Genomic DNA, 57,671 nt, shown 5'->3' on the forward strand with positions numbered 1-57,671 from the left:
AACGGAGGCATAAGGCTTTGCCGGCACCGAGGCGCCAACTCGGCCGGTGACCGGCAGCGCTCCAGGGCAAAATGTTGGCGCCTCGCAACGGAGGCATAAGGCTTTGCCGGCACCGAGGCGCCAACTCGGCCGGTGACCGGCAGCGCTCCAGGGCAAAATGTTGGCGCCTCGCAACGGAGGCACAAGGCTTTGCCGGCAATGGGGCGCCAACTTTGCCGACGGACAGAGGCGCCTCAGAGCGAAATGTTGGCGCCTCGTAACGGAGATACATGGCTTTGCCGGCAATGGGGCGCCAACTCGGGCGCTCGGGCCGGCGCGGACTTGGTGCACGAGCCCCCGCAAAACCTTGTTCTTTCGTTTCCTTTGCACCAAGTCTTCAAGCCTTTTCAGTGCTCGGCCGGCACGGACTTGGTGCACAAATCCCCGCAAAACTTTATTTTTTCGTTCCCTTTGCACCAAGTCTCCGGACCTTTTCGGCGCTCGGCCGGCGCGGACTTGGTGCACAAACCCCCGCAAAGCCTCATTCCTTCGTTCCATTTGCACCAAGTCTCCGGGCCTTTTCAGCGCTCGGCCGGCAATGGGGCGCCAACTCGGCCGGCTTCCGACTACCGGCCGGCACTCGGTGGAAAGTTTCCGGCCGGCGCCTTGAAAGCAGAAAAGGAGAATGGCCGCGGCCATTCTCCTTTTCCTCTTTCCCTTAATCGAAAGCTTCCGGCGGGACGCCGGAAGCTCACGAACTGTTATTCTTATGCAGTATATCGATCCAGTCGATATCTATATCGTAGTTCTGCTAGCTTTATGTACTGTGATGCCCCAGAAAATATATTCGACAAATTGAATCGATAAAATTCCCAATGGAATCATCATCACCTGCCAATAGTTACCTGCAGCGACCGCTACCCCAGAATCGCTTATAGTGTAGAGAGATTTGTCCATCCCTATGCCGTGAAAAACGATCCAAGCCAGAATCGCCACCGACCATACTACCTCTAATACCAAGTTTTCTCGATCCGTCCGCCGCCATTTCTTCACAGCCATTTGAAATACCTCAAACAGCACTCCGAACCACGCAAACAGAATCGGTGTTTCCAGTACATCTACGAATCGTCTCCCCGTATCTCCGAACTCAAATGGCGGCGTACCATTGAACATGCTCATTTCACCATATTTTGATTCTATGAAATACAGTACGGATAACAACACAGCGAAAAGCGCTATACACAATATTTTGTACGTTCTCAATCATCTCACCTCCTTGTAAGTGATGTCATTGGCATTTGCCGCATGCTTGATCGGCAAATAATTTCCGTTATTAACCATTGATTGTAAATAACGAGATGTTTCACATCCTGCAACCAAAGCTCTTTTTATTTCTGCAGAAGAATATTTTGGGTGAAATGCAGCTATCTTTGCAGCCTCGCCAGACACTGCTGCCGCAGAATAGGACGTGCCTGACACTTTTAAAGTTCTATTATTGAATGATACATAGAACTCACCATTTGCTGCTATGTCAACAGTCTTTTTCCCATAATTTGAATCAAAAGCAAGATGATGATATATAGTGTCATCAGCATTAGCAACAACAATCATATTTTTCAAATTCCAAGATGCCGGAAATACAGGAGAAACATCGATATCAACACCTTGGAATTTTCCGTTTCCTGCAGAAACCACAAAAAGCATATTTGATTTTTTCATAGTATGGTAAAGTTGTTTGTTGTAGACTTCGGTTGAAAAACTCATATTGCAAATCTTCACATGATGTGATTCTGCATACTTGATAGCACTAATAACATCAATACAATTTCCCGAGGTCGAGCCATTGTTTACTTTCATTACAGGTAATATCATACACTTAATATTGGGATTGTAAAATGAATCGCTCCAACTATTTACCATAATCTGTATGCAGGAAGTGGCATGGCCACTTCCTGCACTCTCCAAAAAAACACTACCATTGTCGCGTGCGAAATCATATCCGACGATATCGTCTATATATCCATTTCTATCGTTATCTTCACCATCAAAATCCTCCATATCATTCATCCAGAGATAACGGCAAATATTGTAATCGTTGAATTTTGCAGTCGTATCCATTATTGCAATATTACAAATTTCATTGTTATCTCTATGCGAAGCAGTTAACAAGATGGTAATCATTATCATTATCATTATAACGAGCATTATACCAAGTACCCTTCGGAATAGACTATTATTCCTGAAAACCTTTAGTTCTGACATGATACCATCTTATCTTTCTTTACTGGATATAGTTATATTCATAGAAATTCGATGTATAGTAATGTCCAACGCAGTTCTTCTTTGCATAATACCTTCCCTTATGTTTGTAGTATTTATCAATCGTGTTGTTCTTCTTATATGCATATTTCTTTATTGAATATGAAAAATAGCTACTCTTTGGGGCATATACCTCTGCGGTAGATTTTATATGAGTGGCTGCAGTAAAAACAACTCCAAGAGCAACCGTGCCAGGCAAAGAACTAGTTAAGGCAGCTGCCAACAGCGTTCCAATAGTGGTTGTTGTTAAGTCTTTTACCAAGCTCGATGTTCGAACATTCTTAGAATATGTTTTTACATGCTTGGTGTAGTCTGAGGAACGCCCCCTTTGCGGAGATTTGGAATATACGGAAGTTCGCCCATTTGGTGTGATATTACTATCTACGACGTTCTTTTCAACATCTTCAAAGACAACCATTTCACCATTTAATAATACAGAACCATCAGATTTTAATATTACTATATCATGAATGTCATTCTCATAAAAATCAAATCGTATACCGCCTGATGCTAATCGCTCCACTTGAGCCTGATCAACGATTCCATTATCATAAGATAAATCATATTTCATTAAGTCATTTCTGAAGTCATCTCTGTTGACATTAGAAACAGTGATTGCACTAGATGGAACGCCGACATTAGTAAGAATCTGAACATCATCAACTACTTGTTCCTTTTTTGACTCATGAAACCGAATATAGTTGTCAATATCATTTGCATTATTAGTATTTGCAAAAGTGAATTCAGCACCTGCAACTAATAACGCCAAACATAATAATGCGCTCATTGTTTTTTTCATGGTATTTCCCCTTCCTTACTCAATAAGCATTTACAACTTCTAACCTGAACTCTAATACTTTTGCAGAATTATACATTGAATTCACCTCCCACATCATTTCTTAATTCTAAATCACCTTATCTTTATTAAATAGTACCACATTATTATTTTTTTGCAACCGTTTTATTTTTTTATTATTATTTGCAAAAATTAAAACTAATGTAGTATAATAAGTTCAAAGGAAAAGAAAGGGACAAGATTAGGATGAAATTACAAAAACTATCAAACAGAGAACTAGAAGTTATGCATCTTCTATGGAAAAGCGCTAATCCGCTAATAGCTTCACAAATTGTAAACATTGACAAAGATTTAACTGTTAATACTGTACAGGCTGCACTTAGGAATCTCCTCAAAAAAGAGTATATTCGCGTATCAGATGTTATTATTAACGGCACATCTTTAGCGAGAAGCTATGAACCTATTGTTACACAAGGCGAATATCTAGACTATTTTTTCCCTGCAAAAGATAGAAGCAACTTATCTTTTGTTGCAAATTTTGTTAAGTCCTCTAGTGAATTGGACGATTTAGAAGAATTGAGTATTTTGCTTGAGAAGAAGAAAAAGGAATTAGAGCGAGGTTAACTTAAATTGATTTCATTTGGTTCGATTTTAATGTGTATTGCGTCTAGCATCGCTTTAGGGTTATACTGCTACTACTACATTAGACACCTGCAAGGCCCTGTTTATGCTGAAACTAAATTTATTGTTGTATTTCTTTTTATAGCAGGAGTTCGACTAATATTACCATTAAATTCTCCCATAATCGTTTATAACATTGAAATTAGTAGCGTATTGCCTTTTTTCGCGAAGTATTGCTATATGACATCTCCTTTTGGTGTTACTTATATATTTCTAGGTTGGGTTATCTCTTTGTTTATAGGAGTGCTGTTATTGTTGTTACTGCTTATCAGACAGATACGTTATTATCGATTCGTAAACACTTTTAGCTATTACGATATCAGTCTAAACAAGCTTTTACATTCATGCATAGATGACGAACAACGCTCTACACGAGTTAACATCAAATATGTCGACTTAAACACTTCTCCATTTGTCAAAGGATTACTGAATCCTACTATTTTCATACCAGCAAATTTCTATAGCGAAATGGAACTTATTTTCATTATTAGGCATGAATTAATACATTACCGCAAGAAGGACTTGTGGGTTATAACCGCAATGGAAATAATTAAATGCTTGTTTTGGTGGAATCCTGTTGTTTATTTTATTAGAAATCAACTAGATATTGCTCTTGAATTATCTAATGACCTCTCTTTGCTTGAGCACTTAGATGACATTCAGAAAATCAAGTATGGCGAGTGTATAGTTAAAACAGCAAAATATTTAACTGAAAACTCTCTAAAAACAATGCCTTCTCACTTCTCTCTTTCTTTCACCGGATACAGTGCATCCTTAACTAGAGAACGAATCAAACATTTGATTGATTTTGACAGAAGTAAAAAGAAGTATATTAGAATTGCTATTCATGCAGTTATGATATCACTTTTGATTCTTCTCTCATTTTCAATAATGCCCGAACCAAAATTTGCACCACCTAAAGAAATTGAAGAAAATACATTTGATGAAAATGATGCATATTTTGTAGAGCACGACGATGGTTATCATCTTTATATTAATGGAGAATATTGGGAGACAGTTGTAAACCCCGATTTCTTAAACGAATATAGAGGATACAAGGTATACAAAGAGGAACCAAGATAATAAAGGTAATTTACAATGAGAAAGATTTTCATAATTACAACTTTTGCATTCACACTTGTTTTTGCTCCAATTACGTTTTCCCCAGATGATGTGGTATACTCATACTCTGCATTAATCTACGAAAGGAGCAATTCTGCATTTGTAGAAAACAACCATGAAACGATTTCTATTTGCTCAGATATTATTAAATGGAGATATAAGGTTATTAATGGTAAGAAATACAAGCGTAAGTATAACTATTCTAAAAATCGTTGGGAAGGAAATTGGATTCCTTGTTAGATTAATTCATCTTTCTAGAGTGTTGTTTCTCAGGGAGCAACTTTTCAAAATATAGACTAAGTGTGCATCATTGTAACTCTAGAATCGTCCGCCCCCCCTTACTAATCGAAAGCTTCCGGCGGGTCGCCGGAAGCTCACGAATCCTTTTCTAATTTTCCTCAATAAACTGAAGCAGGCCTTCGGCTCCCTTTACGATGCCTCCCCGGTCTTCCGGTGCGCATCCCAGATGGGTGAACACTTCACCGATGAACACATCGTTTTTCTGCAGGCAATCAAATACCCGATCGATGATTCCCCGGCACATTTCCTGTTCCTGCATCGGGCCGAACGGATTGGCAAAATACGTGGTGGAAATGCCGGTCTCCTGTGTCGTCCCTTTGGCCATTCTTTTACCCTCGATGAAGATGCTCTTCGCCTCTTCCAGGTCCTCCACCTTCCGCAGACCGATTCCGTCCCCGTAGTTGTTGGCGTAGGCGAACAGATCCACCGGATGGCTTTCCGTAATTACCGCATACGGCGCTGCCGGCGTGATAACGCGGGCGTTGGCTTTATCCGGGTTGAAGAAAACGGAACGGTTCATATCCCGGTACGGCGTTGCCGGATCCAGGTCGTCCAGCCGCACGAAGGCCCCGATTTCCGAACCCTGCGCGTACACCTGTCCGTCATGAATGTGGAAAGTACCCATGTCATCGAAGACCACCTCGATGTTGGCGATTTTGTCGTCGCCCAGAGATTTCAGTGCTTCAATGGTTTCCGATTTGCCGGCGCCGGAATCCCCCATCAAGCAGATTCCCTTCTTTTTGCCGTTCTTTAGCGTGATATTGACGAAGGCGCCGTGAATCGGCAGCCAGCCCCGCTGCATCATCGCCACGTTGTGGAGGGTCAGCACGCTCTTCTTCATGTAGCCGAAGTAGGTGATTTTCTCGCTGTAAGAAACGCTTCCCACCCACAGGGCGTTGTCCTCGTCATAATAGAATCCGCACTGATCCTTTCCGTCCTGATTGCCGAAAATCAGAATGCAGTCCGGTTTCTTGGAAGCTTCCTTTTTGGTTGCCAGCTCAAACAGGTTGGCGCAAGCCACGCCGCTAGCCATGAAGTCCCGGTGGAAGTAAATGAAAATCGTCAAATCGCCCACTTTTGCCGGGAAGCAGAAGAATTCCTCCCGATTGCCCGCAAAATCCTCCATCGGATTGGTATCCAGCTTCTCGTACGGCCACTCCCGCTTGTTGGACTTGGTATACAGAATCATCGGCGTCCGGAGCATGACGGAATCGATGAACATCATTTTACGAAGGGCATCGTAGGTGGAGTCGAACATAAAAGCATCATTTCGATACAGTGCCAGGCTGGCGTTGGTGCCCGCCGGCTGCTGACGATACACTTTGTTCGCTCTTCCCATCAAAGTCTGTTCCAGGCGACGGAACGTGGACAGCAGCAGCTGGTTGTGCTGGGAATCGCTGGCAACGAACACCGTGGACTCCACATCTCTCCGGCGATCTGTGGTGATGGAGTACCGGGCATGGCTCTTCCAGAAATCGTAAATACCTTCCACGAAGGCCAGTGCCGTCTCCCGATCTTCAATATACGGCATATCCACCTCATCCGCATCGAAAACAATCAGTTCCCGGGCGAACTTGCACAGCGCCTGCACCGCATTCTTTTCCGACATGTCCCGAACCGCCCAGTCGTACAATCTGTGATCCCGCTCCCGCAGGTATTCCAGATAATGGGCCACGAAAGCCTTGAATTCCTTGGACTTCAGCAAATCCGAACGCGACTCCGGATAAGCCAAATCAAAATTCAGAATTACCATGTTATCGGTCAGATAAATTTTCTCTTTCATTTCCTCTCCTATCGCTAAAACCCGCTCAGCATTTCGCACAACGAAATGTAGCTATGATACAAAACTACATTTATTGTACCACACCGAGCGGGTTTATGATAGGCTTTTTTATGACCTTATCCAAATTTATTATTTATTTTTATCATCTATAACAATTTTCTATGCATCGGTCAACCTTTTTTAATACCCTAAAAACAGGTTCGCCGCGTAATCATTTTTTACTCCCTATTCTCCAAGCTCTTCTGCATTTGGAAATTGCTTTCCGCCGCCTGCTTGGTCTGTTCGCTGGATTCTTCCCGCAGGCACGGGTCATCCAGCTTCTCCTCCGCCTTTGGCTGGTACGGCTTAATCGGGGTTTTATCCCCAATGCCCAGCGCCTCTCCGGCCACGCCCAGAGATGCCACGGAATCCATGATATCCGTCGGCATGTAGATCTTAGTGGCCTGGCCGTCGGAAATCTCCTTCAATGCCTCAATTCCTTTTAGCTTCAATACGTTTCCGTTCGGGCTGGCCTCATTCAGCATCTTGAGACCTTCCGCCTCTGCCTGGTACACCAGCTCGATGGATTTTGCCCGGCCTTCCGCCAGAGCAATCTGCGCTTCCTTCTCCGCTTCCGCTGCCAGAATCTTCGCCTTCTTGTCACCTTCCGCACGGGATACCACGGATTCCTGGTGCGCCTGGGCTTCCAGCACCGTCTGTCTTCTTTCCCGCTCTGCTCTCATCTGAGTGGTCATGACGTCTTCGATTTCCTTCGGCGGAGTGATGTTCTTCAGCTCCACGCGGGTAACCTTCAAACCCCACGCATCCGTCGCTTCATCCAGAATGGTCTGAAGTCTTCCGTTGATTTCATCTCTGGAAGTCAGGGTCTGGTCCAGCTCCATGTCACCGATGATGTTTCTCAAGGAGGTTGCAGACAGGTTCTGCAGACCGAAAATCGGATCCTCTACGCCGTAGGTGTACAGCTTCGGATCGAATACCTTGGCGAAAACCACGGAATCGATGCGCATGGTAACGTTATCCTTTGTGATTACCGGCTGCGGCGGAAAATCCAGCACCTGCTCCTTTAAGCTGATTTTCTTTACAATCCGGTCCAGAATCGGAATCTTTACGTGAATTCCGGCCTCCCAGGATGCCTGGTATTTACCCAGACGCTCGATGACATACACGGCCTGCTGCGGCACGATTCGCACGTTCGGCAGTACCAGCACTAAAATAATCACAACTAAAGCAATAATCATCATTTTTTCCTCCCTATATCAACATGAGAAATGCTTCCAATGAATCTCCCTGAATAATCAAAAAAGGCCCATAACGACAGCGCATCTGTCGCCATGAGTCTTGCAATTTAAAACAAGCCGGGTCCTTTCTCTGGAAAGCCGAGGTGACGACTTGCTGCGCCGAAGCGCCTGCTACTCCCTCACGGAGTTGGTTCGATTCATTTGTGGCGCAATAGTACCACACTCCACATCCGGTGTCAACTATTGTTTTGTGAATTATTTTTTGCCGATTAGCAGGGTAAAATATCCGGCATTTTCCGGGATTTCTTCCATTTTTTCATACACCCTTTCCCCCGGCATCCCGCAGTTTTCCACGCCCTGTACGGACAGGCCCGCCGCGGCAGATTCTTTTTTTACCCGTGACAGATGTTTTCCGAATTTCATGAGCACGTAAGTGCCCGGTGCCTCCAGATTCACCGACTCCTCGTTCCAGGCGGGAATCACCCGAAGCGTCTCCCGATCCTCCGTCAGCGGCACGTTCAGTCGCGCGGCGGCGGCACAGAAGGAAGGAATCCCGTTCACAAGCTCCGTCCGGTGCCCCATGTCCTGCAGCAGCGTCTGAAGGTAGGTGAAAGTGCTGTAAATCGTGGAATCTCCCAAAGTCAGGAACACAACGTTCCGCCCCCGGTCCAGATGGGCCGCGATGGTCTCCGCCGCTTTTTGGCGGGCATCGGTCAAGACCTCCGGGTCGCGTGTCATGGGGAGATTCAGCCCCAAAAGTATTTTGTTCGGGAGCTCCGGAACCGCCTGCGCCGCAATTCGATACGCCGCCGACTCTTCCGGCACGGTTCCCGGAAATGCGATGATCTCATTTTCCCGAATGATTCGCACCGCTTTCAACGTCATCAATTCTGGGTCGCCCGGGCCCACGCCCACGCCGTACGCGATTCCTTTTTCCATAAAAACATCCTTTTCTATTGGTTGTAGTATCTCGTTTCTTCCGGATTCATAATCGCCGTGCCGCAGCCTCGGTCGGTGAAAATCTCCAGCAGCAGGCAGTGAGGAATCCGGCCGTCCAAAATGTGCACCCGGTTGACGCCGCCTTCGATGGCTTTGAGGCAGTTCTGCACCTTCGGAATCATGCCTCCGGTGATAATGCCCTCTTCAATCATCTCTTTGGCCTCATCGGTATACAGCTCCGACACAAAAGAATCCTCATCGTTGATGTCCTCGTACACGCCGGAGGTGTCCGTGAGGAACGCCAGCTTGTCCGCTTTGAGGGCTTCCGCAATGGCCTCTGCCGCATAGTCCCCGTTGATGTTGAAGCTCTGACCGTCTTCACCGATTCCAATCGGATAGATGATTGGAAGAAAATCATCATCCAATAGGTCGTAAATGATTTTCGTGTCCACGTGCTTCACGATGCCCACGTATCCGATGTCCTTGCCGTCGGGTTTGGCCTGTTCCGCCGCCATCAGCCGGCCGTCCTTGCCGCTGATGCCCACCGCCCGGACGCCCAAATTCTGTGCCAAAGTCACCAGGTCGCTGTTCACTTTTCCCAAAACCATTTCCGCAATCTCCAAGGTGTCCGCGTCGGTAATTCGCAAACCGTTGTAAAACTTCGGCTCCACGCCGGCCTTCTTCATCCAGCGGCTGATTTCTTTTCCGCCGCCGTGCACTATCACCGGTTTGAAGCCGCAAAGCTTCAGGAGAACCACATCCTCGATCACGTGATTCATCAGCGATTCGTCCAGCATGGCGCTGCCGCCGTATTTTACCACGATGATTTTGCGGTTGAAACGCTGTATATACGGAAGCGCCTCTACCAACACTTCCGCTTTCTCCAAATATTTGTTCAGATTCATTCCTGCGCCTTTCTATTATGAACGATAAGAACCGTTGATTTCAACATATTTGTAAGTTAAGTCGCAGCCCCAGGCATAGGCTTCTTCTTCGCCGTCGTGAAGGTCGATTTCCACGGTCACCTTCTTTTCCGACATAACTTTCGTGGCAAAATCATCATCGAACGGCACGGAAGCGGATTCCTTGCACACCTCCACCGTTCCTGCTGCGGAGCATACGCTGACATCGATATTGGATGCGTCAAAATCACAATCCGCATATCCGATGGCACAGAGAATTCTTCCCCAGTTGGCATCCGATGCGAATACCGCCGCTTTGAACAGGGAGGAGCAGATGACGCTCTTGGCAACCTTTCTCGCACCGTCCTTGTCCGGCGCTCCGGTCACGTGGGCTTCCAGCAACTTCTCGCAGCCTTCGCCGTCGCCGGCGATTTTCTGGGACAGGTCCACAGCTACGATGTGCAGTGCGTCGCAGAATTTCTTGTAATCGTCTCCCGGCTCGGTAATCTCCTCGTTGCCGGCCAGACCGTTGGCAATAACCACCACGGTGTCGTTGGTGGAAGTATCTCCATCCACGCTGACCTGGTTGTAGCTGTCCAAAATCTCATCGGACAGTGCCTTCTGCACCAGTTCTTTGGAAATCTTCACGTCCGTTCCGATAAAACTCAGCATGGTTCCCATGTTCACGTGAATCATTCCGCTTCCCTTGGCGATGCCGCCGATGGTGCAGGTTTTGCCGTCCAGCTCAAAGGTGACGGCGCATTCTTTAATGTAGGTGTCGGTGGTGCGGATGGCATCGGCGGCCTGGGCAGAGCCCTCCGGGCTAAGCTTCTCGGCCAGTTCCGGAATGGTGTTCTCGAACGGTGCGATTTCCAGCGGCACTCCGATTACCCCTGTGGCTGCCGGCAAAACATCCGCTGCTTTGATGCCCAAAGCTTCCGCCACCAGCTCGGTTTCCTTCTGCGCGATTTCCACGCCGTTCGGTGTGCAGGTGTTGGCATTTCCGCTGTTGCAGATAATCGCCTGTGCCACACCGTCCTGCAGATGGTCCTTCGTCACGGCGATGTGCGCCGCCTTTACTTTATTCTTGGTATACACAGCGGCGGCGTTTCCCGGCACTTCACTGTATACCAGTGCCAAATCGCCTTTCTCCGCATTCTTTCCGATTCCAGCATAGGCCCCTGCAGCCTTAAAACCCTTCGCCGCTGTAACGCCGCCCTCGATAACCTTGATTTCGTTCATTTCCAATCCTCCTTTAATCTCTAAATACCCCTTTAACTAAGCCGCTCCGCAATTAACTGCGTGCGGTTGTGTTTTGTGATGTAACCCTCCGGGATTCCTTGCCGTCCCTCCGGGATTCCTGCTGTCCCTCCGGGATTCCGTTATGGTCCCTCCGGGATTCCTTGCCGTCCCTCCGGGATTCCCGGCTCCTAAAAACAAATACCGACCGGTCACACCCGCATGGGCGCTTCCGCACGGTGATAATATGGATTCACAGCAATTTCACGGATAGAAATTGCTGTGAATCCACTTCTTCTAGGTGTTTTTTAATGGCGTTGGTATGATAATACATGATTGTGTATAAAAATGCAAGTTTTTTCTTGTACATATTCCTGAGCAAGGCCCGGAGTGTGGCCGGCCGGGCGGCCGGCAGCCTCGGGTTCGCGCACGAAAACCGAATTCTTTGGCTTTGCGGGCAGCCGAGCGCGAACCGTGCCGGCACCCGGGCCGCCTTTTCCATAATTTCCGTCCTCGGGTTCGCGCACGAAAACCGAAAAAACATTCTCCAATCCCAAAATGTGATATAATTGCATCGGCACAACCCAAAAGGTTCAGGAACCATAAGAGATTCAGGAGGATATATATACATGGCAGACGGCAGATGGAGCATGACGGAAAAGGAATTGAACAACACGGCCACCGGCTTCCGGGGACGAGATCACGAGAAGCTTCCGAATTACAAGAAGCACCGGAAGGTGGATAACCGCGATGGGAATGCGCCGAAAGTCTGCGCATTCTGCGGATCCGAGAATTTGGAAGAGGGATTTGGCGGCTACGCACCGGGGTTTCAGTACAATGGCGCGTTCTGCAACGATTGCGGCGGCTCCACGGATTTTGTTTTTCAGGATGATGAGCACCGCTTCTTCAAATAAGATATGATAATTTAAGTGTTGAAGGATAATCAAAAGCAAACGGAAAGCCGCAGAGGATGCCCGGAAATCCGGACGGCCTCTGCGGCTTTTTCGTTATTTGTTATCTTTCTTCCTATTCGTTGCGGCTTCCGTCGTAGAGGATGGTATCGCTGGTAACGCGCTTCGCGTCCTCTTCCTTCGGCGCAACACTTGGTGCTGCATGGGAAACCACTTCCGATTTCACGATTTCCGGCTTTGCCGCTTCCGGCTCATCCTCCTGGATGTTGGCGGTTTCGTCCGGAACGACGCGGTGCATCGGAGTTTCCTTGCGGATCTGAACTTCCGGCTTCTCCACCTTCTCCACCGGCTTTTTGTCCTTGCGGCGAATTGCCACGTCGATATCCGACGGCGCAAAAATATAAGTGGTGCGGTTAATTTTCAGAGAGCGACCGTCAATAGCGCGAGTCGCACCGGTGAGGAAGTCCACGATGCGGCGGGAGAATTCCTCCTCCAGCTTCTCGGTGTTGATGATTACCACCAGACCGTGACGGATGCATTCCACCAGCGCATTACATTCTTCCATGCGCATCGGCTCCACCACGATAACCCGTCCTCTGCCGGCTTCCGAAGAACCGCTGGTTCGAACCAGCTCATCCAGCGTATTCGGAATCGGACGATCCTCGTCCTCCATTGCAAAACCCTTCTTGATTGAATCCAAAAAACCCATTTTTTTATCTCCTAACTCGTCATAATAGTTTGCATTTTCTTTGCCCTAAGTATACCATAACCCGTTCGCCGGTACTACATAATCCGAACAGGATTACTAATTTTCCTTTACTCTTCACCTTTCGATGACACTCTCACCACGCGAATGCAAAGGCCCTTGTACAGGTTGATCAGCGACAGGCTCAGCAGCACCGCCGCCAAAATATCCGTGAACCAGTTCATCCCCGCAAGAACGCGCACCACCAGGCTCAGGCCAATCAACACCAACCCGGCCGTCTCCAGTTTTGCCAGGAGCTCCTTGTACTCCCGGAACAGCCGGTGCCATTCCATCATCGCCGTGCCGAACACCACGAGACAAAACACCGTCGTCATAGATGGAAAGGAATTGGACGGATGGGTCTCCCCGCGGAAGAACGCCGGCCCGCAGTTCACCGTGAACACATTAAAGAAAAAAGCAAACGGAATCATCAGCGCGTACACCGGAAACAAGCACGCGATCCCCCGCAGCGACCGCAAGGTTCTTTTTTTGATGAGCACGCCCACCGCCAATAAAATAAAGGACGCCGCCACCACCAGCGCCACCCAGCCCAGCAGCTGCGTAAACGCATAGATCCACGGATGGGACCGGGTGATAAAATGCACCGCCCCGTTCAGGTGGGACAGCCCCACGTTCGTCCCGTCGGCCCCGATGGCCCGCACATCCAACCTCAGAAGCAGCAGAAGCAAAAAGAATGCTCCCATATAAATTCCCGCATTTCGGTACGCCTGTTGTTTCCGATTCATCGTCTCTCCTTACTTCATGTACCACATTGTCAAAAGCGGCATGCTTACGATGCACACCACCGTCGTCATGGCGTTAATCGCCGCCGCATATCGCTCGTCCCGGTCGTTAATCTGCGCCAGCTGTGTAATCAGCGTTGCCGAAGGCGCCATGATGGCGAACAAGGTCACCAATAAAATCATCTCTCCGTCTTCCGCCAGCGTCCGAATCGGCGTGCATTTGAATATCACCGCCGCGCCCAACGGCAGAATCACCATTTTCAGAGCCACCACCAGGTGCACCCGGACGTTTTGGAAAATGTTTTTCCAGTCTACATTATATAAAAGCATTCCGATTACAATCATACTGATCGGTCCCAAAGCGGCCGAGAATCCTCCCAGGGTGTCCAGCGCCATCTTTGGCAGATGAATTTGCCCGAAAAACATGATGATACCCACCACCACGGTGATGAGGTTGATGTTCAGAAAAACTTTCTTCCAGTTCATGTCCCGGCTGCCCTTCATCATGGACGTACAGTGGGTCCAGATAAAAATACCCTGTACGCAGGAATAGGCGCTGGCGTAAATCATGTAGTGATCCCCCAGAACGCCGGCCACCAGCGGAAGAATCAGATTCGCGCTGTTCGGGTACATAATCGATGCTTTTTCCGTGGCATCCAAGTGGCAAATCCCGCTGATACCGTAAGTCACCGCCATGAGAATCAGCTGCGCGGCGACGGCCGCCCCCATGGCCAGCATGAATCCGTCCCGCAGTTCCGGCGTGTACTCCGCCTGATAGGATTTTAGAATGGCGCAGGGAAGCAGCACGTAAATGCACAGCAACGACAGCACCTTACTGTCCTCTCCTTTCAGGATTCCCAGTTTTACTATCATAAAGCCGGCCGCCATATAGATAAAGAAAATCGTCAATTGTTTCAGTAATAATGTTGTAACCATTTTGCCCTTTGTAATCTCCTTTTATTCCTTAATACCCAGTTTGACTTTTATTGTACCACTTATGGACCGGGAGATTAACCCTTAATTCGTATTGTCGGAAAATCTATGCAGAAAAATTGACTCAAAATACTTTTTTGCCCGAATTTCACAGTATAGGCACTTGAAACCATATTGATTTTAGGGTATTATTGATAAAGCTATTGAGATGGTTCACTTCGGAACCTCCAAAATATTAAGATTACTAAGGAGAATTGATATGAACAAGGCAGAACTGATTGCACAGATGGCAGCTAAGGCTGGACTTTCCAAGGCAGATGCTGAGAAGGCGCTGAACGCATTTACTGAAACCGTTGGTGAAACTCTTGCTTCCAAGGAAAAGGTTTCCCTGGTTGGATTCGGAACTTTCGAAGCAAAGAACAGAGCCGCTAGAGAAGGCAGAAACCCTCAGACCGGAGAGACTGTTCAGATTCCGGCTTCTGTAGCTCCTACTTTCAAGGCAGGAAAGGCTCTGAAGGACAAGGTAAACGCTTAGTTTTGGATAGGCAATAAACTTACAGTTTATAAAGAGGAGAACTTGAAAACGAGTTTTCCTCTTTTTGCTTTTTTGTAAGTTTAATTGTAAACTGATATCAAAATGGGAGAAGGGATATTCGGTCCCGGATGCGGACTTGTTATCAAAGCTTGCAGATGAATTAGATGTTTCCGTAAGCGAGCTTCTTGGCAAAGACGAGATTCCGGCAGAGGAAACAGATTCACTGTCCAATCAACTCGCACGGATTAATGAACAACTGAGCATAAGGAACAGACGAGCAAAGCGTGTCTGGAAAGTGCAATTGTGCTTACTATAGTATTTTTCCTGGTAATTCCGGCCGTAACTATATTAGGCAATATGATGTGGAGTTCAAACCTGGATGGCGCGGATACGGGTTATGCCGGACGGGTGGAATATACCTGCACCCTTGATGGCGAAGAGTATTCGTATAACATTGAATATGACGACCACTATCACGTAACCGCCGGTGGAGGAGATTCTTTTGTGGCAGATCATGCCGATGTAGAAAACTATGATGATGCACGTAAAGCGGCGGCTGCAATTGAGGATTATTTTAGAAATCACGGAGGGACTGCAGAACAAACCGAAGCAAAGGGGTTGGAATTAGATTAATCTGCAGATAAAAATAGAATCGATTAGTAAAACATCTCCGCGGAGGTGCTTTTTTAATGGCCGCCGCCTTTCGGTCTCTCGGGCGGCCGGCGGCTCCATTGATAACGCAAATGCTTTTATACCTTATGATGATGCCATCAATCATATAGGTTCGGACAGCCCATACGGCGGTTATGTTGTCAGCTGGAGCAGTCCCGGTGTTAACGGGGATCCATTGTTCATAAATATTGGAGCAGACTACCCGGACAAGTCCCGACTAACCGTTGTCATTTGGGGCGAAAACAGAGATGACACCACAGAGGACATCGTTGATTCATTGCTTGGTAAAGAAGTGGTCGTATTTGGTTCACCATATGAATACAATGGAGCCGCTCAAATTGAAATTATGGATCCATCTGAATTACTTACATATGAAGAATTCATAGACGCTTATGAAAATCAATAAAAGCCGATCAATAAAATCTCCGCTTTAATACAAGTCCCGGTTAAAGCGCGCAGTTCTAATTATATTATCTAAGCTTGTATATACAATCTCATATGCCTAGATTTTCAAAGGCAGTTCACGCTTTTTGACAGAAAACACCGATTCAGCGTGAACTCAATTCGCCGCTTTTGCAAAATTCTAATTTTGAAACGACGGATTACCACCGGCGGTTCACGCCAAAACGAGGATTTCCTCCAATGAGCGTGAACTGTTCTCAAAAGTGCGACTTGCACACAGGAAATTCCACGGCGAAACCGTGTATAACAAAAAAAGACTTCACGCTAATCAGCTAAAATTATAGAATTAGCGTGAAGTCGCTCTGAAACTCTAGGCATATTTAATTATATCTACTTGGAAAAATCTAATTGCCAAATGAACACCTGTGGTTTTGTTTCGGGGAGCAAAATCTTCACATTCCCGCCGCCGCTTTTCGTCTTCTCAAACGGCCCCGCTCCGCCCAGCGGTCCACAGAAACAGAAAACGAGTGGCTCGCGCCGCATCCGGTCTCCCGGATGCGGCGCAGCCACTCGTTTCTCAATTCTTCATTTCCAACGCCGCAAGTCGAACCGCAATAAATCGGCGATTGTGTCCCTTTAGGCCCGATTCATTGCCTCGATGTAATCCTTTGTATCCGTGAAGATTTCCTGCTTCCACGGATTCTTCTTCTGTTCCTTCGCTCTCTTTAGGATGTAAGCGAAGACGAACACGTTCACTGCAATTGCCAGAACGGCGATAAAGCCCTGTGCCATCGGATTTGCGGTGGTCGGCATAGTGCTGCCCATGGCCGCGGAAATACCGCCCTTACCGTATACCGAGGTGACGGTGGTGAAACGGCTGGCATCCTGGAACAGCGGGAATACCTGTGCGAACATGCACCAAAGCGCCAGGGTGTTGGCCCGGTTCTGAATCCAGCCGCCCTTGTTCCACAGCGCCGCCGCAAAAGTCGGTGCCAGCAGAAGGGCCAGGCCGCAGTACCAGGAGTGGGTCGGCAGGTTCAGGTAGGTGTACTCGAAGTTCCATACGTCGTAGGCCAGGACATAGACCCAGATCATATCCGGCCACAGCATGTCCTGCTTGTTCTTCGAGGAGTAAATTCCCCACCAGCCGGTCATGCAGAAAATATTGAACAGACCCGCAATTCCGTTCAGCACATTCCACCAGCCACCGTACAGCCACACGCCCTCGGAGGAAAGCCACCAGCCGCCGGCCAGGGAGCCGGCACGGATGGCAGACTCAAAGTCCGACGCCACCGCAATCAGAATGTTGATAGCCACGATGACGAAAGGAAACGCCTTAAACGCCTGGGATTTTCCCAGTTTGCCCCAATGGAATTTGAGGATCATGAAACCGATACAGCCCGCCGTTGCTGCGTACAGCTTCGCATAATGGAACCAGCTGTTCATGTGCACGTAGGTGTCGTTGTTCAGCGCCCACTCCGCACCGTTGGCCGCGCCAATGTAGATTGCAATAAAATAAATTGTCAGCGCCGCCGGGAGTGCGATGAAGCACGCGATTCCGCCCGCCTTAGAGCGCCGTGCCACCTCGTTCATCACAACCAGACCTGCAAACACCATCAACCAACCCAGCAGCTGCCAGCCGGCCGTCTCTCCATATAGCTGAAAAAACATATCCGTTCCTCCTATTCTACTTCGATTTCCTTAATGTTAAATTCATTGCCCTGAATCAGAAAGGTATTCCCTCCTCCGCAGTAGGGACAGGTTTTTCCGTGGGCCACCGTCCCGTAGGTCTTTCCGCAATCCTCACAGAATGTCACCGCCGGAATCGTCTCCACCTCCAGCTCGCAATCCGTGAAGAGTGGTCTTTTGGCCGCCGCCCACTTCCAGCAGCTGTGAAGGTAGGACTCGATCACCGTGGACACCTCCCCCAATTCCAGGGCCACTTTGTTCACCCGGGTCACATCGTTCTCCTCTGCCACCCGTTCTACGTGATCCATGATATGAAAGGTTACGCCCAATTCATGCATGTGATTTCTCCTTTATTCCTTTTTCGGCTTCTTCTTGAACTTCACCTTTACGGACTGTTTAACCATGTTCGGAAGGATGTACTTCAATTTCTCCTCGGAAGTGCGCATCACCGACGCGCCCGGGAGCGCCCGATTCAAGTGGATGGCATCGAACACACACCGGGTGGTGCACACGCCGCAGCCGATGCACTTGTTCGGATCTACCACCGATGCACCGCAGGACAGGCACCGAGAAGTCTCCGCATGAACCTGTTCCTCCGTGAAACTGTGGGAAAGATCCCGGAACGTTTCCGCCTGCATCGCCGCATCTCCTTTTGGCGGAATCTGACGCCGAGATTCATCGTAGGCCTCCACCTTGATGTTCTCCTTATCCAGCTCAACGAAATCCCGCCGGTTTCGTCCGATGGTGAGGGTGCAGTGCTCGTGCACGTACCGGTGAAGGGAAATGGCGCCCTCCCGTCCCGCGGCAATCGCATCAATGGCGAATCGCGGTCCGGTGTAGATGTCGCCGCCCACAAAAATATCCGGTTCGCCGGTCTGATAGGTCAGCTTGTTGGCCATGGCGCTTCCGTTCGGGCGGAGTTTTACGTTCGTATTGTCTAGGATATCGCCCCAGTCGGCCGTCTGTCCCACGGAGAAAATCACGTGGCGACAGTCCACGGTGACCGTGTCGTCCTCATCGTATTCCGGCGCGAATCGGCCCTCATCGTTGAACACGCGAACGCATTTTTTAAATACCACGCCGCATACACGGCCTTCTTCTTCCAGAATTTCCTTCATGCCCCAGCCCGGATTCAATTGAATACCTTCTCCCAGCGCTTCGGAAATCTCTTCCTCGCTGGCCGGCATCTCCTCTCGCTGCTCCAGACAGAACAGTGACACTTGATGATCCGTGCATCGACTGCTGATTCTGGCCACGTCGATGGCCACATTGCCGCCGCCCACGACGACCACGTCGCCCTCGAAATCAAAATCCTCTCGAGCGCCGGCTTCTCTCAGGAAATCCACCGCCGTGGAAGCCCCTGCGGCATCCTGTCCCGAAACTCCCGGCATCCGGCCTTTCTGGCAGCCGATGGCCACGTAGAACCCTTTGTAGCCCTCTGCCCGCAGCTGATCCAAGGTGATATCCTTGCCGATTTCCACACCGCATCGAATCTCCACGCCCAGCTCCCGGATTACGTCAATTTCCGCTGCCAGGAGATTCTTCTCCAGCTTATAGGATGGAATTCCGTACCGCAGCATTCCGCCCGGCTCCGCATTTTTCTCGAAAACGGTTGGTTTATAACCGGACAGCGCCAGGTAATAGGCACAGCTCAGTCCCGCCGGACCGGCACCGATGATGCCGATTTTTTCGTCGAAACCGCCGCGCAGGGACGGCACCACCGGTTTCGGGATGTAGCGAGTTTCGGCGTTCAGATCCCGCTCCGCCACGAATCTTTTGACCTCGTCGATGGCCACCGCTTCGTCAATAGTTCCTCGAGTGCAGGCATCCTCGCATCGCCGGTTGCACACGTGACCGCACACCGCCGGCAGCGGATTGTCCTTCTTGATTAACGCGAGGGCTTCGTCGTAGCGGCCCTCCTTTGCCAGCTGCAAGTAGCCCTGAACGGCAATGTGAGCCGGACAGGCGGTTTTGCAAGGAGCCGTACCGGTATCGTAGCAGTTGATTCGATTCACGTCCCGGTAGTTATGCGTCCACATGTGCTCGCCCCACGGCATATCGCTCGGAAGGGGTTTTCTCGGGTAGGTGATTTCACAGCCGTCCTTGTCGCACAGCTTCTGCCCCAGCTTCACCGCACCTGTCGGGCAGCTTTCCACGCACTTGCCGCAAGCCACGCATTTGTTTTTGTCCACCTTTGCGATGTAGGCGGAACGGGACATGTTCGGCGTATTGAAGAGCTGAGAGGTGCGCAGCGCATAGCACACGTTCACGTTGCAGTTGCAGATGGCAAAAATCTTATTTTTGCCGTCGATATTGGTGATCTGATGGACGAACCCGTTCTCTTCGGCCTGTCTCAAAATGTCCAGCGCCTGTTCCTTGGTGATGTATTCGCCGCCCTTCTGGGTCTCCACCACGTAGTCCGCCATGTCCCCCACGGCGATGCACCAACCTTCCGGGTCGTCGGCACAGCCCTCGTCGTACTTCATCCGGGAACGCCGGCAGGAACACGGACTGGCTGCGTACTTGCCCTCGTATTTATCCAGCCAGTAGGAGATGTGTTCCAGGTCTACCGACTCGTTCTCCATCTCGATGGCCTTCTCCACCGGGATGACGTGCATTCCGATTCCCGCACCGCCTTCCGGGACAAAAGGAGTGATTTTCTCCAGAGGCAGCCGGGACATCCGTTCGAAGAAGATGCCGACTTCCGGAGATTCCTCCAGCAGCTCCGCGTTCATATTGAAGAACTCCGCACAGCCGGGAACGTACATCGGCAGAACGTATTGTTTTACCCGGGCCGCGTTCTCATAGTTGTACTCCAGAAGTCCTTTGCGGGCCATCCCCTCCAGCATCGCTTCGCACTTCGACGGCTCCAGATTGCTGAGTTTGATGATTTCCGGCAGGGTTTTCGGCTGACGAACCCCCAGCTTGAGGGCCAGCTCCGCTTCCTCGTCGGAGAGCACGGCGGCTAGACCCCAGTACTCCGGATCCTCCCGGGTGATTTTCTTGAGACCCAGCTTCTGAGGCACCCGGTCTGTAATCAGCTTTCCCAGCTTGGCGATGGGTTCGCGGAAGGGTTCCTCCGGATTCGGGGTATATTCGGGATATTCGTAGTCCGGATACAGCTCTTTATCCAATTCTTTGCTCATGATTCGCACCTCCCTGTATTACATTTCGTTCCAGTCCCGAACTCTGGCTTCCAGCCAATCCGTCCAGGCCGCCATTCCCTCGCCGGTTTTGGCGCTCACAGGGAAAATCTTCGCGTCCGGATTTCTCATGTGGATGTATTCCTCCACCCGCTCCATATCGAAATCGAAATACGGCAGCACGTCGATTTTGTTGATGAGCACCGCATCGCACACCCGGAACATCAGGGGATATTTCAGAGGCTTGTCGTGTCCTTCCGGCACGGAGAGGATCATCACGTTGGCGGAGGCGCCGGTGTCGAACTCCGCCGGGCACACCAGGTTTCCAACGTTCTCCAGAATCGCCAGATCCAGGCCGCGAACGTCCAGCGCTTCCAGTCCCTGCCGGGTCATCTCCGCATCCAGGTGGCACATGCCGCCGGTGTGCAGCTGGATGGCCTTCACTCCGGTTTCCGCAATGGTCCGGGCATCCACATCGGAATCGATATCCGCCTCCATCACCCCGATTCGCAGCCGGTCCTTCAGACCGTCGATGGTGCGTCCCAGCACCGTGGTTTTACCCGAGCCCGGAGAGGACATCAGATTCATCAGGAAGACTTTGTCGGACTTCAGCTCCCGCCGCAGCGCATCCGCCTGCCGGTCGTTGTCGGCGAAAACGCTTTCCTTGATTTCAATAATTCGAACCTCACTCATTTGCTTCAATTCCTTTCATTAAGATTCTCACCATTTCCTGCTTCCCCTGTTCGTAGGTCATCCCATTGTCATACAGCACGCTGCTCTGCATGAAGCGCTCAACGGTACCCCTTACCATGGACATGAACACCGGAACTGACACCTCTTTGAACTCCCCGCACCGGATGCCGTCCCGAAGGTATTTCTCCGCAATCTGCCATCCCATGTTCACCGCGGCCATGAGATATTTGTACTGCTTCGGATACTTGTCGGACAGCTCGTAGATTCGGTTCAGACCGATGTTGTAATACTTCGCCGGAAGGGCCAGCAGAATTCGTTCGAATTTCTGCTTGTTGTTCAGGCTTCGGTCCGCCTCGATGTCCTCCTGCATGCGGCGAAAATCCGCTGAATACCGGTCGGCAATCCCCTCCAGCACATCTTTCTTGCTGTCAAAAATAGTGTAGATTGTCTTCTTGCTGATTCCGAGTTGTCTGGCGATGTCGTTCATCGTGAATTTCAAGCCCATCAACGTAAATTCTTCGATAGCCACATCCACAATCCGTTCCTTAAGTTCTGCCGTCATGTTTCCTCCTCTATATCTCTCCCACTCCGCAATACTGCAAAATCCGGAAACCTGCAATATTTGACGGAAACCCGGAAACCGTTTTTGGTTTCCCAGTTTCCTCGATTGTATCACCGCGTACCCGCCCGGTCAATAGATTTCGTTATTTTTTTGATTAAATTTTCCCGGAATTCTGCGGCTTTTCCGGCTCGTTTTGTACTATAACCCTTCAATCATGCATTCCATAACCTATGATGTATAGCAATTTCAAGGGTTTCCGCTTGTTTGCAGACATTTTTTAATGTATATTCATATTACAAAATGTAAATATTTTAACACAGTATTCGAGCTATGGAGGAATTAATATGAAAATCTTAGGCGTATCCTTGGGAACCAAAAACGGAAATAACGACACCATGTGCCGCGTGGCTCTGGAAGAAGCTCAGAAGATGGGTGCGGAAATTGAATTTATCCACCTGTTTGACTGGGACATCCAGACTTGCTCCGGCTGCGTTGCATGTTCCAGAGGTCTGGTAACCGGCAAGGGCATGATATGCACCCGCAAGGATGATTTTGCAGCACTGTATGAGAAGATGGTTGAGGCAGACGGTCTCCTGTTCGTAGACCCGATCTACGAATCCGGCGCATCCGGTCTCTTCCACATCATCACCGACCGTATGGGTCCGGGACACGATACCGGTCTGCTCTTCGGCGCAAATATGCAGATGAAAGCAGCCGGCAAAGAAGGTCTTCCGGACAGACTTTTCCAGCAGAAGGCATGCTCTTTCGTAGGCATCGGCGGATCCGACTGGGCCGTTCGTGTTGAGACCGACCACGCAATGCTGGCGATGAGCCCGGGCTGGAAGGTTATCGACAACGACTTCTTCTCCTGGTCCAAGGACGTAATCATGCAGGACGACAAGGTAGAGCGCATGAAGGAAATCGGCCGCAACCTGGTGGAGGCAGCACAGCAGATTATTGAAGACAATGCAAACTGCCACGAATTCCCAATCGCAGAGCTGACCGAAAAGTCCTACTGGAAAGGTAAGGAAGGTGCATGTCCGCACTGCCAGGGCAATGCGTTCTACATCTATCCGGGTACCACAACCGCAGAGTGCGAGCTGTGCGGCCTGCAAGGTACGCTGAAAATCAAGGATGGCGCGTTCAAGCTGGAGTTCGACCCGGCTACCGAATGGCACGCTCACGATACCATCTCCGGAAAAAAAGCCCACGGCGACGATATCTTTGAGAACGAGGGGCGTCTGATGAACCTGTACAAGGATCCGGAGTTCAAGGCTCGTAAAGCACACTACACCGCAGTATGCGAACCGACTCCATCCCCATCCAAGAACAACTAAGCAAATACCTACCTATAACACACATACCTTTCGAGAAAGGATGCTGCTTCGGCAGCATCCTTTCTCTTCGTTCTATTTCGTTCTATTCTAAAAACAATTTCGGGTTTTTCTTGTCTAACAGGGTGTCCGAGGTATAGAATACAAGAATTATAATTATATATACGCTCGAAAAAGGAAGTGTTTTAAATGAAAAAAGAAAGCCGAAATCAGGCTCAACTGAAAGAAAACGAAACCATCGCCATGCGGGTGTCCGCCCGCAGCATGGCACTGAATATCGTTCTGACCGCATTCAAACTGGTTGCGGGAATCGTCGCCCACTCCGGCGCCATGATTTCCGATGCCATCCATTCCGCGTCGGACGTCATCAGCACCATCATCGTCATGATTGGCGTCAAGATGGCGGGCAAAGCCCCGGACCGGAATCATCCATACGGGCATGACCGCTTCGAATGCGTGGCCTCCATCGTGCTGTCCGTCATGCTGGGACTCACCGGCGCCGCGATTGGCATTGAGGGTCTTCGGAACATCGTGGGCAGCAGCTACCTGCACCTCACCGTTCCCGGCAAACTGGCCCTGGCTGCGGCCGTCATCTCCATCGTCACCAAAGAAGGCATGTTCTGGTACACCCGAATCAACGCCAAGAAAATCCGCTCCTCGGCCCTCATGGCCGATGCCTGGCACCACCGCTCCGACGCCCTGTCCTCGTTGGGAAGTTTTGTGGGTATCCTGGGCGCCCGCTTGGGTTTCCCAATCATGGACCCTCTGGCCAGCGTCATCATCAGCTTCTTTATCCTAAAAGCAGCTTTCGATATCTTCCTGGATGCAATCTCCAAGATGACCGATCACGCCTGCAGCGATCCGGTGGTCAACGCCCTCCGGAAAACCATCCTCGCCGTTCCCGGTGTGGAAGGCATCGATTCCCTCAAAACCCGGGATTTCGGTTCCATGATCTACGTGGATGTGGAAATCCGGGCGGAAGGTTCCCTGACCCTGTATGAAGCCCACGATATCGCTCAGCAGGTACACGACGATATCGAACAGGATTTCCCAAATGTAAAACACTGCATGGTTCACGTGAACCCGGCTTAAAAATTAAATAAGAAGGATAGCAAAAGCGTGCCGCCAATGTGATATGTACCCTCTTTCCTGGACACCCAGGAGGGAGGGTGTTTTTATGCGCGACCGGCGGCCTCCTCTCTTTGCTCCCCGACCCCTCGCTAGGCCTTGTACCTCCGTTCCGGGGAGCAAAATCTTCACATTCCCGCCGCCGGATTTCGCCCCTCCGCACTCCCGGCGGCCTCCTCTCTTTGCTCCCCGCTCCCCGCTAGGCCTTGTGCCTCCGTTTCGGGGAGCAAAATCTTCACATTCCCGCCGCCGGATATCACCCTTCCGCGCACTCGGCGGCCTCCTCTCTTTGCTCCCCGCTCCCCGCTAGGCCTTGTACCTCCGTTTCGGGGAGCAAAATCTTCACATTCCCGCCGGTCGCGCCCGCCCAGGTATGCCGGCGGCGCCTCTCCCCACGCATGCGAAAAAAGCACCGGGCAGCGCAATCGCTGCTCGGTGCTTTTCTCTCTTTTCACTTTCAATTATCCCTATTCCGCTACTTCCACCAGCTCAATCTTGAAGTTCAGCTCCTGGCCGGCCAGCTCATGGTTGGCATCGAAGGTGATGGTCGTCTCGTCCTTCGCTGCGATCACTGCCGGGAACGGCTGTCCGAACGCATTCTGCAGGAACACCTTGTCGCCGGTGTTGAACTGCTCGCAGCCCGGCATCTGGCTCTGCTCCACGGTGAAAATCGCCTGTTCCGTTCTCTCGCCGTATGCTTCTTCCGGTGTCAGGTGAACATTCACCACGTCGCCCGGATTCATTTCCACAACCGCTTTATCGAAGCCCGGAATCATCATGCCCACGCCGCACACGAATTCCAGCGGTTCCCCTCTGTCGTAGGAAGAATCGAACTTCGTGCCGTCATTCAGGGTTCCGTCGTAATGTGTTTTTACCTTCTTGCCGGCATTCTTTCCCGGGAAAAGAATCTGCAGCTCCTGGCTTCCACAGCCGCCGCAAGAACTTCCGCAGCCACCGCCGCAGTGTCCGCAGCCGCCCTCTTCATCGTGGCCGTGCTCGTGATCGTGGTGATCGCAGTTCACGCCCGCAGACTCCAGCTTTCCTGCCAGATAATCTACCACTGCCTGATCCGCATCGCCGGTCACACCGGAGCACACTTCGATTCCGGCCTCTGCCAGCGCCGCCTGCGCACCGCTGCCCATGCCGCCGCAAAGCAGCACGTCAATGTCGTGATTCTTCAGCACGCCTGCCAGCGCCTCGTGTCCGGCACCGTCGGTACCCATCACTTCACCGGCACCCACTTCGCCGTCTTCCACCGGATATACCTTGAACGCTTCGGAATGCCCAAAATGCTGGAATACGGTTCCGTTATCCTTATCGTATGTTACTGCAATTTTCATGTACCATTACCTTCCTTTTCCTAAAAATAAAATTCATCATATCATCCGCTTTCGTACTGTTTCCGTACTCGTTTCATTATACAGGATTCCGGCCGGCGGCTCAATGGCTATCTTCCCATTCGCTTATTCGCAGCTTAGCGCGCCAATTCTTCCCGAATCTGTTCAATCAGGGTGATATCCGCCGGCAGCCAGTCCACGCTGTCCAGCGTCTCCTTGGTCAGCCATTTTGCATCCTCTGCTTCTTTCAGCACCAAGTCTCCAGACAGGATTTCGCACCAGAAACAGTCCATGCTCAGATGGAACGTCGGATAATCGTATTCGATCCGATCAATCAGTTTTCCCACAGAAATCTCGGTATCCAACTCTTCCCGAATTTCCCGTACCAAAGCCTCTTCCGCTGTTTCGCCCGGCTCGATTTTTCCGCCGGGGAATTCCCAGCCATCCTTAAATTCTCCATATCCCCGCTGAGTCGCGAACACCCGCTCGCCGTCCCGGATTACCGCTGCCACAACGGATATTGTTTTTTTATTCATGATTCCTCCTTTACACCGTTTCCTCTACGATGTACTCATAGATATCGTCCCGCACCGGCCGATCCAACCGATAGTTGATTTCAAACGCATCGCGTTTGGACTGCGCCATCTGAATCGGCTGCGGATCGCCCTCTGCATAGATCTCGCCCAAGAAGTAGAACTCCTTCGCCTCGTTATCATTTTTGTCTTTCCGAATAAAAAGAAAAATACGATTGTCTTGATCTTCCGCGGTTCGTTTATAAATATGATCGGCATCGCTGGAATTTACCTTTCGCGGACGCTTCGACAATGCGATCAAATGATCCGGCGTAACAAATCGGTCTTCGTATGCAATCGCATCTTCCGCTTTATCGTAATTGATGAATACCGGAAGGGTTTTCGTTCGCTTATCATAAAAATAGCCACCGATATTCTGCGCAGTCAGGTTTTGCTCCCAGTTCAGAAGACGGCATACATCTTCGTAGGTATATTTTGCGTATAGCTGAAACGCCGTATCCTTGTATCGATTTCCGTATTCGCGGTAACTGCGCTCGATACCAAAATCCACCAGTTCGGTAACTGCGGAGCGGAATTCCGGGTGAGAAAGCAATTGCTGGAATTCCGACGCAATTTCATAGTTTTCTTTGTCCTCCTTTAAAAAAACACAGGCTGTAAATTTCTTTTGATCTTCATTTCTTGCGAATTCGTTTGTTAAATTTCGCAGCACGGAATGAGTTACCACATCCTGCACATCTGTTTTGTACCGGATTTTCATAAATTTCTTGTAGTACTGCTGAATTCGCGGTTCATTTTCCAACAACCCCTTTAAGACAACCAATTCATCAATTCGCTTTCCCTTTGCCAGTTTCCGGGAAATGAACTGCAGAATCTCCTCTTCTTTCGCACTCATCTCCGTCGTGTAATCCGCCTCGTACTTCTTGAGAAATTCGTGATAGGATCCCAGCTTATCGAAGAATTTCGTTACATCAATGGTTCCGTAATTATAGAAATCCTTCAGCTTTGGAATCCGCCCCAGCTTCTGTTTTAAGTTGCTGTACGCTTCCTTCAATGTTTTCAGATCATTGGTTGACGCGGAATCGATTGCCTGATAGATTCTTTTTTTCGAAATCTCATCAAAGTGAATGGTGGAACTTCCCGGAATCACCCTGGCCCCTTCGCTGACATACCGACGCATCGTATCCTTGTTGTAGGACCGGTCGCCCGACAACGCAATCGGAATCATGAAATTGTTTTTATAATTTCCAATGAAGTCCAATATCACCACGAACTCCTTATCATCCGACTTTCGCAGGCCTCTGCCCAGCTGCTGCACGAATACGATTGGTGATTGGGTCGGGCGCAGCATCACCACCTGGTTCACCTCCGGGATATCCACACCTTCGTTGAAGATATCCACCGTGAACACGTAGTCCAGGTAATCCTCTCGAGTATCGCTTACCAGCCGATCGATCACTTCTTCTCGCACCGCCTGAGAATCATCTCCCGACAGCATCCGGGCGCGATAACCATGCTGACAGAATTTCCGAGCCAGTTCTTCGCCCTCATCCTTCCGACTGCAGAACACCAAGCCTTTCACCCGGTCCCCGCTGTAGCCAAAATATTCCACCTGTTTCAGAATATAATCTACGCGCTCATCGCTCACCAGCTTGACAAAATTCCGAAGGCCGGATTCATCATCAAATGTTTCTCCATCGATTTCCAAATCCGTAATGCCGAAATAGTGAAACGGGCACAGCAAATTCTCTTCCAGTGCCTGCTGCAGTCGAATTTCATACGCAATATTGTAGTCATACAAATCAAAGATATCGAAATTGTCCGTTCGCTCCGGACTCGCAGTCATACCCAGCAGGAACTGAGGTTTAAAGTACTCCAAAATCCGCTGGTAGCTTTCCGCACCGGCGCGATGGGTCTCGTCGATACAGATAAAATCAAATTCCTCCGGTCTGAACTTCTCCAACACGTCCTCTTTGGACATCATCTGCATGGTGGAAAAGAGATAGTCCGCATCGTAATCCTTTTCATTTCCGGACAATAAGCCATACCGAATTGGACTTCCGTCCGGCTTGTATTTTCCAAATACTCGCTGATAACTCTTCAGCGCCTGTTTCGCAATCTGTTCCCGGTGCACCACAAAGAGGGCTTTCCCCGGCGCCGCATCTCGCATCGCGAATGCGGAGGCGTAGGTTTTTCCGGTACCCGTGGCAGAGATCAGCAGTGCTCGATTCTCTCCTTCTTCCCGAAGCTTCTGCAGATTCTGGATGAAGTTCAGCTGCATCGAATTTGGTTTTAGCTGATATCCCAACAAATCGATGGCCTTCCCCTGAGTCGCCACCTTCTTCTGCTTCTGAATCTCCCTGTACAGCAGTTCATATTTATCAATAAAATCTTCGAAACTCCGCGTCCGCTCCGAGGTCCACAGCTGCTGGAATTCCTGACGGATTTCGGTAAGGAACTCGCCTTGCTCGGTGGATACCATTTTGGTATTCCACTCCCGGTTCCGTGTCAGCGCCCCTAAAGTCATATTGGAGCTGCCCACAATTACCCGGTACATTTCATCTTTCCGGAAAAGATAACCCTTGGTATGAAAACCTTCCGATTCATCGTCCGTGACATACATTCTAATTTCCAGATTCTGCAGCTTTGACAGACGGCGAAGGGCTTTCGGATCGCTGAAATTGAGATAATTTGTGGTCAGAATCTTTCCCGGAATATTTCGGTGTTCTAATTCCTTGAACGTTTGCATAAAAGGCTCAATTCCGCTGTTGGTAATGAACGCCACGCTGATGGCGAATTCATCGCACCGCAGAAGTTCGCTCTCAATCGCGGACAGCACTTTCTTCCCCTCTGCCGCATTGTTCGACAAGAATTCCGGCCGATATGCCAGATTCGAATTGTATTCTCCATCGATAAAAGCAGTGCGAAAGCCTTTGCGCAGCTCTTCTATACTTGAATTTCGATTCTCATTCTTTTGCATATATCACGCTGCTCCTCTGTTCAAATATTTTTTACGGTTATACAGGGTCATTATATCACAGCGCCGGCAATGCGCTCAAGAAAGGTCTGTTTCCTCATGTTGGCGTGACTCGACGAAGAATCAAGGCTTTGCGGGCAGCAAGGCGCCAACATGACCTCTCACCGTCTGCAAAGCCGTCTAACCAATACACCAAAAAGTCAGATTCCCACACCTTTCGTGTGGGAATCTGACTTTTTGCACCTATAACTTCTATTTCTTCGACTGATTCTGCAGTACCCCCAGCAGGCCCCGGGTCAGGACACTGGCCCCCACGGCCAGCAGCTCGGCTTCAATCCGATCCGCCCTGCGGCGGGCATCGGCTTCCGCTTTTTCCTGTTGGCGCTCCTTCTTGCGAAGGGCCTGATCCTCCAGCTTCTGTTGGCGGCGCCGCTCCTCATCTTCTAATTTCTGAAGGCGTTTTTTCGCCGCCTCTTCCTCCTTCAGGCGCTGCTTCTCTGCCGCCGCTTCCTCTTTTTCTCGGATTTTACGGTCGGCCTCCTCCTCCGCGGCGGCCTCTGCTTTTACCGCCTCTGCCGTCAACACCTCGTAGGCGGACTCGTTGTCCATGTAGTCATCGTACTTCTCCATGCCGTCGTGCAACATGGCTTTGGAACGGAACATGGGATCCGGCGGCGCCATGGAGCTCTGGGGACAGATGATTTTCGTACGCTCCACAATCGTCGGCACGCCCTCTTCATCCAGGAAGGAGGTCAGCGCTTCCCCCACGCCCAGCTCCAGGATGGCATCCTCCGTCCGGAATTCCGGATTGGCACGGAAAGTCTGAGCGGCGGTACGCACCGCCTTCAGTTCCGCCGGAGTGTAGGCGCGCAGGGCATGCTGCACCCGGTTGGAAAGCTGAGCCAGCACAGTATCCGGAATATCACTCGGGCTCTGGGTCACGAAATACACCCCCACACCCCGGGAGCGAATCAGCTTCACCGTCTGTTCGATTTTCTGCAGCAGCACCTTCGGCACATCTCGGAACAGCGTGTGCGCCTCATCGAAGAAAAATACCAGGCGCGGCTTGTCCAGGTCGCCGGATTCCGGCAGACTTTCGAACAGCTCCGACAGCAGCCACAGAAGGAAAGTGGCGTACAGCGTCGGATTCTGCACCAGTTTCACCGAGTCCAGCACGTTAATCATGCCCCGGCCCTCGGCATCAGTGCGGATCCAATCCTGAATATCCAGGGCCGGCTCTCCGAAGAACAGGTCGCCGCCCTGCTGCTCCAGAGGCAGCAATGCCCGCAAGATGGCCGCCACCGACTGGGGCGTAATGTTTCCGTAGGTCATCATGTATTCCGAGCGGTGCTCGCTCACGTAGTTCAGCATGACTCGCAGATCCTTCAGGTCGGTCAGCAGAAGGCCCTTGTCATCGGCGATGCGGAACACGATGTGAAGGATGCCTTCCTGCACATCTGTCAGACCCAGAATCCGGCTGAGTAGCTCCGGCCCCATCTCGCTGACGGTGACCCGGATGGGGTGACCGCCCTCCTGATAGATATCCCAGAAGGTGGTAGGATATTCCCGGTAAGTAAAAGTCCCCCGAAGGCCGAAACGGTCGATGCGCTTCTCCATATCCTCCGTACTCTGCCCCGGTGCACAGATGCCCGCCACATCTCCTTTTACATCGCACATGAACACCGGCACGCCCGCATCGGAAAAGGATTCCGCCATCACCTTCATGGTGACCGTCTTGCCGGTACCGCTGGCGCCGGAAATCAACCCGTGGCGGTTGCACATTTTCAGCACCATTTCCACCCGCTTGTCCCCCGCCAGGCCCATATATATTCTTCCATTCTCGTACATAACGTCATCCTCCGTCTTTCGTCGATGCTTCTTTTCATCATTATACGTGCTCCCTCGAATCGGCGCAACAGAAAACGAGCAGCGCCCCGTATGGAGTCGCCGCTCGTTGTTTTTGCCGTATTCTACGCTTTCTTGTAGGTGCTGTAGGCCAGCATGGTGAGGATCGGGTAGATCTCCAGACGGCCCAGCAGCATATCGATGCACATGACGATTTTCGAGAAATCGCCGTACGCCGAGAAGTTGGACATCGGTCCCACCGCATCGAAGCCCGGTCCGATGTTGTTGAAGGTGGCCATTACCGCCGAGAAATTGGTGGACATGGAGAATTCCTTCGGATCCAGGGACACCAGCAGGAAACTGATGATAACGATGAACACGTACAGTGCCAGGTAGGCCTGAACATGTTGAATGGTCTTCTCGCTGACCCGCTCTCCGTCGATTCGCACGGTCCGAATTTCCTCCGGATGGAATACGTTGTGGAGGTTTCGTCTGGCGGATTTGAATAAAATCAAAATTCGAGAAACCTTGATGCCGCCGCCGGTACTGCCGGCGCAGGCGCCCACGAACATCAGGCAGATCAGGATGGCCTGGGAGAAATCCGGCCACAGGTTGAAGTCCGCGGTGGAAAAACCCGTGGTGGTGATAATAGCTGCCACCTGGAAAGCTGCATCCCGCACGTTCTTGCCCAGCGGATGCGTGCTTCCGGAACGCATCAGGTTGGCCGCGATACCGGCGATGCTGGCGAACACGATGAACAGGTACACCCTCAGTTCTTCTCCTTTAATTGCCTCTTTGAACCGCTTGTGGGCCATCATGTAGTACACGCTGAAGTTGATGCCGAACAGCAGCATGAACACCGTGGTAATCCACTGGGCCATCGGCGTGTACTCCGCACATCCGGAGTTCAGCACCGCAAAACCTCCGGTTCCGGCGGTTCCGAATGCGATGCAGAAGGAATCGAAAGGCTTCATTCCCGAAAGAAGAAGCAGCACGATGTTGATCACGGTGAGAACCACGTAGATTCGATACAGGGCCGTGGCCGTATCCCGCATTCTCGGGACCATTTTGTTCACAGAAGGTCCCGGCGATTCCGCCCGCAGAAGGTGAAGGGAATATCCCTCGCCTTTGTGAGCCGAAGGAATAATGGCCAGGAAGAACACCAGCACGCCCATTCCGCCAATCCAGTGGCTGAAGGACCGCCAGAAAAGCAATCCCTTGCCCAGGCCCTCCACATCCGACACCACCGACGCTCCCGTGGTGGTGAAACCGGAAATAATCTCGAACAGGGCATCCACAAATCCCGGAATTCGTCCGGACAGATAGAAAGGCAGTGCCCCGACGATACTCAAAAGAATCCAGGCAAAAGCAGTTACCAGCATTCCCTCTTTGGCGTAAAAATTCATCCGGCGCCGCACGGAGCCGGCATACATCAATAAGGACATGGCGCCGGCCGTCGCCATGGCGCCGATGAATCCGATAACGGCCATCTGATCCCCCGTGTAGATGGCAACTCCCAGGGCCGGTGTCATGCACCCGATCTCGATGACGAGAATCCAGGAGCACACCTGCATCATTATCTTATAATTCATCCTTTTCTTCTTTATCCTCCTCAAAAATATCGTTCAGCTGTATAATCGGCATGGATCCGTTGGATACCACGATTACACGGTCTCCCGGCTGGAAGAAACTGTTTCCGCCCGGGAACTCGATCTTCCGGTCCCTCGTGATGGTGGCCAGAAGAATGTTCTTTTTAAATTCAATATCCTTCAGCGATTCATTGCAATGCAAGGTTTCCTCGTTCACCTTGAACTCGTACGCCTGCGCTCTTCCGCCGGCGATGGAGTGCAAGGTCTCCGCTGCATCGGATCCGTTCTGCATGGCCCGCACGTATCGAAGAATAGTATTGCCGCAAAGAATCTTCGGCGTGATGACGCTGCCCACCGGCATGTTGGCAATCAGGGAAATATTCTCTCCCCGGCCCAGCTTGGTGACCACCTTCGGCACGTTCAGCTCATTGGCGTACAGAGAGGTAATGACGTTCAGTTCGTCCATTCCGGTCATGGAGATAAAAGCATCTGCTTTTTCAATGTGTTCCCGGTCCAGCACCGACTCTTTAGAGGCATCCCCCTGAATGATGGTGGCGTCGTGGAGACGGTCTGCCAGATACTCACAGCGGTCTCTCCGCTGCTCGATAATCTTCACGCCGATGCGGTCGTCCTCCAGCCGTTTGGCCAGGTAGTAGGTAATCCGTCCGCCGCCGGTAATGGTGACGTTCCGAATGCGCTTGGTGACGATGTTCAAGTTGTGCAGCAGTGTGGTGAGGTTGCTGGCGGAAGCGGTGACGTACACGTGATCTCCCTCCTGTAAAACAAATTCACCGGAAGGAATGATGACCTCGTCCCGGCGAGCCACAACGCATACCAGAATCTGGCATTTCACGATATCCGCAATCTTGTACAGCGGCTTGTCGCAAATCGGGCTGCCGGCGGTAACGTGCAGTTCCACCAGGTCTACCAGTCCGTTGACGAATTCTTCCCGGCTCAGGAATCCCGGGTACCGAAGGAGACTGATGATTTCGTGAGCGGTCTGGAATTCCGGATTGACGGTAAGGGACAGCCCCAGCTGTTCCTCCAACATATCCGTACTTTCCATGTATTCCGGGGAGCGAACCCGGGCGATGGTTGTGATGTCCGGATTCAACCCTTTTGCCGTAAGACAAGTGAGCAGATTGGTTTCATCTTCACCGGTGGCCGCAATCAACAGATCCGTCTGCTCGATGTTGGCGGCGCGAAGAACGCTCATCGATGCACTGTTGCCCTCGATGGACATCACATCATACTGCTCCAAAGCCGCTTCCAAAGCGGCAAAATCCTTATCGATTACCACCAGATCGTGCCCGTCTCTCGTGAGCTGATCCGCCAGAAGGTTTCCCACCTTACCGGTACCGGCAACAATAATCTTCATATTTATATATCCTCCTGAAATAAGTATTCTTTAGGCATACTGTAGATGATAACACAAAACCGTGCCGGTAGCGACAAAATTCTCGTAAAATCCTTATTTTTACTGAGTTTTTTCAGTTGAAATTCTATGCGATTTAATACATAATATATTGTGTGTGAGCAATTTGACGCTCATTGTGATTTCATAACTAACAGGAGGACTTAATTATGGCTAAATATGATTGGGGAACGTTCGGATTCCATATTCCGGAAATCATGCTTCCAAAGGAAGGCACCGACTACAGCAAGTGGGCAGTAGTTGCTTGTGACCAGTACACTTCGGAACCGGAATATTGGAAACAGGTAGAAGAAATCGTTGGAGATGCACCATCCACTCTTCGCCTGATGCTTCCGGAAATTTTCCTGGGAAAAGAAGCGGAAGCGGAGAAGTCCGCAGACATCCGCAAGACCATGGATCAGTATCTGGCAGACGGTACTCTCCGCACTCTGGAGCCGGGCTGTATGCTCATCAAGAGAACCGCTGAGGGACGTACCCGTACCGGTCTGGTAATCGCTACGGATCTGGAAGCATATGACTTCAGCAAGGGATCCACTTCCCTGACCCGCGCAACCGAAGGCACCGTAATCGAAAGAATCCCACCTCGTCTGCGCATCCGTGAAGGTGCTCCAATCGAGATGCCGCACATCCTGATCCTGATTGACGACCCGGACAAGAGCGTTATCGAGCCGCTGGTGAACGCACCTCAGACTCCGGTATATGATACCGACCTGATGATGGAGGGCGGACACATCACCGGTTCCTTCATCGCAGAGAAGGATTTGGAAGGCGCAAAGGATGCCCTGTCCGTACTCTTCGACAAAGCCGTTGAGAAGTATGGCGAAGGCAACGTGATTTTCCAGGCAATGGGCGACGGAAACCACTCCCTGGCAACCGCAAAGACCATGTGGGAGAACCTGAAGAAGACCCTGACTCCGGAAGAAGCGGAGAATCATCCGGCTCGCTATGCGCTGTGCGAAATTGAAAATATCCACGATGAGGGCATCGTATTCGAGCCGATTCACCGTGTAATCTTCGCAAAGAAGGGCCAGTCCGGCATGGATCTGGTAAACGAGACCGTTGAACTGCTGCAGCAGGAGAACGGCGGTGCGCACCTGGCAGAAGACGGATATCAGGCAAAAGAAGGTGAGTTCGCAATTCCTTACGTTACCGGCGAGCAGCGCGGAACCATCGTTGTAACCGATCCAGCCAACAAGCTGGAAGTAGGTGCACTCCAGAACGCACTGGACGTTATCGTTAAGGAAAGAGAGGATGCAGACATCGACTACATCCACGGTTCCAAAGCCGTAGAGTCCCTGTCAAAGGAAGCGGGCAACGCAGGTTTCTACCTCCCGGCAATGGATAAATTCATGCTCTTCCCGGCAGTTGCCGCAGACGGCGCGCTGCCAAGAAAGACCTTCTCCATGGGCGAAGCCAACGAGAAGAGATACTACATCGAGAGCAGATACATCGGAAAGTAATTTAGTAATTTCTTTGATGCAAGTTAAGAGGGCGGATAATCGCAGCAGAGCTGCGATTATCCGTTTTTTTATAAAAAAACGCTATGAACCTCTCGTCCACAGCGTCTCTCCTATTTCTCTACTTCTCTACCTCAAAATCCGCATCCACGGCTTCCTCAATCTCGCCCTCGGCGTCCACAAAAGGATGTTCCGGCATCTCCGCAAACTCCGGCGCAGCCTCTGCCGCTTCCGCCTCCTGCGCCGCACGGAGCGCCGCTTCTTTTTCCAGCTGCTTCATCTTCTTCTCATACTCATCCGGATCGCCGTGCTCCGCAATCCATTCCGCATCCTTCTTAGACGTTCCGATGAACAGGAAGGCTGACGCCGCCATGCTGGCGCACATCACCAAGCTCAAGGTGCTCCATCCCCGGAAAATCCCAAATGTGCCCAGGGCCACCCAGAACACCATCACGATAGTGAAAAACTTCGGCTTATCTTCTCTATACAATCTTCTCATTCTCAACTCTCCTCGCTCTTCGTCACTTCTGCGGTAGTTCCGCACCGCACTCCATGCAATATTGGCTCCCCGGTGCGCACTGCACCCCGCACTCCGGACAGATAATCACATCCTCCGCCCGAACGGCATCCACAATTCGCACGTCCTGACCGTCCTTCAGCTTTTCCATCAGCCGTTCCGCATACCGGTTCAGCTTCTTGTTCTGAGGGCTCATCTCCAGTTTCGGATAATCCTTCTTGATGGCATCCCGCACCTTCTCGTATTTTTCTTTTGCGGCAAAAATAAGTGTCTCAATGCCGTAAGCGCCCGGCCGGTCCACCAGGAATGTCAGGTTGCGCACGTCATCGCAGTACAGGCAAGCCCGAACGCCCGAGTCCATGACCAAAACCCCGTGATCCAGGATGTGCCGGTCCTTTCCCAGAAAAATCAGACCCTTCTCCCCCGGAATCACTTCCTCCAGCACCTGCGGCTTCCGATTAATCAGCAAAAAATTACTTTTTGTCATAAATATAAGTACCTCTCGATTTCCGGCGGGATTCTTTTTCGTGAAGTCCCGCAACGGGCTGATTTTACCACTTGCAGGGGCATGCTGTCAAACTTTTGAGGAGAAAAGTCCCTGCAGAATGCCGGAATCGATTGGGGGTTGTTATTTCTTTTTACCCTCGATATAATTTAGAGGAAACGAGGCGCTGTGAATTGTTCGATGGCCTCGCTGCAAACGGTATCAATTCAATGGAGAGAGGAATATATCATGGATTTTCTGATTGTTGTAGATATGCAAAATGATTTTGTGGACGGCGTGCTGGGCACCAAGGAGGCGGAAGCCATCGTGCCGGCGGTGGCGGAAACCATTCGAAACTGGAACGGACCGGTCATCTGCACCCGGGACACGCACCAGAAGTTCTACCTTCATACCCAGGAAGGGGAGCATCTGCCGGTAATTCACTGCGTGGAGGGCACAGAGGGCTGGGAGCTGAACCCGGTCATTGCGGAAGCCGCCGACGTGCCGGACACCGTGATGGAGCTGAACAAACCATCTTTCGGTTCCCTGGAACTGCCAAAATGCATCCAACTCCTGGAGGACGATGAGGATCCGATTTCTTCCATCACCCTAGTAGGTCTGTGCACGGATATCTGTGTGATTTCCAACGCCATGATTCTCAAAGCAGCCTTCCCGGAAACCCCAATCCGGGTCCTGGAAAAATGCTGTGCCGGCGTCACCCCGGAGCAGCACCGGAATGCACTGAATGCCATGAAGGTCTGCCAGATTGAGGTGGAATAGTCCCGGGGATTAGTGCAGACCTTCCGGGGAATAGTGCCGACCCTCCGGGGGAATATGAAAAAGAGAAGGAAAATGCCACGGAACGGTTGGCATTTTCCTTTTTCATTTTTTGCGGCACAGAGTTCGCGCTCGAAAACCGAATTTATTGGCTTTGCGGGCAGGTGAGCGCGAACCGAACCTGGGCCCGGGCCGCTTTTTCACTTTCTTCCGGCACAGGGTTCGCGCTCGAAAACCGAGTTCATTGGCTTTGCGGGCAGGCGTGCGCGAACCATGCCGCCGCCCGGGCCACTTTTTCACTTTCTTCCGGCACAGGGTTCGCGCTCTAAAACCGAATTCATTGCCTTTGCGGGCAGGCGTACGCGAACCGAACCGGGGCCCGGGCCGCTTTTTCACTTTCTTCCGGCACAGGGTTCGCGCTCGGAAACCGAATTCATTGGCTTTGCGGGCAGGCGTGCGCGAACCGAACCGAGGCCCGGGCTCTATTTCCCTCTTTTCCCGACACAAAGTTCGCGCTCGAAAACCGAGTTCATTGCCTTTGCGGGCAGGTGAGCGCGAACCGAACCGGGGCCCGGGCCACTTTTTCACTTTCTTTCGGCACAGGGTTCGCGCTCTAAAACCGATTTCATTGGCTTTGCGGGCAGGCGTGCGCGAACCGAACCGAGGCCCGGGCCGCTTTTTCGCTTTCTTCCGGCACAGGGTTCGCGCTCGAAAACCGAGTTCATTGGCTTTGCGGGCAGGCGTGCGCGAACCTCCCCGAGGCCTGGGCCGCTTTTCCGCTTTCTTCCGGCTCAGGGTTCGCGCTCGGAAACCGAGTTCATTGGCTTTGCGGGCAGACGTGCGCGAACCAAACCGGGGTCCGGGACGCTTTTTCTGCTCTTTAGCGGATAGAAATCGTCGCAAAGGATTCTCTTATATTTTCAGGAAAATGTTCCGTCTGGGATTTCAGAAAATCTTCTGCAGTTATTCCAATTTTTCGGGCTTGTGCTGTCGGAACTCTTCCGAAGGTTTGTTCAATGATTTTAGCGAGACTTTCCAAGTCCGGGCCACTTTTTGAGTTTTCAAAAGACAACAACAATGTTACACCCGGCGAGAATCCCATTTCCTCATAAATAAGAGACTTTTGATAGAATGAAGAACTGTATTTTTCACCAATATCATCCTTAAACCAAAGTCCCAAATGTTCTATGATGTAAAGAATCGGTTCAAACGGATGCACAATTGTGAAATCCGGATAAATATATCGGCCATTTATATATATTGGTAGCTCATGGAAAAAATCCAACCCATATGAATGCAGTAAATTGTACGTCAATGATTCTGAGCGGCTTCGCACGAAAGATCCGTCTACCGTTGATACTTGCAACGATTCCGGATGTGGAACCGGACAAATATCTTTCAGGTGCTGCAAATCTTTAAGCAGAAGCGTTTTCGCATCACTGCACTCCATAGCTCCATTCAAAGTAGATGGAATATAATGTTTCGGAAGCACTTTTAATAGTTCCTCGTTCGAAATTGGTACAAAATGACTCAGAAAATACTCTGCCGCTTCAATATTCCCTTCAGCTAAAGTTAATAGAGTTTCATATAATCTGTATTCTCGAATTCCTAAAACATCCGGATGCGTTTCTTTTCCCAAATAATGCTTTGCTTCTCCCGGAAAATATGCCGAATAATACGGATGTCCTTTTGTATAACCGACTTTCAAAAGTTGTCCCTTGTATTCCCGGAGGGAATACAACTTATTCTCACATTTACTTTTCAAGAGTTCTTGTTCTGACAAAACCTTTTCAATAAAACTGATATCCTTACAAATCATATGTGCCTCCTTGTATTTTCTTCAGTATGGCACATACTGCTAAGAAGGTAAAATTTCATACGACATACTTTTAAACTTTTTCTCACACAATGCAGTACTTTCTGTGAGATTGTACTTAATAAATACAAACCACTGCTGTCACCTGCGGGCAGACGTGCGCGAACCTCCCCGGCGCCCGGTCCACTTTTTCGCTTTCTTCCGGCTCAGGGTTCGCGCTCGGAAACCGAATTCATTGGCTTTGCGGGCAACCGTGCGCGAACCATGCCGCCGCCCGGGCTCTATTTCCCTCTTTTCCCGGCACAAAGTTCGCGCTCGAAAACCGAATTCATTGGCTTTGCGGGCAGGCGAGCGCGAACCCTGTGCCCCATGCCGGAGCCCGGGCCTCCGGCAGATCCCTTGCACAAAAAAAAGAAAGCAGCGATTTCAAAATCGAAATCGCTGCTCCCTTTATTTAGGGGATTAATTGATAGGATACATTTCCTTTACGGTTTCATCCGTTACGAAACCCCTGCTGCTATACTCTCTTCTTGCGAAGGGTCACTGCCAGGCTTGCACATGCGGACAGGAACAGCACTACCATTCCCATGAAACCACTGGTGTAGTCTCCGGTCTGGATGCCGGTCGGCGTTACAACCGGTGTTTTACCGTCGTCATCGCCACCGCCGTTGTCACCGTTATCATAGCTGTTGATGAATACCGCCGCCGTATCGCCGGTCAGAACCGCCTTTAAGGAACCTTCACCATCATCCGTCACCGTAATAGTCACATGATGAACCTTGGTGTCATAGGTGATTTCCTTCTGCTTGTCATTCAGCTCTTCGATGGTGTACTCGTAGGTTCCGGCCTTGTCGAACGAAATTGCCTTGAACTGAACACTTCCGTCCGCCTTATTCGTAGCACGTTCCACTTCCTCGCCGTTCGCATCCTTCAGCACGAAGGTGAACTGCCCACTCTTCAGTTTTGCGTTGTCCAAACGTTTTGTCACGCCCAGGCTTACCTCTGTCGGCTTTGCCTGATACTTGTTGGCGAAGGTAATATCCTTCGCAGCCGGCTGGTCACCGGAGATTTCCTTATCGATGCGGTGGGTCGCTTCCAGCTTGCCGTTTCCGTTGTCCACAACCAGTGTGTACACGGTGTAGCTATTGCTGTCATAGATCACGCCGCCCTTGCCGTCATTCTCCTCACATACAGTGTAGGTGTGGCTTCCCGGCTTTGTGTAGGTAATCTTATCGAAGGTAACCTTGCCGTTTGCATCATTTGCTGCTTTCGAGATCTCCTTGCCGTCCTCCATCAGACGGAACTTGAATTCGTCGTCCTTCAGATTTCTTCCGTCCAATTTCTTGGTGATGTCAATCTGATCCGTCACGCTGGAGGAGAGTTTCTTTACCCCATAGGTGTTGGTAAAAGTAAACAGGTTATTGGTCTCCTTCGGGATTACCGTCAGGTTTCCTTCTCCGTCATCCTTGAGGGTGAGTTCGAATTCCTTGGTGCTCTTGGAATCGTTATCAACGCCCGGTACGTTTCCGGACTCCGTCACGCTGTACTTGAAGGTCTTTTCGCGGGAACCGTCATCTGCCTGGTCCACGTCTTCCAGATTGTCAATTTTGAATGCCAGGGTTCCAAAGGTTACGTTGCCGTTTCCGTCGTTGGTAACCGTTTTATCCTTCGGCATCGGAGCGCCTTTGGTCAGCGCCTCCAGCGTAAAGGTGAACTTGCCGCTGATATCCGGCGGATTCAATCCTTCCTCTGCTTCTTCCAAAGTCTTGCTTCCGGATACGTTCACCTGAACTTCCTCGCCGTTTCCGTAGGTGTTCACAAATTCGCACTTATCTCCGGAATCCTTCGGATAAATGGTCTTCGCTTTGAGGGTTCCATCGTTTTTGTCGGTAACCTCTACCGAGAGATCAAAGCTTCCAGCAGTCACGGTAACGCCCTTTGGCAGGTTGTTTGCCGATTCTTCAACACGGTAGTTCACGGTGTATACCACCTTGCCATCCTTGGTGGTCTTGGTTGCATATCCGTCTTCTACCGCCTTCTTCAGTACGGTGCCGCTGCCTGCCGCCTTCTCGTTGGTCCGGTAGCTCAGCGCATCGAAATGAATGCTGCCGTCTGCGCCGTTCTCCTTGGTCTGAAGTACGGTGCCTTTGCTGCCGTCACCCGGCTTCGTCATCAGCTTAAAGGTGAACTCGCCGGCTTTCAGCTTCCGGCCGGTCAGCTTCTTGGAAGCGTTGATGTCCGCCTTGGTTCCGCCGGAAACATCCGTGGATCCGTCGTACCGGTTCGCAAAAGCGAGGGTGATGCCCTTTTCGCCCATTGCCGGATTCTCTTTGCTTACGGTCTTCCGGAACAATTCCTTACCGGACTTGTCCTTCAGTACCACTTCCGCCTTCAGCGTTCCGTCGCCGCCGTCCTTCGCGGTGATTTCCAGCTTGTACTGACTCTCATCGTAGACGATACCCTTTGCGGAGCCCTTCACCTCTTCGAAGGTGTATGCGTACGTCTTTCCGATATCCGCCTGTTTCAGGGTCATGTTCAATCCGCTCAGTACGGTAACGGTCTCGCCGTCCGCACCGTCTTTGCTCGATACGGTTTCACCGTCTTCCGCAATGTTCAGCTTCTTCGCCGACGCTTCGTCTGTGCCTTTCAGGGTAAAACTAAAATCATCTTCCGTCATATCCCGACCGGTCAGAACTTTGGTCATGCTCAGTCCCAGAACCTGATCCATCGGCAGATCTTCTGTCTTGTATTCATTTGTAAAGGTCTCGTTTCCACTGACAGCGGTTACCGCTGCGGTGAGCTTGCCCGTTCCGTTATCGGTAACGGTGACGGTAATGTCGCGAACCGCCTTGTCGTAGGTCATGCCCGCTGCTTCCGGACTCGGTACCTGCTCGTTCAGCTGGTACTTATACTCGCCCGCCTTTTTAAAGGTCAGTGCGCCGAATTCAATCGGAGCTTTTCCGTCTTTCACATCTGCTTTGCTGACGGTAATTTCGTCCTTCTTCGGCATCGGTGCGGTTTCCACGCCATCCGGTTTCGATACGTTCTTCAGCTTAAAGGTAAAGGTTTCGCCGTCCTTCCACTCTCTTCCGGTGAGCTTCTTGTTGAAGCCGGTGATGACCTGTACCGGATCCGTCGCTGCCGCCGCATAGGTGTTGGTGAACCGAACGGTCGGAGTGCCGGAATTGTGGTTGGAGCTGTCGTATGTTTTTACCGATTCGCCGGAACCATCTGCGTTCTTCATGGTTACCTTTGTTACCACGTGCATGGTTCCGTCGCCGTTGTCCTGTGGTGTGATTTCCACGGTGCCGATTCGTTCGTCGTAGGTCACACCCTTGATGCTTCCCTTGGTTTCCCGAACGATGTAGGTCTGGGTCTTTCCGGACATGGTCTGGTCGAAGGTAAGATCTGCCAGAACATTCATGGTGTCCGCTTCGCCGGATTCGCGCTGGTTCGGGTTGGTGATTTTCACCGTCTGGCCGTCCTTCAGTCCATAGGTGAATTCAAATTCTCCCGCCTTCATGGTACGGCCGTTCAGCACCTTCTGAATGTTCAAGGCACCGGTGGTTCCGTATACCAGGCTGGATTCGTATTTGTTCTTGAATACGGCTTTGTCCGTCCGATCCGATGCGGTGCCGTTGTTGTATTCCACCTTGGCTTTGAGTTTGCCCGGGTGATCTGCGTCGTCGGTTACGGTCACGGTTACTTTGGCAGCGTGGCGGTCATAGGTCATTCCGCCGGCCGGTGTTCCCGGTACCATCTCGGTAATGTCAAAACGATATACGCCTTCTTTTCGGAAGGTAACATTGCCGAATCCAAAGTCCTTTGCCTCGCCGTTCTTCAGGTTCTTTACCGAAGCGGTATCTCCGTTCTCGGCGATGGAAACATCGTTCTTCTCAATCGCCTTCTGCGTCTCTGCATCCGGTGTCAATTTGAAGTTAAATGCTTCGTCGGTCTTTCCGTCTCTTCCGGTGAGGGTCTTCTCGCCCGCCAGTGCCGTGTTTCCGGTAAGGGTTACGGCATCTGCTTTGTAGGAGTTCCGGAAAATCGGCATGGTCTGCAGTTCTTTTCCGTCTGCATCCAGATACTTGTAATCCGCAACTACCGTGTCCTGACCATCCACGTCATCGATGTACACGTTGATGCGCACCTTGTATTCCGCGTTGTCATAGGTCAATCCGTCTACGGTGTAGTGGTTGGATGCGGTTGCACTTTCCGGTAGGATTTCCTTCATCTTGTACTCGTAAGTGAGCGGTTTATCCTGCGTTGCACCCTTTGCATGCTCTGCCGTAAAGGTGATATTTCCGAATTTCACGCCATTTCCGATATTCGACGCGTCCACATGTCCGGATGCGCCATCCGGCAGCGGTGCCCCTTCGGTAACCGGTGTGAGTCGGAACTTATAGTCGCCGTCCTTTAAGGTCTTGGTTCCGGTGGAATCCGTAAATTCCTTTCCGGCACCCAGATCAACGGTCTGTTCTTTCGCATCATATACGTTCGCAAATGCCGCGGTTTTGTTGTCCACGGAAGTTGGGTTTGCCACTTCCGAGCCGTCATCCTTGCGGATTTTCTTCATGGTGGCATTTGCCTTCAGTCTTCCGTTCTCATCGGTCACCTTTACGGTAACGCGGTACGATGCGCTGGAGTAGGTTACACCCTGCTTCGCCGTATCTCCCGGATCCTTTTCCGTAATCTGGTACTCGTATGTTCCCGGCTTGGTGTATTCGATATCGCCAAAGGCTTTTTCGATTTCAGCCTTGGAGTTTACGTTCAGGCGGGAAACCTTCATGCCGTCCACAACAGCGGCATCCTTTGGCATCGGACATTCGTTATCCAGCGGGCTCAGAATGAACTGGAATTTCGCGTCCTTCAAATAATCCATATCCCATGCGGATGCACCGGATGCGGTTTCGAAATTCTTCTTAATCTTCAGGGACTCGGAACCCTTCAGTGTGGTGGAGTCGGCCTGATAGATATTGGTGTAATCTACCACTGCGGCATCTTTGCCGGCAACGGTTCCCTTCGCATATACTCCGCCGTCGTTGTTCGTTCCGGTCTCGCTGCCTTCACCGGCATTCCGCTGTGCTGCGCTTCCGGTGAAATGCTCCGGCTTTGCCTCGGTTACGGTGTACCGGGTTCCGCCATCCACACCGTAGATCTTCAAGGTCTGATCGTCCTTTAATTTAAAGGTATCTCCGGACTTGACAGTGAACTCGTCTCCCTCTTTGTCCGCACCGGTGTATTTCTGAGCGGTGTATTTTTCTTTTGTACCGCCGGTAAATGTCAGGCTGTACTCGAATTCCTGATCCTTCAGGATGTCCGGAACCTGATGGTCCTCTGCCGCCTGTACGGATTTCCGAATATCCAGCTCGCCCGGAAGTTCCTTGACCAGCTTTCCGTTGTTGCCCAGATAGGTAAACACGCTCTTTCCGGCGTAGTTGTTCTCCCATACCGGCTTGATTACCCGATTGGATGTCTGGGACTTATTGGCGCCGTCCGCCTTATTTTCGGTAAAATAAGTCAGACTGGTGCTTCTCGGTGTTCCGGCCGGGATGTAGTATTCACCCGTCTTGGTGTTTTTCTTCGCATAGCCTTCCAGGAGAAGATTGCTGTTGCCCGGAACCTTTACGGTGTTTGTCTTCTTCACCGCATTTCCGGAAGCGTCTCTATTGTAATACTGACGCTGGTAGTAGTACGTGGTATCGCCACTGGTATCGATGGAATCCTTTTCCGGATGGGTACATGCTTCATCCGTGTACAGAATCTCGTCCTCCTGGAAGTAGTAGAAGTCGTTGGTGGATGCCGGCGTGAAGTTGGCATATGCGCCGATGCCTTCCGAACCCCGATTGGAAGACTTCTTGTCGTACTTGTTGGCATAGAACGCCACCTGACCGTCTTCGTTGGAATTTTCGGCAATATAAGCCTCCATCGCTTCATCCGGTCTCTCCAGCTTCTTCTCTGCCGCTGCCTTCAGGCTCACGTCATAGAAGAGTCGACATGGATAGGTGTCGTCGACGGTAAGCTTGTTGTCCTTGGTAACTTCATAGTATCTCAGCGGAATCAGGTTGGCCGGAATCTTTACGGTCACCTTGTCTCCCGTCGCCAGTGCGGTCGCCGCATCGGCTTTCTCTACGGTAATCTTGATATCTCTCAGATTTCCCGTCGGATATACGTGATTCGTGTTCGGGATCTCCTTTTCAAAGGTGTAGGTTACCTTGGTGGTGTTTCCTTCCTCGGTCACATCCTTTTTTGTGTAGTGGTACTGGTTCTCTGCGTACAGCAGGGAATTCAAATCATCTACCTGCATGTAGTCCCCCAGCTGATCCACCAGAGTCACGTAGCCGCTCTGCGTCGGATCCGCACCGGCTTCCACTTCCGTCGGAGACTGGGCCGTCGCGATGATTTCTTCCTGAATTTCATTGAAGATGTTATTCAGCTCCGAAGCCTGGGTTGCGGCCTTGTAGAAGGCGGTCTCGCTTCCGTCCGAATTCGTGGCACGGGTGCCCAGATTGTTGTACGCAGTCGCGTTCGGATAGTTGCTGGACATGCCGTGCATGTACTTGTTGAACTTGTCTTTGGTGCTGCCGGCATCCGCATCCTTGAACACGCCGATGGAATACATGGTGGCGTCGGTCTTGATGGTCTTCGCCTTCTGAATTGCCGCATTGGCGACGTCTTCGTCAAAATTGCTTTGGTAAGTCGGCTCGCCATCAGTGAAGAAGATGACGATGCGCTTCACGTTCTTTCGGTTCGGATTGGCGGCCTCGTCTCTCTTGCTTTGGTCCACCTGCTTCTTGGCCTGATCCATGGCGTAATCCGCCGCGGTGGCACCTGCCGGTTTCAGCGCATTGACCTTGTTCTGCAGCTCCGACTTGTTGTCGTTGGTGTACGCTTTGTAGTTGCTTACAACCTGAGTGTAGTTGTAAGTATAGCCACCCGATCGGTAGGTATCATTTCCCACGTTGTCGGTTTGTTTGCCCGAGAATTTCACCAGCGAAATGCGGCTGTGCAGGTTCTCGTTGGACCGCTCGCTGTTGGTCCTTGCCGTCTCGTCAATAAAAGAGTTCACCGCCGTCTTCAGGGTGCTCATTTTATCTTTGCCAGTTTTGTTGTCTTTGTTAGCCATACTTCCGGATACGTCCAGCACCATTACGATGTCCAGCGGAACGGTGGACTGTCCCATGATCTTCGCAGCGGAAGACAGTGCGGACAGACCTACCAGGAAGTCGGAATCTCCGTTCTTCTCCACGGTCTTCGTGCCGGAATTATCCAGCTTCCCCATCACAATGTTGCCGGCAGATACGGACTTGTCCGTCCAAATCCTCCCGATATTCTTTGTGGTGTCATCAATTGCAATAGAATCGTGCCAATGACCGATGGTCACATCATCTGCCACGGCACCGGTTGCCGCGGACACTGTTGTTCCGGACATTCCAAACAGGATGGTCACGGACAGCAAAAGCGTCACGATCCAGGCAACTCTTTTTCGCTTACGAAAATAGCCTATCATTTTTCCCCCTTCCTCATTCTCCCCTGCAACCCCCAGGGAAGGATGATGTCCGGCCGGTGTTCCGTGATATTGCGTACTTGCCGACCATTCATGCATTATATCTCCATGATTATTTATTTTATCATAACGGTACGGATTGAAGGGGTACTCGAAAGAGTACTTTTTTGCTTATTAAACCACAGATATATTATATATAACCACTTATTTATGCTCATTTCGGATACCTTCGGATTGGATGCGGTCCCCGCCGGCAGCCACCGCAAACGGTTGATATGTTCCCCGTTGAAAGATATAATATTTTATCGGGATGCCCGCCGGAACTCAGCTCCGCTTAAGGTATTCCGAGTATGATACGGAAAGGGATATAATATGGAAGACAAACGACGATGCCCCGGAGCCGCTTTGGTGCTGAGCCTCCTGTTCAGCCTGACGATGATGCTGTGCCTGCTGCTCACCGCTGCGGAAATTCTGCTCTATCGCACTCCGGGTTGGTTCGAAAAAGAATACGACAAATACATGGTGCTGGAGGATGTGCGAGGCGAGCTGTCCATGGAATCCGCACTGCAGGTGACAGAAGAGATGATGGACTACCTCAAAGGGGACCGAAAAAATCTCACCGTGATGACCACCATCGACGGCAAGCAACAGGAATTCTTCTCCAATCGAGAAAAGGCTCACCTGAAGGATTGCCGGGCACTTTTTCTGGGCGGATTCCGTCTTCGAAAGATCACGGCCCTCATCAGCATGGGAATTCTCGGGGTGCTTTGCTTCGGTCGAAATCAGCATCCGAACCGGCTCCCGGATTTCATCGTACTGGTCCCAAAAATAACCGGCGTCCTGCTGGCGATTATCGGCCTCACCGCACTGATTGTTTCCGGAAGTTTCGACCGGTACTTCGTGATATTTCATCATTTGTTCTTTGATAACGACCTGTGGATCCTGAATCCGACGGAAGATAATCTCATCAACTTGCTGCCGGAAGGTTTCTTCTCCGACACGGCATTTCGAATCGGAGAGATATTTCTTCTGATGGAACTGGCGATGTGTGCCGCCTTTATGGGGATTCGCCGGAAACGGGTGACATATAAATAGAAGATATTTTTAGCGAAAATGTTTTTAGCGGAAAGGAAAAAAACTTATGCGACTACTTCTTGCGGAAGACGAAAAATCTCTCTCCCGGGCGCTGACCCGGATTCTGGAGAGCAGCCATTACTCGGTGGATGCGGCATACAACGGGGAAGAAGCGTTGGATTTTCTGGACGTGAGCAGTTACGACGCCGTCATTCTGGATCTGATGATGCCGAAGGTGGACGGCCTGACGGTGCTGCGCACGCTGCGGGAGCGGAACGACCTGACGCCGGTGCTGATTCTCACCGCCCGCTCCGAGGTGGACGACAAGGTGCTGGGGCTGGACAGCGGCGCCAACGATTATCTGACGAAACCCTTCGATCCGAAAGAGCTGCTTGCGCGAATCCGGGCCATTACCCGAGTTCAGACCAAGAATCCAAGCTCCGTGCTGCAGCTGGGGAACGTGACTCTGGACCGGACCAATTACGAGCTGGCCTGCGGGGAGAATTCCATCCGGCTGGCCAACAAGGAGTTTCAGCTGATGGAACTCCTCATGAGCAATCCGGGGCAGGTGCTGTCCACGGAGCAGATTTTCGAGCGGATTTGGGGGCTGGACAGCGATGCGGAGACCAGCATCATCTGGGTGTACATTTCCTATCTTCGCCGGAAATTCAAGGCTTTGGGGGCGAACGTGCTGATTAAGGCTACCCGAAACGTGGGGTATTCCCTGGTGGTGGAGGAAGAGGACTAATATGGTAAAAAAATTACGGCACCGATTCATCGCGGTGACCATCCTATCGGTATTCTTCACCATCGCGCTACTGACGATTATCATCAACGGCATCAGCTACCGAAACGTGGTAGACCGAGCGGACTGGACCCTTTCGATTCTGTCGGCCAATCACGGGACGTTTCCGGAAAGCCTGCTAATAAAAGGAAAACGCGATTCCGTGGAGGTTTCCGGCAGCGGCGATTTGGAAGAAAAATCCACCAGCATCGTTCAGAAGAAGCGCCGCTTTTCTAAATTAAATCCGAAGGATGATACCAACGACCGCAGCTATATTTTCCGGATTCAGCTGGACAACAAGGCCCGCACTTCCGCGCAGCCATTTGAAACCCGATATTTTTCGGTGCTGACCAATTCTAACGGAACCCTGCGGGAAGTGGATTCCTCCCAGCTGCTGGCGGTAAATAAGAATGCACTGGAATCCATTCAGCGAAAGGCGGAACGGAAGCTTTCGAAAGACGGAAAATGTACTTTTATTGAAGACTTCCGCTGCACCCGAGTGACGGAAAAGGGCGGAAGTCGCTACGTCTACCTGGATTGCTCCCGTTCTCTGGACAATTTCCGGGCCTTCCGAAACGTCAGCATTCTGGTGTGCCTCATCGGCGTCACAATCATTTCCGCACTAATCACCTTTTTCTCCGGAAAAATTCTCCGGCCGGTGGCGGAAAGCTACGAAAAACAGCAGCGGTTCATCACCGATGCGGGACATGAAATTCGCACGCCACTGACCATCATCAACGCAGACGTGTCCGTTCTGGAGATGGAACAGCCGGACGATGCGCCCAACGAATGGTTGGAGGATATCCGGCAGCAGACCCGGCGCCTGTCCACCCTCACCGAAGAGCTGGTGTACCTGACCCGCATGGAGGAGGTGCAGAAAACCTCCGTCAACATGAAGCGATTGAATTTCTCGAAAATCGTTGGCGACGTGGCCCATTCTTTCGAATCCCGGGCCCTTGTTTCCGAGAAAAAATACAACTACGATGTGGCGGACGATCTGTTCCTGCGAGGCGACGAGAGTGCCCTCCGCAAGCTGGTGAGCATCCTCTTGGACAACGCGTTCAAATATTCTTCGGATTCCGGTGATATCCGCCTCTTCTTCTATCGTCAGGGTAAAAACATTTTCCTCACGGTGAGCAATTCCGTGGATGAGATTCAGAAGAAATCCATCCCTCACTTTTTCGACCGATTCTACCGGGCAGACAGCTCCCGGAACAGCGAAACCGGCGGGCACGGCATCGGCCTCTCCATTGCCCGGGCGGTGGTCCGAGCCCACGGCGGCAAAATTGCCGCCTACACACCGGACGGGAAGTCCCTCCGAATTAGTGCCACATTTCCGGTGTAGGAAGCAGTATAGGAAAGCCCCGGCGCTGATCGCATTGCCAGCGGCGCCGGGGCTTTTGTTAGGGCCGGCGACTGGGCCGCCTTTTCTGAATTTCAGGCCCTGGGGGTTTGCTCCCCACTCCCTTCTAGCCCTTATTCCTCCGTCCAGGGGAGCAAACTTTTTCCTGCCCGGTGCCGGCCGCTGGGCCCGAGGTTTGCTCCCCACTCCCCGCTAGCCCTTATTCCTTCGTCTTGGGGAGCAAACTTTTTCCTGCCCGGCTCGCTGCGGCGCCTCTTTTGGGCCGGATTTCTTCTCTTCTCGGTCCCGCGGTTCGCGCTTGAAAACCGATTTCATTGGCTTTGCGGGTACCCGGGCGCGAACCGAGCCGCCGGACGGGCCGACTTTAAATGAAAGGACCGGAACCCGGGGCGCACATTCGCACCTCCCGGGTTTCGGTCCTTTCCTTACCTTTCTTTACCTTACTTTACCTTACTTTACCTTACCACAACTCTTCCCATTTGTTTTTTCCGATGCAGATAATACGGAATAATCATCGACAATGCCAGAATCCAGGCCATCGGGTAACTGAGAATTACCGTCAGCACCTCGTGGTATGCCGGAACAATCCAGGTCACCCACGGAATTCGCAATCCCAGTACGCAGCCTGTGGTGATGATGGTTGGAATTTTTACATCGCCCAGGCCTCGCAATGCACCGTTGAAAATCTCCAGGATGACGGACAGAACGTACCACGGCATGAATTGATGCATCATGGTCACGCCGATTTGAATAACATCTTCATCGGTCAGGAAGAGGCACAAAATCGGATGGGCACAGCTCATCAGCAGCACAACAAGCGACACTACCAGCAGCGACGACTGCATCAATCCCATCCGCACGCTTTGGAATATTCGCTCCTTCTTTCCGGCACCGTAGTTCTGGCCCACGAACGTCGTGACGGTCACGCCGAAGGCATTCAGGATTGCCCAGATAATAACATCGGTTTTAAAGTATGCCGCCCAAGCCGCTACGATATCCTCTCCGAATCCGTTGATGCAGGCCTGAATCAGTATGTTCGAGATGCCGTAGGCCACTGCCTGAATCGACCCCGGTGTGCCAAGCCGCATCTGATGCTTTAGAATCATTCCATTGAAACCTTCCTTCAGGTCTCGAACCCGAAGGGACAGACGGAACGGAATCCCTTCCATTTCCTTGTTCCGCACCAGCGCTCGCATTACCAGGAATGCACTGACGCCCTGAGAAATGACGGTTGCCAATCCCGCACCGATGACCTCTTTTTTCCACACTACCACGAACAGAATATCCAGGACGATATTCAGCACGCAGCACACAATCAGATAATGGAACGGCCGCTTGGAATCGCCGATTGCCCGCAGGATGGAAGAACCCATATTGTACAGAATTACCGTGGACACGCCGCCGAAATAGATTACCATATACTGAACGGAATAGGTCATCAGGCTTTCCGGCGTCCGCATCATCACCATCGCCCACCGGCTGAGGGTCACGCCCAGCACCGTCGTCACGGCGGATGCGAGGATGCCGAATATCACCATGGTATGTAGCGCTTCATGCAGCTTCTTCTCTTCCCGAGCCCCAAAATACTGGGACAATGTCACGGATGCGCCGGCGAACATCGAGGCGAACACCATCGTGACGATATACAGAACAGTAGAGGCAGATCCGCCGATTGCCGCCAATCCCGCTTTTCCCACGAACCGGCCCACAATCACCGCATCTGCCAAACTGTAAATCTGCTGAAAAATAGTTCCGGCGACCAGCGGCAGAAAATACCGAAACATCGCCCGTCCAATGCGCCCCTCCGTAATTGGATTCATCACTCCCAATTGCTCATTCATCACGATCTCCTACATAATAATTTCTCCCATGGATTATACTCCAATCGGTCCGCTACTCCGTATCTCCCAGCATAATCTTCAGGGAATCGTCCCCGAAGAAGGTGTTGGCGTTGTACAGGAACAGCACGTCCGTAACCTTTTCCGACTGAATCAGATCCTCCAGATTCTCAAAGTAGTATCGCGGATCCACCACCACGATTTCCCGGTAGTGCTGCGTCAAGAACGGAATAAAACTATTTGCGTAGGAATCCTTAATCAGCAGCAGGCGTTTCCCACCGGTCACCGGCGTTTCGATGGTATACATCGGATGGTTGCTTCCACCGAACACCGTATAGGCATCCTTCTTCTTCAAATTTTTCAGCTGATAGAATTCCGCCGTCTTCTTCTGCGTGTCCGTGTAGTAGATTACGGACTTGCGGTAATCCCGATTCGCCGGAAGATAGATCTTGATGGCGTCGTCCATCCCGTTCACGAAACCGCTCTTGGAATACAGCGTGCCCCGGAAATCATTTTTCACCACCTTCGGCGCAAAATCCTCCGGCTTGTCCCCGGTCAGGGCGCCGATGGAATTCCGGTACGCCAGATACGCGCCGTCCGTCGTCCAGTGGTGGTCCGTCCGGTAGTACAGCTGCACGTCGTCTTTTGCTTTTATAAAAGCAGACCGAATATCAATCGGAGTGATTCCGGACTTCTCCACAGAAGCGTAGAAGTCGTCCATCTGCTTATTCTGATCGGCCATCTGTACCGTGATCGGCAGGTCCTCCGACAGGATGTTCCCGGCGTTGGGCGCCAGCAGAAAATGCATCTTCATTTTGGAATGGCGCTTCGCAAAGTCCGCCAGTGCCGCTTCCGTCTCCTTGAGGTTCTTCGGATCCGGGGTAGTGAGGTTTTCCATCAGATAATCGTTTTTTGCCCGGTAGACTCCGTTGTTCTCCAGAACCCCCACGGTTTTGTCCGCCGCCGCTTTCACCTGAATGAAGCGGTTGCGGCCCGGAATCTGGTCGTTGGCATAATCGTCCATCTTGCTTTCAAACCGGCCATCCAAATACTCCGACACCCGAAAAGCGGGGAAGGTCTGAAGCGCCCGGTTCTCCGCAGCGGAGGTCTTCCGATCCGGAATAAAAATTCCCAGAAGCTGCAGTCCGAAGATTACCGCCAGGAAGCAGATTCCCAGTATTTTTGACATTTTAATTTTTCTGTCAACCATAATTTACCTTTCATACATTCTATATCCGATATGCCGAAGCACTTCGTTTTTCCCTAGAATCGGAAATACAGGAACGGATTGTAGGATCCGAACACCAGGTACGCGATGCTGAGAATGAGAATCAGCATCAGCAGAACGATGCCCTGCCACTCGTGTCCTTCCTTTTCCAGCCGCTCCCGGAACCACTTCATCGGTGCCGGCGTGCTGAGGCACATGCCCAGCGCCAGGAGAATTCCGTGGGTGCGCAGGAGATACAGGGTTTTCATGTTGGCGAATGCGTGACCGGATACGCCCAGCATCACCGCAAAATATTTTTTCATGGCACCGAAATCCGTGATGCTGAAGAAGGTCCAGCCGATGATCACGATGACCAACGTGTACAGATGCCGTACCCATCCCGGCCATTTCTCCATGTATGGATGCAGCACGTATTTCTCGATAATCAGGAGCACGCCGTAATAGGTACCCCACAGCACGAAGTTCCAGCTGGCACCGTGCCACAGTCCGGTGAGGGACCACACAATCAGCAGGTTCAGAATATGTCTCGGCACCGTGACCCGATTGCCGCCCAGCGGAATGTACACGTACTCCCGGAACCAGGTACTCAGGGAAATGTGCCATCTTCTCCAGAACTCCGTGATGCTGTCGGAGATGTACGGATAATTGAAGTTTTCGCTGAACTCAAAACCGAACATCCGTCCCAGGCCGATGGCCATGTCCGAATATCCGCTGAAGTCGAAATAAATCTGCAATGTATAGGCGCCGATTCCGATCCAGTAAGTCACCACGGAAACATCGCTGTCCGGCAGCGCACCGATGGCGGCGTACAGGGCGCCGAAATTGTTGGCCAGCAGGACTTTTTTGCCCAGGCCGAAAACAAATCGCTTTGTGCCTTCCCCGAAATCAATCCAATCCGTGGAGCGGACGCTGAGCTGCTCCTCCACATCTCGGTACTTGACAATCGGACCCGCAATGAGCTGCGGGAACAGGGACAGGTACAGGGTAAAGCGCAGAAAACTCTTCTGAGGTCCCACGTTCTTCCGGTACACGTCGAAAATATAGGACAGCGCCTGGAAGGTATAAAAAGAGATTCCGATTGGCAGGGACAGCGCCGTGTAATGGATGTGCAGTCCCGTCAGGGAGTTGAAGGTATCCATCAGGAATCCGAAGTATTTAAAGAATCCCAGCACCAGCAGGTTCATGAACAGGGCAAAGAGCATGGACCCTTTGCCGGAACGTCCCTTTTCCTGGGCTCTGCCAATCTGCAGGGCGCTGTAGTAGTTCAGGAACGCGCTGTAGATCATCAATACGATGTACACCGGTTCGCCCCAGCTGTAGAACAGCAGGCTGGCCGCCAGCAGCACCAGGTTCCGGGCTTCGATATTTTTTCGCGGCACCAGGTAGTAAATCGCCAGAGTCGCCGGAAGGAAATACAATAAGAAGAGGATACTACTGAACAGCATGTCGGAACACCTCCTCGTATTTTCCCGGGTTCTCGGCAACACAGTAGAAAAGGTAGTTTCCTTTTGTCGCAATCACCGCATTGGCTAATAACTTCATCTGGTTGGTTCCGTAGCCGTCGAAAGCCTTCTCCTGAGACTGCACCCGGTTCTCCGCGGCATCCTTCAAGCCGTCCAGATCCGCGGCGCTGCGTACTTTTACCACCAGCACTTCATCCACACCCAGGGATTCCTTGCTCTTGTAGTACAGATAGGAATCGTAGTTCTCGTAGTTGATGCCCATGAACTGCATCAGCTTCCGATTGTTGCACTCTTTCATTTTGCCCATATCCGTATTCTGCAGCATGGCGCTTCGGATATCCGCCATATCCACATCCCGGGCGCTGCCGGAAGCGTATATTCCCCGCAGAAACAGGAACAGCACCAATATCAGTGCCAGTCGTACCAGCACCGGCGGGATTCGATTCAATTGTTTATCCATCGTTCCTCTCATCTATAGATTTGCCTTTTCTATCATTTTATCCATCCACATCGGATAGTACGCGCTGGCCGCATGAATTCCGTCTCCCGCATAGAGATCCTTATGCGTCGGCAAAATCCGGCTGGCATCCACGTAAGTATAGCCCTTATCGTCGCACATCTTCTGCAGAGCCTTGTTGAATTTCTTATAATGTCCCAAAGATTTCTTCTGCTTGATGGCCTTACTTGTCGGCGTAGAAATGCTGCAGATATAGATCTTCGTCTTCGGACTCTTCTTGTGCACTCCATCCAGCAGTTTCTCATACCGCTTAATGAAAGCTTTGGAATCGCCTCGATAGTTGATGGTGTCGTTCATTCCGAATGCAAAGAACGCCGCCTTCGGATAGGTGGCCGCCGCCTTCCGGAACAATTTTTCATCGTTGTTCAGGGATCCCCCCACGGAACTGAATACCTGCTTCTTCGAAAGCCACTGATAGACACTCAAACCCTCGGTGAGAGAATCTCCCACCACCACGCAGTTCCGGAATCGCTCCATGTACCAAGCTCTCTTCCCACTGAGGGAGTCGCCGTTCTTCAGACTCGCATCCACCAGGGAAATGTCCTTCTCAATCTTGGCCACATCCCCCTTCTGTTCCCGGGCCACAATTTCCCGGTTGACCTCCACCTCATAGCGGGTGTACCCGTCATAGGGCCGGTTCCAATCAAAAAAATTAAACACGAAAATAAGCAGGAGTGCATACACTATGACTCCTGTCCATTGAGGTTTCCGCTTCTTTGGATCTTTTGCTATGATAATCTTCACTGTTGTCTTCTTTGTCGTCTCCATAACTGCTAATAATATACCGCAAAACAGCTCCACATTCAACCTTACTCCGATTTCAAAATTCAAAACATCCCCATTAAAAAAAATGGGATAGTTACCGGTAACTATCCCACAAATATTCGTAACGAACCGTTTTTTAATACTTATTTGTTCGGATTGAAAAGGTCCATCGCGCCGATTCGATCGAAGGCCTTGCCCAGCTCCTCGCAGCCGCAGGTACATGCGATTCGCAGGAAACCTTCGCCGCAGTCGCCGAATGCGTTGCCCGGAAGGGTCAGAACGTGCGCTTCGTCCAGAATCTTTTCAGCCACTTCCATGGAAGTCAGGCCGGTATCCTTGATATTGATGAAGAGGTAGAACGCACCCTTTGGCGGATACAGCACGTGCATGTTGTTCAATGCATTAATTCTCTCCGCTGCGTAGAACACTCTCTTCTTGTATTCTTTTACCATTGCCGGCTGGAAATCCTTGTAGGTTCGATATGCGGCCAGTGCGGCTCTCTGAGTCGGTGCCGCTACCGTAAATGCAACGCTCATGTTCACGTCAGTCATCACCTTGATGAAGTCCGCCGGAGCAATGATGTTGCCCACACGCCATCCGGTCATGGTGAAGTTCTTGGATACGGTGTTGATGATAATCGTGCGCTCTCTCATGCCCGGCAGGGATGCGAACGGCACGAACGGGTTCTGATAGCTGAATGCGGTGTAGATATCATCGCATACCACCAGCAGGTCGTATTTCTCCGCAATTGCTGCAATCTTCTCCATGGTTTCCACGGTGAGGCAGCTGCCGGTCGGATTGCTCGGTGTGTTCAGAACGACAGCCTTGGTTCTCTCGGTAATCAGGGACTCCAGTCTCTCCACGTTAACCTGGAAATCCTCTTCCTCGTAGGTCGGAAGCTCTACCGGGATACCTCTCGACATCTCCACCTGCTTCGGATACGGTGTGAAGTACGGTGCCTGAAGAATCACTTCGTCTCCGTCGTCCAGAATCGTTTCCATTACCAGATGCATTGCCAGCGTGCCGGCTGCTGTAATGATGATTTCATCATCCGTTACATCCATATCGTATTCGTCTTTATAGAACTTGCAAATCTCAGCTCTCAGCTCCGGATCGCCTCGGAACTCCGTGTACTTGGTGTGACCTGCCAGAGTATCCTTGTAAGCCTGTTCGATTACGCCCTTATCGGTCAACAGGTCCGGATCGCCCAGGCTCAGGTTAATCACGTCGTCATACTGTTTTGCCTTTGCATTTACTGCACCCATCGGGGACGAGCTGTCCTTCCAATAGCGTTTTGCAATGTACTTGTTTTTCATCTCCATTCCTTCCTTACAGTTCAGATGTTAAAAAAATTTAGCTTATACAATAAACCAACCATGGTATTTATTGTATAAGCTAACAATATTTCTGTCAAGTCTTCCGGCCGGTCCTTTTTTTAACAAATCGAAAGGCATTCTTTATTTTTTCTCTCCCAAAAAGAGATTAATACCGTTCGCCGTGTTCCGATATCCGCTGGCCCTTCAAACGTTTGAAGATGATCACGATATACTTGTTGAAGATGTCCACCACGATGAAGCCCA

General features: G+C 51.0%; 47 protein-coding genes (1 of these 47 running past the window's edge). 14 read left to right on the forward strand and 33 right to left on the reverse strand.

Annotated features, from left to right (window positions below):
* Nucleotides 1–774 precede the first annotated feature (774 nt).
* From PUE40_RS02140 to PUE40_RS02150, 3 genes are all read right to left on the reverse strand, one after another.
* The gene (locus PUE40_RS02140; protein ID WP_277671750.1) at nucleotides 775–1,242 is read right to left on the reverse strand and encodes a hypothetical protein; all 468 of its coding nucleotides are present in this window, start codon (nucleotides 1,240–1,242) and stop codon (nucleotides 775–777) included.
* Complete coding sequence (locus PUE40_RS02145; RefSeq protein WP_277671751.1) at nucleotides 1,243–2,160, reverse strand: S8 family serine peptidase; 918 nt, start codon at nucleotides 2,158–2,160, stop codon at nucleotides 1,243–1,245.
* 100 nt (nucleotides 2,161–2,260) lie between these two features.
* The gene (locus PUE40_RS02150; RefSeq protein ID WP_277671752.1) at nucleotides 2,261–3,097 is read right to left on the reverse strand and encodes a hypothetical protein; all 837 of its coding nucleotides are present in this window, start codon (nucleotides 3,095–3,097) and stop codon (nucleotides 2,261–2,263) included.
* Nucleotides 3,098–3,340: 243 nt separating this feature from the next.
* Here PUE40_RS02150 and PUE40_RS02155 point away from each other — a divergent pair, with 243 nt between their 5' ends.
* Both PUE40_RS02155 and PUE40_RS02160 read left to right on the forward strand, forming a co-directional pair.
* Nucleotides 3,341–3,718: a BlaI/MecI/CopY family transcriptional regulator gene (locus tag PUE40_RS02155; RefSeq protein ID WP_277671753.1), complete on the forward strand. Its 378-nt coding sequence runs from the start codon at nucleotides 3,341–3,343 to the stop codon at nucleotides 3,716–3,718.
* 237 nt (nucleotides 3,719–3,955) lie between these two features.
* Nucleotides 3,956–4,858: a M56 family metallopeptidase gene (locus tag PUE40_RS02160; RefSeq protein WP_277671800.1), complete on the forward strand. Its 903-nt coding sequence runs from the start codon at nucleotides 3,956–3,958 to the stop codon at nucleotides 4,856–4,858.
* Nucleotides 4,859–5,285: 427 nt separating this feature from the next.
* Here PUE40_RS02160 and PUE40_RS02165 read toward each other — a convergent pair whose 3' ends face one another.
* From PUE40_RS02165 to argJ, 5 genes are all read right to left on the reverse strand, one after another.
* Complete coding sequence (locus PUE40_RS02165; protein WP_277671754.1) at nucleotides 5,286–6,980, reverse strand: hypothetical protein; 1,695 nt, start codon at nucleotides 6,978–6,980, stop codon at nucleotides 5,286–5,288.
* 218 nt (nucleotides 6,981–7,198) lie between these two features.
* On the reverse strand, nucleotides 7,199–8,221 hold the full coding sequence (locus PUE40_RS02170; RefSeq protein ID WP_277671755.1) for an SPFH domain-containing protein: 1,023 nt from the start codon (nucleotides 8,219–8,221) through the stop codon (nucleotides 7,199–7,201).
* Between the two features lie 252 nt (nucleotides 8,222–8,473).
* Nucleotides 8,474–9,157 (reverse strand): precorrin-2 C(20)-methyltransferase, encoded by a 684-nt coding sequence (gene cobI / locus PUE40_RS02175; RefSeq protein WP_277671756.1) that lies wholly within the window; start codon nucleotides 9,155–9,157, stop codon nucleotides 8,474–8,476.
* Between the two features lie 14 nt (nucleotides 9,158–9,171).
* Entirely contained in the window at nucleotides 9,172–10,062 is an 891-nt protein-coding gene (gene argB / locus PUE40_RS02180; protein ID WP_277671757.1) for an acetylglutamate kinase, read from the reverse strand.
* A gap of 15 nt (nucleotides 10,063–10,077) precedes the next feature.
* Nucleotides 10,078–11,301, reverse strand: coding sequence for a bifunctional glutamate N-acetyltransferase/amino-acid acetyltransferase ArgJ (argJ, locus tag PUE40_RS02185; RefSeq protein ID WP_277671758.1), 1,224 nt, complete (start codon nucleotides 11,299–11,301; stop codon nucleotides 10,078–10,080).
* 626 nt (nucleotides 11,302–11,927) lie between these two features.
* On the opposite strand from argJ, the gene PUE40_RS02190 reads away from it, so the two are divergent.
* Nucleotides 11,928–12,212: a hypothetical protein gene (locus PUE40_RS02190; RefSeq protein WP_154553691.1), complete on the forward strand. Its 285-nt coding sequence runs from the start codon at nucleotides 11,928–11,930 to the stop codon at nucleotides 12,210–12,212.
* A 112-nt stretch (nucleotides 12,213–12,324) separates the two neighbouring features.
* Here PUE40_RS02190 and sepF read toward each other — a convergent pair whose 3' ends face one another.
* From sepF to PUE40_RS02205, 3 genes are all read right to left on the reverse strand, one after another.
* Entirely contained in the window at nucleotides 12,325–12,918 is a 594-nt protein-coding gene (sepF, locus tag PUE40_RS02195) for a cell division protein SepF (protein ID WP_277671759.1), read from the reverse strand.
* A gap of 107 nt (nucleotides 12,919–13,025) precedes the next feature.
* A complete protein-coding gene (locus tag PUE40_RS02200; protein ID WP_154553693.1) occupies nucleotides 13,026–13,700 on the reverse strand; it encodes a phosphatase PAP2 family protein in 675 nt (224 codons plus the stop codon).
* Between the two features lie 9 nt (nucleotides 13,701–13,709).
* On the reverse strand, nucleotides 13,710–14,633 hold the full coding sequence (locus tag PUE40_RS02205) for an AEC family transporter (RefSeq protein ID WP_277671760.1): 924 nt from the start codon (nucleotides 14,631–14,633) through the stop codon (nucleotides 13,710–13,712).
* A 256-nt stretch (nucleotides 14,634–14,889) separates the two neighbouring features.
* Between PUE40_RS02205 and PUE40_RS02210 the strand changes: the two genes are divergently transcribed.
* The 4 genes from PUE40_RS02210 to PUE40_RS02220 all read left to right on the forward strand — a co-directional run bounded on the left by PUE40_RS02210 (nucleotide 14,890) and on the right by PUE40_RS02220 (nucleotide 16,243).
* Entirely contained in the window at nucleotides 14,890–15,165 is a 276-nt protein-coding gene (locus tag PUE40_RS02210) for an HU family DNA-binding protein (RefSeq protein WP_277671761.1), read from the forward strand.
* Between the two features lie 64 nt (nucleotides 15,166–15,229).
* Nucleotides 15,230–15,481 (forward strand): helix-turn-helix domain-containing protein, encoded by a 252-nt coding sequence (locus tag PUE40_RS08285; protein WP_418888095.1) that lies wholly within the window; start codon nucleotides 15,230–15,232, stop codon nucleotides 15,479–15,481.
* Nucleotides 15,469–15,798 (forward strand): hypothetical protein, encoded by a 330-nt coding sequence (locus PUE40_RS02215; RefSeq protein WP_277671762.1) that lies wholly within the window; start codon nucleotides 15,469–15,471, stop codon nucleotides 15,796–15,798. The genes PUE40_RS08285 and PUE40_RS02215 overlap by 13 nt, the downstream gene beginning before the upstream one ends.
* A 214-nt stretch (nucleotides 15,799–16,012) precedes the next feature.
* On the forward strand, nucleotides 16,013–16,243 hold the full coding sequence (locus PUE40_RS02220) for a hypothetical protein (RefSeq protein WP_277671763.1): 231 nt from the start codon (nucleotides 16,013–16,015) through the stop codon (nucleotides 16,241–16,243).
* A 632-nt stretch (nucleotides 16,244–16,875) separates the two neighbouring features.
* Here PUE40_RS02220 and PUE40_RS02225 read toward each other — a convergent pair.
* The 5 genes from PUE40_RS02225 to PUE40_RS02245 are packed head-to-tail and all read right to left on the reverse strand — an operon-like array spanning nucleotide 16,876 to nucleotide 22,326.
* A complete protein-coding gene (locus tag PUE40_RS02225) occupies nucleotides 16,876–17,910 on the reverse strand; it encodes a DUF5692 family protein (protein WP_154553698.1) in 1,035 nt (344 codons plus the stop codon).
* 11 nt (nucleotides 17,911–17,921) lie between these two features.
* Complete coding sequence (locus PUE40_RS02230) at nucleotides 17,922–18,266, reverse strand: hydrogenase maturation nickel metallochaperone HypA/HybF (protein WP_277671764.1); 345 nt, start codon at nucleotides 18,264–18,266, stop codon at nucleotides 17,922–17,924.
* 12 nt (nucleotides 18,267–18,278) lie between these two features.
* On the reverse strand, nucleotides 18,279–21,074 hold the full coding sequence (locus PUE40_RS02235; protein ID WP_277671765.1) for an FAD-dependent oxidoreductase: 2,796 nt from the start codon (nucleotides 21,072–21,074) through the stop codon (nucleotides 18,279–18,281).
* Between the two features lie 18 nt (nucleotides 21,075–21,092).
* On the reverse strand, nucleotides 21,093–21,764 hold the full coding sequence (gene hypB, locus PUE40_RS02240) for a hydrogenase nickel incorporation protein HypB (protein ID WP_277671766.1): 672 nt from the start codon (nucleotides 21,762–21,764) through the stop codon (nucleotides 21,093–21,095).
* Nucleotides 21,757–22,326, reverse strand: coding sequence for a TetR/AcrR family transcriptional regulator (locus PUE40_RS02245; protein ID WP_154553702.1), 570 nt, complete (start codon nucleotides 22,324–22,326; stop codon nucleotides 21,757–21,759). Before PUE40_RS02245 ends, hypB begins: the two co-directional genes overlap by 8 nt.
* A 344-nt stretch (nucleotides 22,327–22,670) precedes the next feature.
* On the opposite strand from PUE40_RS02245, the gene PUE40_RS02250 reads away from it, so the two are divergent.
* Together PUE40_RS02250 and PUE40_RS02255 are read left to right on the forward strand one after the other, a co-directional pair.
* Nucleotides 22,671–23,663 carry a flavodoxin family protein gene (locus tag PUE40_RS02250; RefSeq protein ID WP_277671767.1) on the forward strand — a complete coding sequence of 331 codons (993 nt, stop codon included), beginning with the start codon at nucleotides 22,671–22,673 and terminating at the stop codon, nucleotides 23,661–23,663.
* 186 nt (nucleotides 23,664–23,849) lie between these two features.
* Nucleotides 23,850–24,752: a cation diffusion facilitator family transporter gene (locus tag PUE40_RS02255; protein WP_277671768.1), complete on the forward strand. Its 903-nt coding sequence runs from the start codon at nucleotides 23,850–23,852 to the stop codon at nucleotides 24,750–24,752.
* A gap of 503 nt (nucleotides 24,753–25,255) precedes the next feature.
* On the opposite strand, the gene PUE40_RS02260 is transcribed toward PUE40_RS02255, so the two are convergent.
* From PUE40_RS02260 to trkA, 6 genes are all read right to left on the reverse strand, one after another.
* Nucleotides 25,256–26,128, reverse strand: a complete 873-nt coding sequence (locus tag PUE40_RS02260; protein ID WP_277671769.1) for an FKBP-type peptidyl-prolyl cis-trans isomerase — start codon at nucleotides 26,126–26,128, stop codon at nucleotides 25,256–25,258.
* Nucleotides 26,129–26,262: 134 nt separating this feature from the next.
* Entirely contained in the window at nucleotides 26,263–26,661 is a 399-nt protein-coding gene (mutT, locus tag PUE40_RS02265) for an 8-oxo-dGTP diphosphatase MutT (RefSeq protein WP_277671770.1), read from the reverse strand.
* A 10-nt stretch (nucleotides 26,662–26,671) separates the two neighbouring features.
* The gene (locus PUE40_RS02270) at nucleotides 26,672–29,635 is read right to left on the reverse strand and encodes a DEAD/DEAH box helicase (RefSeq protein WP_277671771.1); all 2,964 of its coding nucleotides are present in this window, start codon (nucleotides 29,633–29,635) and stop codon (nucleotides 26,672–26,674) included.
* Nucleotides 29,636–29,884: 249 nt separating this feature from the next.
* Nucleotides 29,885–31,480 carry a helicase HerA-like domain-containing protein gene (locus PUE40_RS02275; protein ID WP_277671772.1) on the reverse strand — a complete coding sequence of 532 codons (1,596 nt, stop codon included), beginning with the start codon at nucleotides 31,478–31,480 and terminating at the stop codon, nucleotides 29,885–29,887.
* Nucleotides 31,481–31,602: 122 nt separating this feature from the next.
* On the reverse strand, nucleotides 31,603–33,069 hold the full coding sequence (locus PUE40_RS02280; protein ID WP_277671773.1) for a TrkH family potassium uptake protein: 1,467 nt from the start codon (nucleotides 33,067–33,069) through the stop codon (nucleotides 31,603–31,605).
* Nucleotides 33,059–34,444 carry a Trk system potassium transporter TrkA gene (trkA, locus tag PUE40_RS02285; RefSeq protein ID WP_277671774.1) on the reverse strand — a complete coding sequence of 462 codons (1,386 nt, stop codon included), beginning with the start codon at nucleotides 34,442–34,444 and terminating at the stop codon, nucleotides 33,059–33,061. The genes PUE40_RS02280 and trkA overlap by 11 nt, the downstream gene beginning before the upstream one ends.
* A 206-nt stretch (nucleotides 34,445–34,650) precedes the next feature.
* Here trkA and PUE40_RS02290 point away from each other — a divergent pair, with 206 nt between their 5' ends.
* Complete coding sequence (locus PUE40_RS02290; protein ID WP_277671775.1) at nucleotides 34,651–35,961, forward strand: DUF1015 domain-containing protein; 1,311 nt, start codon at nucleotides 34,651–34,653, stop codon at nucleotides 35,959–35,961.
* 118 nt (nucleotides 35,962–36,079) lie between these two features.
* Here PUE40_RS02290 and PUE40_RS02295 read toward each other — a convergent pair whose 3' ends face one another.
* Both PUE40_RS02295 and PUE40_RS02300 read right to left on the reverse strand, forming a co-directional pair.
* Nucleotides 36,080–36,457 (reverse strand): hypothetical protein, encoded by a 378-nt coding sequence (locus tag PUE40_RS02295; protein ID WP_277671776.1) that lies wholly within the window; start codon nucleotides 36,455–36,457, stop codon nucleotides 36,080–36,082.
* 22 nt (nucleotides 36,458–36,479) lie between these two features.
* Nucleotides 36,480–36,962, reverse strand: a complete 483-nt coding sequence (locus tag PUE40_RS02300) for a zinc ribbon domain-containing protein (RefSeq protein WP_277671777.1) — start codon at nucleotides 36,960–36,962, stop codon at nucleotides 36,480–36,482.
* A 246-nt stretch (nucleotides 36,963–37,208) separates the two neighbouring features.
* On the opposite strand from PUE40_RS02300, the gene PUE40_RS02305 reads away from it, so the two are divergent.
* Nucleotides 37,209–37,739, forward strand: coding sequence for a cysteine hydrolase family protein (locus PUE40_RS02305; RefSeq protein ID WP_154553714.1), 531 nt, complete (start codon nucleotides 37,209–37,211; stop codon nucleotides 37,737–37,739).
* Nucleotides 37,740–38,616: 877 nt separating this feature from the next.
* Here the strand turns inward: PUE40_RS02305 and PUE40_RS02310 are convergent.
* Nucleotides 38,617–39,555 carry a hypothetical protein gene (locus tag PUE40_RS02310; RefSeq protein WP_154553715.1) on the reverse strand — a complete coding sequence of 313 codons (939 nt, stop codon included), beginning with the start codon at nucleotides 39,553–39,555 and terminating at the stop codon, nucleotides 38,617–38,619.
* Nucleotides 39,556–40,069: 514 nt separating this feature from the next.
* Complete coding sequence (locus PUE40_RS02315) at nucleotides 40,070–47,062, reverse strand: Spy0128 family protein (RefSeq protein ID WP_277671778.1); 6,993 nt, start codon at nucleotides 47,060–47,062, stop codon at nucleotides 40,070–40,072.
* A gap of 369 nt (nucleotides 47,063–47,431) precedes the next feature.
* On the opposite strand from PUE40_RS02315, the gene PUE40_RS02320 reads away from it, so the two are divergent.
* Genes PUE40_RS02320 through PUE40_RS02330 form a run of 3 tightly spaced genes read left to right on the forward strand, consistent with a single transcriptional unit; the run spans nucleotide 47,432 to nucleotide 50,262 of the window.
* The gene (locus tag PUE40_RS02320; RefSeq protein WP_277671779.1) at nucleotides 47,432–48,154 is read left to right on the forward strand and encodes a TIGR01906 family membrane protein; all 723 of its coding nucleotides are present in this window, start codon (nucleotides 47,432–47,434) and stop codon (nucleotides 48,152–48,154) included.
* A 46-nt stretch (nucleotides 48,155–48,200) separates the two neighbouring features.
* The gene (locus tag PUE40_RS02325) at nucleotides 48,201–48,881 is read left to right on the forward strand and encodes a response regulator transcription factor (RefSeq protein ID WP_154553718.1); all 681 of its coding nucleotides are present in this window, start codon (nucleotides 48,201–48,203) and stop codon (nucleotides 48,879–48,881) included.
* A 1-nt stretch (nucleotide 48,882) separates the two neighbouring features.
* Complete coding sequence (locus tag PUE40_RS02330) at nucleotides 48,883–50,262, forward strand: sensor histidine kinase (protein WP_277671780.1); 1,380 nt, start codon at nucleotides 48,883–48,885, stop codon at nucleotides 50,260–50,262.
* 473 nt (nucleotides 50,263–50,735) lie between these two features.
* Here PUE40_RS02330 and PUE40_RS02335 read toward each other — a convergent pair whose 3' ends face one another.
* The 7 genes from PUE40_RS02335 to PUE40_RS02365 form a co-directional block, all read right to left on the reverse strand.
* Nucleotides 50,736–52,121 carry an MATE family efflux transporter gene (locus PUE40_RS02335; RefSeq protein WP_277671781.1) on the reverse strand — a complete coding sequence of 462 codons (1,386 nt, stop codon included), beginning with the start codon at nucleotides 52,119–52,121 and terminating at the stop codon, nucleotides 50,736–50,738.
* A 52-nt stretch (nucleotides 52,122–52,173) separates the two neighbouring features.
* Nucleotides 52,174–53,328 (reverse strand): DHHW family protein, encoded by a 1,155-nt coding sequence (locus PUE40_RS02340; RefSeq protein WP_277671782.1) that lies wholly within the window; start codon nucleotides 53,326–53,328, stop codon nucleotides 52,174–52,176.
* A 53-nt stretch (nucleotides 53,329–53,381) separates the two neighbouring features.
* Complete coding sequence (locus PUE40_RS02345) at nucleotides 53,382–54,791, reverse strand: MBOAT family O-acyltransferase (RefSeq protein WP_277671783.1); 1,410 nt, start codon at nucleotides 54,789–54,791, stop codon at nucleotides 53,382–53,384.
* Complete coding sequence (locus PUE40_RS02350) at nucleotides 54,778–55,269, reverse strand: DUF4358 domain-containing protein (RefSeq protein WP_277671784.1); 492 nt, start codon at nucleotides 55,267–55,269, stop codon at nucleotides 54,778–54,780. Before PUE40_RS02350 ends, PUE40_RS02345 begins: the two co-directional genes overlap by 14 nt.
* A gap of 12 nt (nucleotides 55,270–55,281) precedes the next feature.
* Nucleotides 55,282–56,070 carry an SGNH/GDSL hydrolase family protein gene (locus tag PUE40_RS02355; RefSeq protein ID WP_277671785.1) on the reverse strand — a complete coding sequence of 263 codons (789 nt, stop codon included), beginning with the start codon at nucleotides 56,068–56,070 and terminating at the stop codon, nucleotides 55,282–55,284.
* Nucleotides 56,071–56,234: 164 nt separating this feature from the next.
* A complete protein-coding gene (locus PUE40_RS02360) occupies nucleotides 56,235–57,407 on the reverse strand; it encodes an aminotransferase class I/II-fold pyridoxal phosphate-dependent enzyme (RefSeq protein ID WP_154553725.1) in 1,173 nt (390 codons plus the stop codon).
* Between the two features lie 166 nt (nucleotides 57,408–57,573).
* Nucleotides 57,574–57,671, reverse strand: partial view of a threonine/serine exporter family protein gene (locus PUE40_RS02365; protein ID WP_235898172.1) — the final stretch only. 391 nt of this gene lie beyond the right edge of the window; only the last 98 of its 489 coding nucleotides appear in the window; the start codon falls outside the window, past its right edge; the stop codon is at nucleotides 57,574–57,576.

It is taken from the genome of Mogibacterium kristiansenii (genome assembly GCF_029224645.1).
GTDB classification, from domain to species: domain Bacteria; phylum Bacillota; class Clostridia; order Peptostreptococcales; family Anaerovoracaceae; genus Mogibacterium_A; species Mogibacterium_A kristiansenii.

Bases quoted from the DNA above. Each gene is read 5' to 3' on its own strand.
- PUE40_RS02145 (WP_277671751.1), bottom strand. From the start codon at position 2,160: ATGATTACCATCTTGTTAACTGCTTCGCATAGAGATAACAATGAAATT.
- PUE40_RS02150 (WP_277671752.1), bottom strand. From the start codon at position 3,097: ATGAAAAAAACAATGAGCGCATTATTATGTTTGGCGTTATTAGTTGCA.
- PUE40_RS02155 (WP_277671753.1), top strand. From the start codon at position 3,341: ATGAAATTACAAAAACTATCAAACAGAGAACTAGAAGTTATGCATCTT.
- PUE40_RS02160 (WP_277671800.1), top strand. From the start codon at position 3,956: ATGACATCTCCTTTTGGTGTTACTTATATATTTCTAGGTTGGGTTATC.
- PUE40_RS02165 (WP_277671754.1), bottom strand. From the start codon at position 6,980: ATGAAAGAGAAAATTTATCTGACCGATAACATGGTAATTCTGAATTTT.
- PUE40_RS02170 (WP_277671755.1), bottom strand. From the start codon at position 8,221: ATGATGATTATTGCTTTAGTTGTGATTATTTTAGTGCTGGTACTGCCG.
- cobI (WP_277671756.1), bottom strand. From the start codon at position 9,157: ATGGAAAAAGGAATCGCGTACGGCGTGGGCGTGGGCCCGGGCGACCCA.
- argB (WP_277671757.1), bottom strand. From the start codon at position 10,062: ATGAATCTGAACAAATATTTGGAGAAAGCGGAAGTGTTGGTAGAGGCG.
- argJ (WP_277671758.1), bottom strand. From the start codon at position 11,301: ATGAACGAAATCAAGGTTATCGAGGGCGGCGTTACAGCGGCGAAGGGT.
- PUE40_RS02190 (WP_154553691.1), top strand. From the start codon at position 11,928: ATGGCAGACGGCAGATGGAGCATGACGGAAAAGGAATTGAACAACACG.
- sepF (WP_277671759.1), bottom strand. From the start codon at position 12,918: ATGGGTTTTTTGGATTCAATCAAGAAGGGTTTTGCAATGGAGGACGAG.
- PUE40_RS02200 (WP_154553693.1), bottom strand. From the start codon at position 13,700: ATGAATCGGAAACAACAGGCGTACCGAAATGCGGGAATTTATATGGGA.
- PUE40_RS02205 (WP_277671760.1), bottom strand. From the start codon at position 14,633: ATGGTTACAACATTATTACTGAAACAATTGACGATTTTCTTTATCTAT.
- PUE40_RS02210 (WP_277671761.1), top strand. From the start codon at position 14,890: ATGAACAAGGCAGAACTGATTGCACAGATGGCAGCTAAGGCTGGACTT.
- PUE40_RS02225 (WP_154553698.1), bottom strand. From the start codon at position 17,910: ATGTTTTTTCAGCTATATGGAGAGACGGCCGGCTGGCAGCTGCTGGGT.
- PUE40_RS02230 (WP_277671764.1), bottom strand. From the start codon at position 18,266: ATGCATGAATTGGGCGTAACCTTTCATATCATGGATCACGTAGAACGG.
- PUE40_RS02235 (WP_277671765.1), bottom strand. From the start codon at position 21,074: ATGAGCAAAGAATTGGATAAAGAGCTGTATCCGGACTACGAATATCCC.
- hypB (WP_277671766.1), bottom strand. From the start codon at position 21,764: ATGAGTGAGGTTCGAATTATTGAAATCAAGGAAAGCGTTTTCGCCGAC.
- PUE40_RS02245 (WP_154553702.1), bottom strand. From the start codon at position 22,326: ATGACGGCAGAACTTAAGGAACGGATTGTGGATGTGGCTATCGAAGAA.
- PUE40_RS02250 (WP_277671767.1), top strand. From the start codon at position 22,671: ATGAAAATCTTAGGCGTATCCTTGGGAACCAAAAACGGAAATAACGAC.
- PUE40_RS02255 (WP_277671768.1), top strand. From the start codon at position 23,850: ATGAAAAAAGAAAGCCGAAATCAGGCTCAACTGAAAGAAAACGAAACC.
- PUE40_RS02260 (WP_277671769.1), bottom strand. From the start codon at position 26,128: ATGAAAATTGCAGTAACATACGATAAGGATAACGGAACCGTATTCCAG.
- mutT (WP_277671770.1), bottom strand. From the start codon at position 26,661: ATGAATAAAAAAACAATATCCGTTGTGGCAGCGGTAATCCGGGACGGC.
- PUE40_RS02270 (WP_277671771.1), bottom strand. From the start codon at position 29,635: ATGCAAAAGAATGAGAATCGAAATTCAAGTATAGAAGAGCTGCGCAAA.
- PUE40_RS02275 (WP_277671772.1), bottom strand. From the start codon at position 31,480: ATGTACGAGAATGGAAGAATATATATGGGCCTGGCGGGGGACAAGCGG.
- PUE40_RS02280 (WP_277671773.1), bottom strand. From the start codon at position 33,069: ATGAATTATAAGATAATGATGCAGGTGTGCTCCTGGATTCTCGTCATC.
- trkA (WP_277671774.1), bottom strand. From the start codon at position 34,444: ATGAAGATTATTGTTGCCGGTACCGGTAAGGTGGGAAACCTTCTGGCG.
- PUE40_RS02290 (WP_277671775.1), top strand. From the start codon at position 34,651: ATGGCTAAATATGATTGGGGAACGTTCGGATTCCATATTCCGGAAATC.
- PUE40_RS02295 (WP_277671776.1), bottom strand. From the start codon at position 36,457: ATGAGAAGATTGTATAGAGAAGATAAGCCGAAGTTTTTCACTATCGTG.
- PUE40_RS02300 (WP_277671777.1), bottom strand. From the start codon at position 36,962: ATGACAAAAAGTAATTTTTTGCTGATTAATCGGAAGCCGCAGGTGCTG.
- PUE40_RS02305 (WP_154553714.1), top strand. From the start codon at position 37,209: ATGGATTTTCTGATTGTTGTAGATATGCAAAATGATTTTGTGGACGGC.
- PUE40_RS02310 (WP_154553715.1), bottom strand. From the start codon at position 39,555: ATGATTTGTAAGGATATCAGTTTTATTGAAAAGGTTTTGTCAGAACAA.
- PUE40_RS02315 (WP_277671778.1), bottom strand. From the start codon at position 47,062: ATGATAGGCTATTTTCGTAAGCGAAAAAGAGTTGCCTGGATCGTGACG.
- PUE40_RS02320 (WP_277671779.1), top strand. From the start codon at position 47,432: ATGGAAGACAAACGACGATGCCCCGGAGCCGCTTTGGTGCTGAGCCTC.
- PUE40_RS02325 (WP_154553718.1), top strand. From the start codon at position 48,201: ATGCGACTACTTCTTGCGGAAGACGAAAAATCTCTCTCCCGGGCGCTG.
- PUE40_RS02330 (WP_277671780.1), top strand. From the start codon at position 48,883: ATGGTAAAAAAATTACGGCACCGATTCATCGCGGTGACCATCCTATCG.
- PUE40_RS02335 (WP_277671781.1), bottom strand. From the start codon at position 52,121: ATGAATGAGCAATTGGGAGTGATGAATCCAATTACGGAGGGGCGCATT.
- PUE40_RS02340 (WP_277671782.1), bottom strand. From the start codon at position 53,328: ATGGTTGACAGAAAAATTAAAATGTCAAAAATACTGGGAATCTGCTTC.
- PUE40_RS02345 (WP_277671783.1), bottom strand. From the start codon at position 54,791: ATGCTGTTCAGTAGTATCCTCTTCTTATTGTATTTCCTTCCGGCGACT.
- PUE40_RS02350 (WP_277671784.1), bottom strand. From the start codon at position 55,269: ATGGATAAACAATTGAATCGAATCCCGCCGGTGCTGGTACGACTGGCA.
- PUE40_RS02360 (WP_154553725.1), bottom strand. From the start codon at position 57,407: ATGAAAAACAAGTACATTGCAAAACGCTATTGGAAGGACAGCTCGTCC.